The 57,671-nt window shown below is 35.1% G+C and carries 46 protein-coding genes, 1 tRNA gene and 13 pseudogenes (2 of these 60 cut by a window edge); 24 read left to right on the top strand and 36 right to left on the bottom strand.

Features of this window, described 5'->3' with window-relative positions; genetic code table 11:
• From OOT12_RS03315 to OOT12_RS03305, 3 genes and pseudogenes are all read right to left on the bottom strand, one after another.
• Nucleotides 1–539, bottom strand: the start of a protein-coding gene (locus OOT12_RS03315) for an IS256 family transposase (RefSeq protein ID WP_096097236.1). 694 nt of this gene lie to the left of the window's left edge; 539 of the gene's 1,233 nt are visible here — the first part of the coding sequence; its start codon is at nucleotides 537–539; the stop codon falls past the left edge of the window.
• Between the two features lie 153 nt (nucleotides 540–692).
• Nucleotides 693–1,659: pseudogene (locus tag OOT12_RS03310) on the bottom strand (IS256 family transposase).
• Nucleotides 1,660–1,719: 60 nt separating this feature from the next.
• Nucleotides 1,720–2,046, bottom strand: a complete 327-nt coding sequence (locus OOT12_RS03305) for a hypothetical protein (protein ID WP_264376193.1) — start codon at nucleotides 2,044–2,046, stop codon at nucleotides 1,720–1,722.
• 151 nt (nucleotides 2,047–2,197) lie between these two features.
• Here OOT12_RS03305 and gap point away from each other — a divergent pair, with 151 nt between their 5' ends.
• From gap to OOT12_RS07365, 4 genes and pseudogenes are all read left to right on the top strand, one after another.
• Nucleotides 2,198–3,169 (top strand): type I glyceraldehyde-3-phosphate dehydrogenase, encoded by a 972-nt coding sequence (gap, locus tag OOT12_RS03300; RefSeq protein WP_264685396.1) that lies wholly within the window; start codon nucleotides 2,198–2,200, stop codon nucleotides 3,167–3,169.
• A 3-nt stretch (nucleotides 3,170–3,172) separates the two neighbouring features.
• The gene (gene tatC / locus OOT12_RS03295) at nucleotides 3,173–3,931 is read left to right on the top strand and encodes a twin-arginine translocase subunit TatC (RefSeq protein ID WP_010401503.1); all 759 of its coding nucleotides are present in this window, start codon (nucleotides 3,173–3,175) and stop codon (nucleotides 3,929–3,931) included.
• A gap of 155 nt (nucleotides 3,932–4,086) precedes the next feature.
• A complete protein-coding gene (locus tag OOT12_RS03290; RefSeq protein WP_264685395.1) occupies nucleotides 4,087–5,520 on the top strand; it encodes a WD_0033/WD_0034 family tandem repeat-containing protein in 1,434 nt (477 codons plus the stop codon).
• Between the two features lie 189 nt (nucleotides 5,521–5,709).
• Nucleotides 5,710–5,850, top strand: a pseudogene (locus OOT12_RS07365) (IS630-like element ISWpi11 family transposase); the annotation flags it as partial.
• A gap of 48 nt (nucleotides 5,851–5,898) precedes the next feature.
• Here the strand turns inward: OOT12_RS07365 and OOT12_RS03280 are convergent.
• A pseudogene (locus OOT12_RS03280) lies at nucleotides 5,899–6,072 on the bottom strand (IS256 family transposase); the annotation flags it as partial.
• Between the two features lie 71 nt (nucleotides 6,073–6,143).
• Between OOT12_RS03280 and OOT12_RS03275 the strand changes: the two are divergent.
• Both OOT12_RS03275 and OOT12_RS03270 read left to right on the top strand, forming a co-directional pair.
• Nucleotides 6,144–7,376 (top strand): IS256 family transposase, encoded by a 1,233-nt coding sequence (locus OOT12_RS03275; RefSeq protein WP_264685173.1) that lies wholly within the window; start codon nucleotides 6,144–6,146, stop codon nucleotides 7,374–7,376.
• Between the two features lie 22 nt (nucleotides 7,377–7,398).
• Nucleotides 7,399–7,638, top strand: coding sequence for a hypothetical protein (locus tag OOT12_RS03270; protein WP_264685394.1), 240 nt, complete (start codon nucleotides 7,399–7,401; stop codon nucleotides 7,636–7,638).
• Nucleotides 7,639–7,967: 329 nt separating this feature from the next.
• Here OOT12_RS03270 and OOT12_RS03265 read toward each other — a convergent pair whose 3' ends face one another.
• Entirely contained in the window at nucleotides 7,968–8,885 is a 918-nt protein-coding gene (locus OOT12_RS03265) for an Rpn family recombination-promoting nuclease/putative transposase (protein WP_264376205.1), read from the bottom strand.
• An 89-nt stretch (nucleotides 8,886–8,974) separates the two neighbouring features.
• On the opposite strand from OOT12_RS03265, the gene wmk reads away from it, so the two are divergent.
• The 3 genes from wmk (at nucleotide 8,975) to OOT12_RS03250 (ending at nucleotide 12,287) form a co-directional block, all read left to right on the top strand.
• Nucleotides 8,975–9,865, top strand: coding sequence for a WO male-killing family protein Wmk (wmk, locus tag OOT12_RS03260; protein ID WP_264376204.1), 891 nt, complete (start codon nucleotides 8,975–8,977; stop codon nucleotides 9,863–9,865).
• A 187-nt stretch (nucleotides 9,866–10,052) separates the two neighbouring features.
• Entirely contained in the window at nucleotides 10,053–10,721 is a 669-nt protein-coding gene (locus OOT12_RS03255; protein ID WP_264376203.1) for a JAB domain-containing protein, read from the top strand.
• Nucleotides 10,722–11,027: 306 nt separating this feature from the next.
• Nucleotides 11,028–12,287 carry a hypothetical protein gene (locus OOT12_RS03250; RefSeq protein WP_264685393.1) on the top strand — a complete coding sequence of 420 codons (1,260 nt, stop codon included), beginning with the start codon at nucleotides 11,028–11,030 and terminating at the stop codon, nucleotides 12,285–12,287.
• Here the strand turns inward: OOT12_RS03250 and OOT12_RS03245 are convergent.
• Nucleotides 12,232–13,464 carry an IS256 family transposase gene (locus OOT12_RS03245; RefSeq protein WP_096097236.1) on the bottom strand — a complete coding sequence of 411 codons (1,233 nt, stop codon included), beginning with the start codon at nucleotides 13,462–13,464 and terminating at the stop codon, nucleotides 12,232–12,234. The genes OOT12_RS03250 and OOT12_RS03245 overlap by 56 nt on opposite strands.
• A gap of 45 nt (nucleotides 13,465–13,509) precedes the next feature.
• On the opposite strand from OOT12_RS03245, the gene OOT12_RS03240 reads away from it, so the two are divergent.
• The gene (locus OOT12_RS03240; protein WP_264685392.1) at nucleotides 13,510–13,743 is read left to right on the top strand and encodes a hypothetical protein; all 234 of its coding nucleotides are present in this window, start codon (nucleotides 13,510–13,512) and stop codon (nucleotides 13,741–13,743) included.
• Between the two features lie 123 nt (nucleotides 13,744–13,866).
• On the opposite strand, the gene OOT12_RS03235 is transcribed toward OOT12_RS03240, so the two are convergent.
• Nucleotides 13,867–14,784, bottom strand: a complete 918-nt coding sequence (locus tag OOT12_RS03235) for a patatin-like phospholipase family protein (RefSeq protein WP_230609042.1) — start codon at nucleotides 14,782–14,784, stop codon at nucleotides 13,867–13,869.
• On the opposite strand from OOT12_RS03235, the gene OOT12_RS03230 reads away from it, so the two are divergent.
• Nucleotides 14,783–15,313: a phospholipase D family nuclease gene (locus tag OOT12_RS03230; RefSeq protein ID WP_264376200.1), complete on the top strand. Its 531-nt coding sequence runs from the start codon at nucleotides 14,783–14,785 to the stop codon at nucleotides 15,311–15,313. The genes OOT12_RS03235 and OOT12_RS03230 overlap by 2 nt on opposite strands.
• A gap of 284 nt (nucleotides 15,314–15,597) precedes the next feature.
• On the opposite strand, the gene OOT12_RS03225 is transcribed toward OOT12_RS03230, so the two are convergent.
• Nucleotides 15,598–15,966 (bottom strand): transposase, encoded by a 369-nt coding sequence (locus OOT12_RS03225; protein ID WP_264685391.1) that lies wholly within the window; start codon nucleotides 15,964–15,966, stop codon nucleotides 15,598–15,600.
• 60 nt (nucleotides 15,967–16,026) lie between these two features.
• Complete coding sequence (locus OOT12_RS03220; RefSeq protein WP_264374776.1) at nucleotides 16,027–16,398, bottom strand: transposase; 372 nt, start codon at nucleotides 16,396–16,398, stop codon at nucleotides 16,027–16,029.
• 38 nt (nucleotides 16,399–16,436) lie between these two features.
• On the opposite strand from OOT12_RS03220, the gene OOT12_RS03215 reads away from it, so the two are divergent.
• Both OOT12_RS03215 and OOT12_RS03210 read left to right on the top strand, forming a co-directional pair.
• Entirely contained in the window at nucleotides 16,437–16,907 is a 471-nt protein-coding gene (locus tag OOT12_RS03215; protein ID WP_264374777.1) for an aldehyde dehydrogenase family protein, read from the top strand.
• Nucleotides 16,898–17,164, top strand: a complete 267-nt coding sequence (locus OOT12_RS03210; protein WP_264374778.1) for a hypothetical protein — start codon at nucleotides 16,898–16,900, stop codon at nucleotides 17,162–17,164. The genes OOT12_RS03215 and OOT12_RS03210 overlap by 10 nt, the downstream gene beginning before the upstream one ends.
• Nucleotides 17,165–17,550: 386 nt before the next feature.
• Here OOT12_RS03210 and OOT12_RS03205 read toward each other — a convergent pair.
• Nucleotides 17,551–17,689 (bottom strand): annotated as a pseudogene (locus OOT12_RS03205) (IS6 family transposase); the annotation flags it as partial.
• A 142-nt stretch (nucleotides 17,690–17,831) separates the two neighbouring features.
• Nucleotides 17,832–19,016, bottom strand: coding sequence for a hypothetical protein (locus tag OOT12_RS03200; RefSeq protein WP_264374821.1), 1,185 nt, complete (start codon nucleotides 19,014–19,016; stop codon nucleotides 17,832–17,834).
• Between the two features lie 647 nt (nucleotides 19,017–19,663).
• On the opposite strand from OOT12_RS03200, the gene OOT12_RS03195 reads away from it, so the two are divergent.
• Nucleotides 19,664–20,896, top strand: a complete 1,233-nt coding sequence (locus tag OOT12_RS03195; protein ID WP_264685173.1) for an IS256 family transposase — start codon at nucleotides 19,664–19,666, stop codon at nucleotides 20,894–20,896.
• Here OOT12_RS03195 and OOT12_RS03190 read toward each other — a convergent pair.
• From OOT12_RS03190 to OOT12_RS03155, 8 genes and pseudogenes are all read right to left on the bottom strand, one after another.
• Nucleotides 20,837–21,400: a reverse transcriptase domain-containing protein gene (locus tag OOT12_RS03190; protein WP_264685390.1), complete on the bottom strand. Its 564-nt coding sequence runs from the start codon at nucleotides 21,398–21,400 to the stop codon at nucleotides 20,837–20,839. The two genes, OOT12_RS03195 and OOT12_RS03190, sit on opposite strands and share 60 nt — an antisense overlap.
• Nucleotides 21,401–21,422: 22 nt before the next feature.
• Nucleotides 21,423–22,202: pseudogene (locus tag OOT12_RS03185) on the bottom strand (IS256 family transposase); the annotation flags it as partial.
• A gap of 28 nt (nucleotides 22,203–22,230) precedes the next feature.
• A pseudogene (locus OOT12_RS03180) lies at nucleotides 22,231–22,605 on the bottom strand (transposase); the annotation flags it as partial.
• 34 nt (nucleotides 22,606–22,639) lie between these two features.
• Nucleotides 22,640–23,872 (bottom strand): IS256 family transposase, encoded by a 1,233-nt coding sequence (locus OOT12_RS03175; RefSeq protein ID WP_096097236.1) that lies wholly within the window; start codon nucleotides 23,870–23,872, stop codon nucleotides 22,640–22,642.
• A gap of 45 nt (nucleotides 23,873–23,917) precedes the next feature.
• Nucleotides 23,918–24,808: pseudogene (locus OOT12_RS03170) on the bottom strand (IS256 family transposase); the annotation flags it as partial.
• A gap of 21 nt (nucleotides 24,809–24,829) precedes the next feature.
• The gene (locus tag OOT12_RS03165; protein ID WP_264685389.1) at nucleotides 24,830–25,498 is read right to left on the bottom strand and encodes a reverse transcriptase domain-containing protein; all 669 of its coding nucleotides are present in this window, start codon (nucleotides 25,496–25,498) and stop codon (nucleotides 24,830–24,832) included.
• A 544-nt stretch (nucleotides 25,499–26,042) separates the two neighbouring features.
• A pseudogene (locus OOT12_RS03160) lies at nucleotides 26,043–26,522 on the bottom strand (recombinase family protein); the annotation flags it as partial.
• Nucleotides 26,523–26,532: 10 nt separating this feature from the next.
• A pseudogene (locus OOT12_RS03155) lies at nucleotides 26,533–26,835 on the bottom strand (DUF2924 domain-containing protein); the annotation flags it as partial.
• A gap of 50 nt (nucleotides 26,836–26,885) precedes the next feature.
• On the opposite strand from OOT12_RS03155, the gene OOT12_RS03150 reads away from it, so the two are divergent.
• Together OOT12_RS03150 and OOT12_RS07360 are read left to right on the top strand one after the other, a co-directional pair.
• A complete protein-coding gene (locus OOT12_RS03150; protein ID WP_264374776.1) occupies nucleotides 26,886–27,257 on the top strand; it encodes a transposase in 372 nt (123 codons plus the stop codon).
• A gap of 24 nt (nucleotides 27,258–27,281) precedes the next feature.
• On the top strand, nucleotides 27,282–27,719 hold the full coding sequence (locus tag OOT12_RS07360; protein WP_265014909.1) for a transposase: 438 nt from the start codon (nucleotides 27,282–27,284) through the stop codon (nucleotides 27,717–27,719).
• 10 nt (nucleotides 27,720–27,729) lie between these two features.
• On the opposite strand, the pseudogene OOT12_RS03145 reads toward OOT12_RS07360, so the two are convergent.
• From OOT12_RS03145 to OOT12_RS03135, 3 genes and pseudogenes are all read right to left on the bottom strand, one after another.
• A pseudogene (locus OOT12_RS03145) lies at nucleotides 27,730–28,350 on the bottom strand (methionine--tRNA ligase); the annotation flags it as partial.
• A 390-nt stretch (nucleotides 28,351–28,740) separates the two neighbouring features.
• The gene (locus OOT12_RS03140) at nucleotides 28,741–29,628 is read right to left on the bottom strand and encodes a DUF1129 domain-containing protein (RefSeq protein ID WP_264375316.1); all 888 of its coding nucleotides are present in this window, start codon (nucleotides 29,626–29,628) and stop codon (nucleotides 28,741–28,743) included.
• A gap of 81 nt (nucleotides 29,629–29,709) precedes the next feature.
• Complete coding sequence (locus tag OOT12_RS03135; RefSeq protein WP_264375317.1) at nucleotides 29,710–31,113, bottom strand: NAD(P)H-dependent flavin oxidoreductase; 1,404 nt, start codon at nucleotides 31,111–31,113, stop codon at nucleotides 29,710–29,712.
• 134 nt (nucleotides 31,114–31,247) lie between these two features.
• Between OOT12_RS03135 and coaE the strand changes: the two genes are divergently transcribed.
• Nucleotides 31,248–31,826, top strand: coding sequence for a dephospho-CoA kinase (gene coaE, locus OOT12_RS03130; RefSeq protein WP_264375318.1), 579 nt, complete (start codon nucleotides 31,248–31,250; stop codon nucleotides 31,824–31,826).
• Here coaE and OOT12_RS03125 read toward each other — a convergent pair.
• From OOT12_RS03125 to OOT12_RS03080, 11 genes and pseudogenes are all read right to left on the bottom strand, one after another.
• Nucleotides 31,816–33,000 (bottom strand): ribonuclease D, encoded by a 1,185-nt coding sequence (locus OOT12_RS03125; RefSeq protein WP_264375319.1) that lies wholly within the window; start codon nucleotides 32,998–33,000, stop codon nucleotides 31,816–31,818. The genes coaE and OOT12_RS03125 overlap by 11 nt on opposite strands.
• 84 nt (nucleotides 33,001–33,084) lie before the next feature.
• Nucleotides 33,085–34,404, bottom strand: a complete 1,320-nt coding sequence (locus tag OOT12_RS03120) for a dihydroorotase (RefSeq protein ID WP_264685388.1) — start codon at nucleotides 34,402–34,404, stop codon at nucleotides 33,085–33,087.
• A 104-nt stretch (nucleotides 34,405–34,508) separates the two neighbouring features.
• Nucleotides 34,509–34,757, bottom strand: a pseudogene (locus tag OOT12_RS07350) (TomO hydrophobic C-terminal domain-containing protein); the annotation flags it as partial.
• A gap of 834 nt (nucleotides 34,758–35,591) precedes the next feature.
• Nucleotides 35,592–35,762 (bottom strand): annotated as a pseudogene (locus OOT12_RS07345) (ankyrin repeat domain-containing protein); the annotation flags it as partial.
• Nucleotides 35,763–36,077: 315 nt separating this feature from the next.
• On the bottom strand, nucleotides 36,078–37,025 hold the full coding sequence (trxB, locus tag OOT12_RS03110; protein WP_264375322.1) for a thioredoxin-disulfide reductase: 948 nt from the start codon (nucleotides 37,023–37,025) through the stop codon (nucleotides 36,078–36,080).
• A complete protein-coding gene (locus OOT12_RS03105; RefSeq protein ID WP_010401485.1) occupies nucleotides 37,012–37,611 on the bottom strand; it encodes a peroxiredoxin in 600 nt (199 codons plus the stop codon). Before OOT12_RS03105 ends, trxB begins: the two co-directional genes overlap by 14 nt.
• Nucleotides 37,612–37,757: 146 nt before the next feature.
• Nucleotides 37,758–38,377, bottom strand: a pseudogene (locus tag OOT12_RS03100) (IS6 family transposase).
• 82 nt (nucleotides 38,378–38,459) lie between these two features.
• Nucleotides 38,460–39,848: a class II fumarate hydratase gene (fumC, locus tag OOT12_RS03095; protein WP_264375323.1), complete on the bottom strand. Its 1,389-nt coding sequence runs from the start codon at nucleotides 39,846–39,848 to the stop codon at nucleotides 38,460–38,462.
• 191 nt (nucleotides 39,849–40,039) lie between these two features.
• Nucleotides 40,040–40,579: an ankyrin repeat domain-containing protein gene (locus tag OOT12_RS03090; RefSeq protein WP_264685387.1), complete on the bottom strand. Its 540-nt coding sequence runs from the start codon at nucleotides 40,577–40,579 to the stop codon at nucleotides 40,040–40,042.
• 82 nt (nucleotides 40,580–40,661) lie between these two features.
• Nucleotides 40,662–41,441 carry an ankyrin repeat domain-containing protein gene (locus tag OOT12_RS03085; protein WP_264685386.1) on the bottom strand — a complete coding sequence of 260 codons (780 nt, stop codon included), beginning with the start codon at nucleotides 41,439–41,441 and terminating at the stop codon, nucleotides 40,662–40,664.
• Between the two features lie 213 nt (nucleotides 41,442–41,654).
• Nucleotides 41,655–44,573, bottom strand: a complete 2,919-nt coding sequence (locus OOT12_RS03080) for a PD-(D/E)XK nuclease family protein (RefSeq protein WP_264375416.1) — start codon at nucleotides 44,571–44,573, stop codon at nucleotides 41,655–41,657.
• Between the two features lie 108 nt (nucleotides 44,574–44,681).
• Between OOT12_RS03080 and OOT12_RS03075 the strand changes: the two genes are divergently transcribed.
• The 6 genes from OOT12_RS03075 (at nucleotide 44,682) to OOT12_RS03050 (ending at nucleotide 52,969) form a co-directional block, all read left to right on the top strand.
• Entirely contained in the window at nucleotides 44,682–47,768 is a 3,087-nt protein-coding gene (locus OOT12_RS03075; RefSeq protein WP_264685385.1) for a phosphoribosylformylglycinamidine synthase subunit PurL, read from the top strand.
• A 281-nt stretch (nucleotides 47,769–48,049) separates the two neighbouring features.
• Entirely contained in the window at nucleotides 48,050–48,358 is a 309-nt protein-coding gene (locus OOT12_RS03070; RefSeq protein ID WP_264376426.1) for a hypothetical protein, read from the top strand.
• Nucleotides 48,359–48,620: 262 nt separating this feature from the next.
• Nucleotides 48,621–48,698: transfer RNA gene (locus OOT12_RS03065), tRNA-Arg, on the top strand.
• A gap of 82 nt (nucleotides 48,699–48,780) precedes the next feature.
• Nucleotides 48,781–49,899 (top strand): molecular chaperone DnaJ, encoded by a 1,119-nt coding sequence (dnaJ, locus tag OOT12_RS03060; protein ID WP_012481762.1) that lies wholly within the window; start codon nucleotides 48,781–48,783, stop codon nucleotides 49,897–49,899.
• A 169-nt stretch (nucleotides 49,900–50,068) separates the two neighbouring features.
• Entirely contained in the window at nucleotides 50,069–51,703 is a 1,635-nt protein-coding gene (locus OOT12_RS03055; RefSeq protein ID WP_264375326.1) for a ribonuclease J, read from the top strand.
• A gap of 9 nt (nucleotides 51,704–51,712) precedes the next feature.
• Nucleotides 51,713–52,969 (top strand): Tol-Pal system protein TolB, encoded by a 1,257-nt coding sequence (locus tag OOT12_RS03050; protein ID WP_264375327.1) that lies wholly within the window; start codon nucleotides 51,713–51,715, stop codon nucleotides 52,967–52,969.
• A gap of 38 nt (nucleotides 52,970–53,007) precedes the next feature.
• On the opposite strand, the gene gatC is transcribed toward OOT12_RS03050, so the two are convergent.
• Both gatC and OOT12_RS03040 read right to left on the bottom strand, forming a co-directional pair.
• Nucleotides 53,008–53,361, bottom strand: coding sequence for an Asp-tRNA(Asn)/Glu-tRNA(Gln) amidotransferase subunit GatC (gatC, locus tag OOT12_RS03045; RefSeq protein ID WP_007302647.1), 354 nt, complete (start codon nucleotides 53,359–53,361; stop codon nucleotides 53,008–53,010).
• Nucleotides 53,351–54,271: a ribose-phosphate diphosphokinase gene (locus OOT12_RS03040; protein ID WP_264376427.1), complete on the bottom strand. Its 921-nt coding sequence runs from the start codon at nucleotides 54,269–54,271 to the stop codon at nucleotides 53,351–53,353. The genes gatC and OOT12_RS03040 overlap by 11 nt, the downstream gene beginning before the upstream one ends.
• A 286-nt stretch (nucleotides 54,272–54,557) precedes the next feature.
• Here OOT12_RS03040 and OOT12_RS03035 point away from each other — a divergent pair, with 286 nt between their 5' ends.
• Complete coding sequence (locus OOT12_RS03035; RefSeq protein ID WP_264685384.1) at nucleotides 54,558–56,564, top strand: AAA family ATPase; 2,007 nt, start codon at nucleotides 54,558–54,560, stop codon at nucleotides 56,562–56,564.
• Nucleotides 56,565–56,955: 391 nt separating this feature from the next.
• Here OOT12_RS03035 and tkt read toward each other — a convergent pair whose 3' ends face one another.
• A protein-coding gene (gene tkt, locus OOT12_RS03030) for a transketolase (RefSeq protein WP_264375330.1) crosses the window boundary here: on the bottom strand, nucleotides 56,956–57,671 show its 3' end. It continues 1,213 nt past the right edge of the window; the window shows 716 of its 1,929 coding nt (coding positions 1,214–1,929); the start codon falls outside the window, past its right edge; the stop codon is at nucleotides 56,956–56,958.

The following is a 57,671-nucleotide window of genomic DNA, read 5'->3' as shown; positions in this document are numbered from 1 at the left end:
TTGACCTTAAAGAACATGCCATCCATAAACACTATTGGATACACTGATTGCAGTGGGCGGCTGCGCCATTCATTGATTACTGGTAGCAGTTTATCAGTAATACTGGATATCTCTGCTGCTGATATTTTGTGGTCATATATTTCCTCAACATGTGAAGCTATATCTCTGTATCCCATGCCACTGGCATATGTGCTTAAGACCTTTGCTTCAAGTTCTGGATGTAGGCTTGTTTGCCTTTTTTTGACTATTTGCGGTTCAAAGCTTCCTTCTCTGTCTCTTGGTGTTAATAGTTCAAATGAGCCTGAACTTGTACGTAAAGTTTTTGCATTCCTTCCATTTCTTCGGTTATTTTCTTCACTTTTAGCTGACATGTGGCTTTCTATTTCACCTTCCAGACTTGCCTCTAGCAACCTTTTTATAAACGGTGTTAATGCTCCATCTCTTCCTGTCAATGGTCTTCCTTCTCGTATAGATGACAGGATATTTGTTTCTAATTCTTTATAATCTACCAAACCAGTAGTTCTATTTGCTTGACCCATATCAAACCTCCATTTTTTATATCAATTTATTACTTTTTTTTCGGTTTGACACACTTTTTTGAACGTTCCCAATATTTTTCAACATATTCAAGTTGAAGATAGTATTTTTTAGAGAAATAGGGAGTGTTAAATAAACTGTGTCAAATCGCATTTTTAGTTCAACTCGATTTTTAACCTACCAGGAAAAAAGATATCAAGTTGAGAGATAGTTAAAGCCCAATCATGTATAGGCATAGTCCATTTCTCTCCTGCCTTCTTTATAGCACAATATACCTGTTTATACAAGGCATTTGTGCTAGTAAATGAGCCCTTGGTTTTAGTAAATTCTCGGCTATTTCTCTACTTGATATGTTTTTTTCAAATCATTCATGAAAACTTTTGCTCGATACATATTTCAGTGAATTTCTTATCTGATGTACTATACATTTCTGCTTTAGGAAATACACTGTTTATTGCTTTAGGAAAGCTTTTTAACACATACAATCAGGATATCTTCTACTCCTTTCTCTTTTAAGTCATTTAACATCCCTAGCCAAAAGTTAGCTCCCTCACTTTCTGCTATATAAAAGCCTAAAACTTCTTTTCTGCCATTTTGCTAATATGTTATACATACATTTGCTTACACAATGCCCGTCCTCCTTGACCTTAAAAAACCATGAACACTATTGGATATACAGATTGCAGCGGACGACTGCGCCATTCGTTGATTACCGGTAACAATTTGTCAGTAATACTTGATATCTCTGCTGCAGATATTTTATATTTCTTCTACATGCGATGCTATATCCCATGCCACTGGCATATGTACTTAAAACCTTTGCTTCAAGTTCGGTTGTTTGCCTTTTTCTGACTACTTGTGGCTCGAAACTTCCTTCTCTATCTCTTGGTGTCAATAGTTCAAATACTTGTCCGTAAAGTCTTTGAATTTCTTCGGTTGTTTTCTTCGCTTTCAGCCGACAAATGGTTTTCTATCTCGCCTTCCCTCTAGCAGTTTTTTTATAAATGGTGTTAATGCTCCATCTCTTCCTGTCAATGGTTTTCCTTCTCGTATAGATGATAAGATATTTGTTTCTAATTCTTTATAGTCTACCAAACCGGTAGTTCTGTTTGCTTGACTCATTGTCAAACCTCCATTTTTTTATCAATTTATTACTTTACTTCTCGGTTTGACACAGTTTATTTAACACTCCCGCATTTCCAAATTTTGTGAAGATTCAAATTCTTCTTGCATATCCAGTATGTCTTCTATTACTTGCTGATCTTCATCTCTTTCTTCTAATTGAAATGCTGCTGCTTGAGGTGTTTCTAGCAGTTTTTTTAATATTTCTGTGCGCAGTTTCTCTGGTATTGATTTCCACTGTAGCATTACTAGCATTTCATTGTGCAGCACTGACATTTTCTGTAGTGTTTTCACTTTTTCTGACAGTCCTTTATTTTCTTTTTGCAATGCTTCTATTTTTCTTTGCTGATACTGATTATCTGAATTTGTCATTGGTAATCCATGCATAACCTACTCCAAGTTAAAATTTAGATATTATTAATTAAGTGATACAGTTTCTTTAGTCAATCAATATATTATAACATTAGGATTAACAGCTAAAAGAATAGAATGAAATATCAGGCAATATCCTCTATAATTAAACTTTTAAGATGGAAAAATGACAATTCGTGTAGGAATTAATGGTCTTGGTAGAATAGGCAGAAGTGTATTGCGTGCTATTTTTGAAGTAGAAAACTATAGCGAGCAAATAGAAGTTGTGGCGGTAAATGGGTCGCTCAGTGCTGAGCAGCATGCACATTTGATTAAATATGACTCTGTTCATGGCAAATTTAACGGCGATATTGATTTTAACGAGTCTGAAAATTGGCTATCTATAAATGGCAGGAAATTTTCTTTATATAGAGAACGTAGCCCTGAAAATATTCCTTGGAATGTTGATGTAGTGCTTGAATGCACTGGTGCATTCAACAAGCGTGCGGAAGCAGCAAATCATAATGCAGAGAGAGTAATTGTCTCTGCTCCAGTTTCAGATGCTGACGTAACTATAGTTTACGGCGTAAATAACGATATGCTAAAAAAGGAGCATAAAGTGATCTCAGCAGGTTCTTGTACTACAAACTGTCTGGCTCCGATTGTACACATTTTACACTCCAATTTAGGTATAAAAAGCGGTTTTATGACCACTATACATGCCTATACGAATGATCAAAATATTCTTGATGGCAACCATAGAGACTTACGCAGGGCAAGAGCTTGTGGCCTTTCTATGGTGCCAACTACAACTGGAGCAGCAAAAACAATTGGTTCTGTTATTCCTCAGTTAAAGGGTAAGCTAGATGGTACTGCTATTAGAGTTCCGGTTAGCAACGTTTCTATGGTTGATTTTAAATTTACGACTGATAAGAAGGTAACAGCTAGAGAAATAAATGAAATGTTTAAGAATTCAGCAAATCATGTGCTTTCCGTATGTAACGAGCCTTTAGTTTCAATAGACTTTGTCCATAACCCTTATAGTGCAATTGTGGATTTAGCTGGTACATATGTCACAGGTGATATCTGTAGAGTTGCAGCGTGGTACGATAATGAATGGGCTTTTTCACTGAGAATGTTAGATATAGCTTTATTGTAAAGTATGAACGAAAACTCACAAAAATATGCTTCATTTTATGAGCACTTTGCGGAACTTAGAAAAAGGGTTATTTTTTGCTTTCTATTTTTTTGTGTTACCTTCGGGTTTTGTTACTACTTTAAAGAAAATATATACCGCTTTTTACTTGCACCTTTAATAGAAGTTACAAAAGATAGCAATGATTTTTCTCTAATCTATACAGACTTAACAGAAGCGTTTTTTGTATATCTCAGGGTTGCAATAATGAGTGCACTGTTGTTTTCTTTTCCTGTGTTTGCATGGCAATTCTATATGTTTCTAGCACCTGGCTTATATAAAAGAGAAAGGGCAGTGTTATTGCCATACTTAATTGCAACACCGGTTTTGTTTGTAACGGGAGCCGCTGTAGTTTACTACTACATATTTCCCTTAGCCTGGAAATTTTTTATTGCTTTTGAACATAGCGGTAAATCTTTCGGTATACCAATAGAGTTTATGCCATCAGTTAGTGAATATTTAGACCTTGTTCTTCAATTCATGTTTGCGTTTGGTACTGCATTTCAAATTCCAGTCATACTAACCTTAATGGTGAGAGTAGGGCTAATCACTGCACAAAGTTTGTCAAATAAACGCAGAATTGCGATAGTGGTAATTTTCATTATTGCTGCAATCTTAACTCCACCTGATGTACTAAGCCAAGTAGGGCTTGCAATTCCAATGTTGGTATTATATGAGCTGTCTATTCTGATATGTAGATACATTGAAAAGAAAGCAAAGGATTGAATCAAGAATATTATTTATAAACAAAGAATGAGCACCGGAGCGCTTTTTCTTGTTTGAGTGTTTTTGGCACCACAGCATTTTATTAATTTATTGACTTGTTTACTTAAATATATAATAATTAAAGTATATTATTATTTTGAATAGGAGAATTTTATATGCCAAAATATGAAGAGTTAAACGGAACACAACAAGAATTATATGGTAAGTTACAGGCTGCGATGGAAGAACATGAGAATATTATTGATCTTCTTACAGGATTTTCAAAAGAGGATTTGCTGAAAATTCTTACTACTGTGAAATGTATAGAGTTTGAAGATGGTGAAGAACATACTCTAACACCGCTTGCCTACGCTATAAATCTTAAGAACTCGTTAAATAGTCAGAGATATATTACAAATATTCTAAGTGTAGCTAAAGAGAAAGATATATTAGAAGAAGTTCTTACTACTGCGGATATAAAGATCAAGCTCTCAAATGGTCAAGAATATACTTCAACACCACTTGTCCATGCTATTATTCTTAATAAACAGAGAGGCATTCAAGCTATCCTAAATGTAGCTAAAAGAAATAGTATATTAGAAAAAGTTCTTACTACTGCGAATATAAAGATCAGGCTTTCAGATGATCAAGAACATACTCTAACACCGCTTGGCTGTGCTATAAATCTTATTAATCAGGAAGTTAGTCAGAAAAGTATTAAAGCTATTATAGATGTAGCTCAAGATAATGATATGTTAGAAAAAGTTTTCGCTAGTATAAAAAAAGATCATCTTAACAAAACCAAGAATATTTTAGAAATACTAAAAAATCAAGAGCAAGATGAAGAGCAAAAAGCTAAAATTGATGGTTGGCTAAAAATACTTGCAAAGAGCATATCTAGTTGTGAAAGTAAAGATGATCCTAACACAATTGAAATGTACGATAGAGTTGAGGAGATATGTGAAAAGCAAGAGCAAGAGGATTGGAAATTAACCCTTGAAAGGATCGTGCCTAATCACGAAAATAAAGACAAGTGTGAAATATTTTCTAAGATTTTTAACGAGGAGACTTTCAAAGTATCATTAGATTCACAGCGAAATGCTGATATGATAACATTAATTAGAAAGAACCAGCCTGATTACGAAAGTAAAGAACAGTCTTTAGTAGATGAAAGCAGCGTACCTCAAACTGAAGGAAATATAACTGATGAAAGTAGTACATCTGAAATAAGTATTATGCCCGATTGTGAAAGTAATGAACAGTCTTCAATGGCTGAAAGCATCGTTCCTAAAACTGAAGGAAATATAACTGATGAAAGTAGTACATCTGAAATAGAGAGTAGTAAACAAAAAGACAAAGTAAAAACTACTAATAAACCAATAATAATTGGCTGTGTTTATGGTGCTATAGCTGCATTGGCAACTGGTGGTGGATGTTTTGCTGCTGGTGTTGCATTACCGATATTGGCTTTAATTGGTATAGCTGCTGCTCTAGTAACAGGACTTGTTGCTGGTGGTATTAAATATGTAATTTCAAAGCCTAGTGAGAATCTAGATAGAGTTAATGTAGGACAAGGAGTTGTTGATACAGGGGTAAATATAACAGCGTAGTTAAGTGAAAGGAAGAAGTCTATTCTTCCTTTTCTCAAAGTTTTTTTTGTTGATCATATATTCACAGAATTAAGTTCGATAGGTTGCTGTGTAAAAGATTGGGAAGTAGTTTTGTTAGTATTGAAAATTATAGCTCTTTTCCTAATAGTGTGAACATGGTGGAATAGGTAAAGTAGCGAGGAGATGTGAATGCCAGCAGCATATAGTTATGATTTAAGGAAAAAAGCATTGGATGTAGGGGAAAGTAGAGCATTTGTAGCCAAGAGGTTCAAAGTTAACATTCTATGAATGGCAAAAAGGTGCAAGAAAATAGGCGATTTTAAATCAAAATGTAGATCCAATAGGGGAACGTTCAAAAAAGTGTGTCAAGCCGCATTTTTAGTTCAACTCAATTTTCAATCTATCTGGAAAGAAAATATCAAGTTGAGACATAGTTAAAGCCCAATTAGGGAGAGCCATAATCCACTTTTGCTCTACCTTTTTTATAGCACAATATACCTGTTTGTACAAGGCATTTGTACTAGTAAATGAACCCTTAGTTTTAGTAAATTTCGGGAACGTTCAAAAAAGTGTGTCAAACCGAAAAAAAAGTAATAAATTGATATAAAAAATGGAGGTTTGATATGGGTCAAGCAAATAGAACTACTGGTTTGGTAGATTATAAAGAATTAGAAACAAATATCCTGTCATCTATACGAGAAGGAAGACCATTGACAGGAAGAGATGGAGCATTAACACCGTTTATAAAAAGGTTGCTAGAGGCAAGTCTGGAAGGTGAAATAGAAAGCCACATGTCAGCTAAAAGTGAAGAAAATAACCGAAGAAATGGAAGGAATGCAAAAACTTTACGTACAAGTTCAGGCTCATTTGAACTATTAACACCAAGAGACAGAGAAGGAAGCTTTGAACCGCAAATAGTCAAAAAAAGGCAAACAAGCCTACATCCAGAACTTGAAGCAAAGGTCTTAAGCACATATGCCAGTGGCATGGGATACAGAGATATAGCTTCACATGTTGAGGAAATATATGACCACAAAATATCAGCAGCAGAGATATCCAGTATTACTGATAAACTGCTACCAGTAATCAATGAATGGCGCAGCCGCCCACTGCAATCAGTGTATCCAATAGTGTTTATGGATGGCATGTTCTTTAAGGTCAAGGAGGACGGACATTGTATAAGTAAATGCATGTATAATATATTGGGCATAAATCAAAATGGCAGAAAAGAAGTATTAGGTTTTTATTTGGCTGAAAGTGAAGGAGCTAACTTCTGGTTGGGAGTTCTAAATGACCTAAAAGAGCGAGGAGTAGAAGATATTCTAATTGCCTGCATTGATGGGCTAAAAAGCTTTCCTGCGGCTATAAATAGTGTGTTTCCTAAGGCAGAAGTACAGCTATGTATAGTGCATCAGATAAGGAATTCACTGAAATATGTATCTAGCAAAGATGTAAAAGTTTTCATGAATGATTTGAAAAAAATATATCGTGCTTCAAGTAAAGAGATCGCTGAGAATTATCTGCTTGAGCTGGAAGAAAAATGGGGAGAGAAGTATCCTTTAGTTATAAAATCCTGGCAGAACAATTGGGAAAACTTATCCAGTTATTTTAAGTATTCTGGGCAAGTTAGGAAGCTGATTTACACCACCAATCCAATTGAGGGGTTGCATAGACAAATCAGGAAATTTACTAAAACTAAGGGTTCATTTACTAGTACAAATGCCTTGTACAAACAGGTATATTGTGCTATAAAAAAGGTAGAGCAAAAGTGGATTATGGCTCTCCCTAATTGGGCTTTAACTATTTCTCAACTTGATATTTTCTTTCCAGATAGATTGAAAATTGAGTTGAACTAAAAATGCGGCTTGACACACTTTTTTGAACGTTCCCTTTGAAAAGTTTATAGCTCAATTTAATAAGGGTCTGCTAAATCAATCAATAGAGCAGATATTACACAACAGAGATAGTACATTAGAAGTTGATGGTACAAAAAAACAGCAGATGAGTTTAGAGCCTCAAAGTTATTTAAGTAATGCTTCAGTTCACAGCCATTCAGAAGTATCAACTTGTCTTTCTGAGATAGGAGTAACCAAACTTGGAGGTAATCTCAATAGGTAAGTTATAATATAAGGGGTAATATGCCAAGTAGTGGAAAATTTAAAGTGAGGGTAGCCAAAATAATTAGGGAAACCAGTAGCAAGTTTGATGATCCTAATACTAAAATGGATGAAGTAGACATTAAATGCTAAATGTTTGATGTGTTTTCCATATTGAGCTTACAGCACGTAGCTTTGATGTAGAAGTTTGGGTAACGTTATGATAGTAATTTATATAATTCTGTGTGCTATCTTTATAGCTGTTTTAGACAGTTCATTAGACTCTTAATTATGGGGTATGTTTAACTTAAGAAAGGTTTTCATAAATGTTGAAGTGAATAAGTAGGAATATTATGTTTTTTCTTTGAGTTGTGAAATTTCAGAATGAGAAAAACCTGTAGTTTGTGATATGATATCAGTAGAGACACCAGCTTTAAGTAGGTTTTTTGCCACAGCTATTTTAGCTTGTTTTTCTCCCTCTTCCCTACCTTTTTGATGGCCGATTTGGATGCCTTCTTGTCTACCTTCATGTTTAGCATCATCGAGTTTTTGAGCAAGGACAGCCTGTTCATCACGAATACGCTTGATCTCCTGTTCATAGGCAATAAATTCTTTTTCTGACCAGTTGAACCTATTTAGTTCTTCATATGCTCTTTCAATTATTAGATCACTTCCTATTATTCTCTCTAGCTCTTCTTCACTAGTTTCATCTGCATATCTAAAGAAGTAGACCCATTTTTCAACTATACTTGAAAGCTGATCTTCTTTGGTTTTTGGAAATTTAGGTAACTCAATAAATATAAAGTAAAAATCTTTTAGATCATGCTCATTAGTATCTTCATCGCGAATAGTATGCTTTGATTTGTACTCAGACTTATCAGGAAATAAAATACAGTCTGCTATAGCAATAAAGATAATTTCCTTAAGGTCATGATATTGATCGCCTTTATCAGCCTGTCTTGAATAGGCTTTAGCAGCATAGTATTGAGCACGTTTTTCAAAGCCTTTGGTTTTAGCGACCTGCATTTCGACTATGACTTGCAGCCCATTTTCATCCCTACAAAGAACATCAACAATGCTTTGTTTTTTAGAAGCAATATCAGGGTCTTGAATAGTACTTAAGAACTCTATATCCTTTATTGTACTTTTGCCAGTGAAGCCAAGGATATCATTAAGGAAGTGAATAAGAATGTCCTTGTTTTTTTCAGTGCCAAAGATGCGCTTGAACGATATATCATTTTTTGGATCGAGAAACTTCGAAAGAGCCATGACGGGTTAACCTAGAAAACATTAATAATTATACACAATTTTGAAGAAATGTTCAACAATTTTGATTTATGTTAACTTGTATAATATCTATGACAAATATCTCGATAAGGTACAAAATAGCGCAAAAAGTAAGGAGCTGGAGGTTAAAACAAAAATATACCCTGAAAAACTTAGCAGACAAGGCAGGCATAAACTATCATACACTGCTAAGATATGAGCAAGGAGCATGTGGCATTCCAATTGGAAGGCTAAAAATCCTAGCAGAGTCGTTATCAATCCCTATTAGAAATCTCTTTCCAAAACAAAAAGTACTAAAAGAAAACAGTTGTTTTGATAAAGCTAAGACCCAGGAAATGTATAATTTCATAGAAAAAACAGGAGGACGCAAAGCAATTTATATGTTAACCAAATCTGTCCGAGCTGAAGAAGAAAGTAATGTAAAAGCAGCAAGAATAAGAATTGCAAGGAATCTAGTTAAGGCAGGGTTTGATACTGAGGTTATCTATCGAGTAACAGGCTTATCAACTAAAGAATATGCTGATAAAGAGAGATACGAGCCAAACGGAGGACAAGAGATAAAAAAATGGAGAATAATAAGAGGATATACGCAAGAAGAATTAGCAAAAAAGCTTAATGTAGGGCCCTCACAGATACATCACTATGAACAAGGTAGCGTTACTCTTTTAAGTGAAAGGTTGTGGGAGATAGCAAGAGAATTATCAGTGGATGCTGAAGATCTGATAAAGGAATACAAAGAAAATGATTGCGAAGGAGAAAATGAATTATTAAGTTTGGCAAGAGAATATAGAAAAATTGATAATCAAGAATCACGAGATGAACTGAATATATGGGTAGAATTTTTATTGCAAAGAAAGCAAATTTACAAAGAGAAGATTGATAAAGTAGAGGAAATGAAAGTTACAAATAATTTACTTCAGTTAGGTTTTTCTACTGATGTTATTTCTAGAATAATTGATTAACAACAACCTTTTTACATAACTTGAAAACAAATATATATTAATATCTTTACTTATTCATGAGAAAATAAGTAAAAAAGATTGAAAAATTGATTTGACTTCACTCGAAAGCTATGGCTTTATGCCAATGCTGATAAAAAACAGCAGTAAATAATTAAAAACAATTTGTTATTAACGAGGAGTATATTTTATGAATAATGGTAAAAAACTTACAGAAGAAATAGAGAGAGTATTACAAAGTGGAGGAGGAAGTGCTCTATTTGATCGCGAAATAGTGGCAGTACTTCTAGGAGCAGTTCACGACAGAAAGCAAGCACAAGATGTTACTAAAACTCTAATGGATAATTGCCCAGGAATAGGAGAAATTTTAGGGCGAGAAATCGATGATCTGAAAATGATAGAAGGAATGACCGAACATGCAGCCGCAGCAATTGAATGTGTTAAAGAAGCTTATAAAAGAGCACTAAGAGAAGGATTAAAGAGAGGACCTGTAATGGATAGCCAAGAAAAGCTGATAGAGTATGTAAGGGTAAATATAGGCTTTTCAGCAAAAGAAGCTGTTCAGATAATATACTTGGATAAACAGCACCGTCTGATAAGAGATGAAGTGTATTTTGGTACAATAGATGAAGTACACTTATCTGAAAGGAAAGTGGTAAAAAAGGCGTTATCAATGGAAGCAGCGTCAATAATATTAGCTCATAACCATCCAGGAGGGAGTTTAGAACCATCAGAAGATGATAAAGTAATGACTAGAGAATTAGTATCAGCATGTCAAGGAGTGGGAATTGAACTAGAGGATCACATTATTATGACAGACAAAGGATACTGCAGTTTTAAGGAAAGAGAGCTGTTATAAAACAAGTTTCAATTGCTTGAGAAGTTTGGCTACCAACTACTACAAAACAATACAAAGAGCATAAGTAGCAAAAAAACTTAGTCAAGAATCTGAAGAGAGATATTGGAGAATTACAAAATATAAAAGATCTTTGTATAGTTTGTATATTAAGTTGTGATTAAAGAATAAAAGTCCTGATAAAGCTATTCTTTTATTATAAATAGTTGCAAGATATACAAGATCTTTTTATAATTTGTGTATTAAGTTAATCATAAAGCAATAAATTGCTCTATAGACTTGAATAATATGCTTAATATGAGAGGTTATATGACTACTAAAAAAACAGTATCATTTGATGATATGGATGGAAATACTTATGAGTTAATCATTGATTCTAAAAAATTACCAAAAGGACTATATAGTGCTATTAGGCGTACTAGCAAAAAAAATCAGCAGCTTATACTTGTAGATGAGACTGATCCGAAAATATTTGATGATAAAAGCAGGTTTGAGAAGCCTGAAGGTGTGCCTTCCCCTAGCGATGTTTCTGAAAAATCAATCAATCTTGGAGAAGGACGTGAGGTTTATAACAAAAAATCTTCAAATCGTCAAAATCCGTTTATTCCAGCCTTAAGCAAGATAGAGCCAAGTGCAAGTGAAAATGCAGAATTAAGATGGTTTAAAAGTAGAGTAGTAAAGGCAAAAAGCGTAGAAGAACTGAACAAAACTATAGATCAAGCACTAAGTACTGGAATCAGGATAAATGCGTATAGCGAAGGACAGAAGAGTTTTGCTGATACAGTAATATCGAAAATGCCTTTGATCAAATGCAAAGAAAATGAGAAGGAAGATATAATATGTGAATTGATGCTAAATGGAGCGATATTTAGTTACGATCTATTGCAGGATAAGGGAATAAGTGAGATGCATAACAAACTGTATCAAGAGGTTCGTCCACAGATAGATGAGTGGCTTAAAGAACTGAGAGAAATCGGTGAAAGTGCTATTGAAAATGAAGGAATCATAGAAGACGTGGAAATGGATAATCAGACGTTTTTTATGAAATTTTCTGAAAATAGTAAGGTAAATATTGCAAGGGTATTGGAAGGTACAAAAAATTTAGGGTTAACCACAAGGGAGGTAAAATTAGGAGGTGATGTTATAGAAATAGGAAATAGTAAGGTTGAGGTTAGAAGTGAAAAAGAAGGTGAGAGGAATTACGTTGATGTGTCTGACAATAGTGCTTTTGAGATAACATTTTCTACAAGTATTGGTAGCCTAAAAATTGTAGTATACCATAATGCGGAAAATGACAGTCAAGTAGAGGTCAGAGTAGCAGATAAAGAAATGTGGTCTGAACTACAAAAGAGAGGGGAAAATATAGGAAAAGGGTGTTTTTTTGGAGGAATGACGGTCACAGAAGCGGTAGAAAAAGGAAGTTTTCCTAGGAGTGGCAAGTGGAGTAAAGATAAGGTTGAAAAGACAATTAGTAATAGCGGGAACGTTCAAAAAAGTGTGTCAAGCCGCATTTTTAGTTCAACTCAATTTTCAATCTATCTGGAAAGAAAATATCAAGTTGAGACATAGTTAAAGCCCAATTAGGGAGAGCCATAATCCACTTTTGCTCTACCTTTTTTATAGCACAATATACCTGTTTGTACAAGGCATTTGTACTAGTAAATGAACCCTTAGTTTTAGTAAATTTCCTGATTTGTCTATGCAACCCCTCAATTGGATTGGTGGTGTAAATCAGCTTCCTAACTTGCCCAGAATACTTAAAATAACTGGATAAGTTTTCCCAATTGTTCTGCCAGGATTTTATAACTAAAGGATACTTCTCTCCCCATTTTTCTTCCAGCTCAAGCAGATAATTCTCAGCGATCTCTTTACTTGAAGCACGATATATTTTTTTCAAATCATTCATGAAAACTTTTACATCTTTGCTAGATACATATTTCAGTGAATTCCTTATCTGATGCACTATACATAGCTGTACTTCTGCCTTAGGAAACACACTATTTATAGCCGCAGGAAAGCTTTTTAGCCCATCAATGCAGGCAATTAGAATATCTTCTACTCCTCGCTCTTTTAGGTCATTTAGAACTCCCAACCAGAAGTTAGCTCCTTCACTTTCAGCCAAATAAAAACCTAATACTTCTTTTCTGCCATTTTGATTTATGCCCAATATATTATACATGCATTTACTTATACAATGTCCGTCCTCCTTGACCTTAAAGAACATGCCATCCATAAACACTATTGGATACACTGATTGCAGTGGGCGGCTGCGCCATTCATTGATTACTGGTAGCAGTTTATCAGTAATACTGGATATCTCTGCTGCTGATATTTTGTGGTCATATATTTCCTCAACATGTGAAGCTATATCTCTGTATCCCATGCCACTGGCATATGTGCTTAAGACCTTTGCTTCAAGTTCTGGATGTAGGCTTGTTTGCCTTTTTTTGACTATTTGCGGTTCAAAGCTTCCTTCTCTGTCTCTTGGTGTTAATAGTTCAAATGAGCCTGAACTTGTACGTAAAGTTTTTGCATTCCTTCCATTTCTTCGGTTATTTTCTTCACTTTTAGCTGACATGTGGCTTTCTATTTCACCTTCCAGACTTGCCTCTAGCAACCTTTTTATAAACGGTGTTAATGCTCCATCTCTTCCTGTCAATGGTCTTCCTTCTCGTATAGATGACAGGATATTTGTTTCTAATTCTTTATAATCTACCAAACCAGTAGTTCTATTTGCTTGACCCATATCAAACCTCCATTTTTTATATCAATTTATTACTTTTTTTTCGGTTTGACACACTTTTTTGAACGTTCCCAAATTGACAATCAAGAATCACGAGATGAACTGGATATATGGGTAGAATTTTTATCGCAAAGAAAGCAAGTTTACAAAGAAAAGATTTATAAAGCAGAGGCAATAAAAGTTGCGAATAATTTACGTATGTTGGACGTTTCTATTGATGCTATTTCTAAAATAACAGATTTATCTATTGAGGAGCTTGAAAATTATGCTTTCAAAACTTAGCCTGGGTTAAAAACAGCGATAGTTTATTGACTCAGAAATAATATATTAAGATATAAATAAAAGTAGTTAATATATCTACTCTAAACTCTTGTTTAGCTCTGCAGAATTTGGCATCTCTACTTATCAAGATATAACATCACAGAATTTATCTATCAGTTCCTGATTGTCCTCTATCATTGCCTTTGCCTCTTGCTGAAGAGATTTGATATTTTTTGATGTAATATTATCCATGTCAGGTGATGCTATTTTTAGTTGCGATTGTATGCGTATATATTTATCACCTATAACTTGATCAAGTTGGTAATTTACTGCATCTAAACTTGAGGCAAACATCACATGTAGTAGTGGTTTTATCCAGCCTATTTTTCCCAATCTCTTTGAATTGGCTATGCTTCTATCTGTTCTGCCAGTACCTATCGATAACAGTAGAATATCATCATTTGGAAATAACCTCTTACCACTTGCATATGCACAAGCCGCTGGATTATTGGCAAACACCCCTCCATCCACTAATACCATTTCCTTGTGGTTGATTTTTAGATGTTTTGGTATGAAATAAGTAGGGGCAGCCGTTGCAGCTCTGAGTGCATCTTTCAGCTTAATATTACCTTCTTTCCAGCTTTTAAAGAAAAATGGACGATTATTGTGAATATCATAACTTGTAATTAGCAAATTACTTAAAGTGTTTTTTAGAGTATCACCACCAAAATATTTATCCAGTACAAATTCAATATTTTTATATGGATATTGTGCACAGTTAAACCAAGATAATATTGATTGCCTGAAGAATGAAGATTTAAAAATATATGACCCGTATTCTTGGTAAAATTCAACTAAATCATTGGCTGAGTATTGGGGATTTCCTTGTTCATCTTTCCTGCATAACCCTGCTACAACAATCCCACCAGTTGAAGTACCAGCCATAAGATCAAAAATCTGGGAAATTGTCTTCCTTGCTCTCTTTTCTATTTCTGCTAATATTATGGCTGGTATGATGCCTCTTATGCCTCCGCCGTCAATTGAAAGGATGTATTTAGTCATGAGTAGATATTTATTAGTTTTATTAACTTGCTTGCTTCTATCAGGATTTTCTAGTTGTCCAAAAACTACAGTATGTTTTACTCCTGGAGAAAATTGCACCAACCTAATAATTGATTCCGTGGATCATGCTAAAAAATCCGTGTTGGTTCAGGCATACCAATTTACCTCAAAGCCTATTGCTGAGTCCTTGGTTCAAGCTAAAAAGCGTGGAGTTGATATTAAGGTTATTCTAGATGAATCACAAACTAGTTCAAAACATAGTGTAATTAACGAATTATTTGAGCACAAAATTCCGATATGGATTGACTTTAAACCCGCTATTGCTCATAGCAAGGTAATTATTATTGATGAGCAAAAAATCATAACCGGATCATTTAACTTTTCAGATGCCGCTCAGCAAAGAAATGCTGAAAACCTACTGATCATAACAGGAGATTCTCCACTAGTTGAACAATACGTCAAAAATTGGAAAAATCGTCAATCGCAGTCTAAGCATTATACACCAGACTTTAAGTTGTTATCTAAGTGAGGAAAGTCACCTCTCCCCACTCGACTTCAAAACCGGACTTGATAGTTTCCCATCATCCGGCTTCTCTCTAATTTGGCGCTTTTCATGCATACTCCCATGTAATTCGTCGTGACAATGCCCATGCAACAAGGATAAATTTTTGCTCATATTATTACGTCTATTCCGGTCTTTATGGTGTATCTCTAGGATATCATTATTTTTGAACCAAAGTTGACATTGATCACATTTACCTTGTTGCAACTTCATTAATTTTATTACTCGTGGTGATTTTCCTGGAACTTTACTTAAGCGATTTGCCCAATATAACCAATCTCCGTCATATAAGGTCTGAGGCGGCTTTTGATGGTATGCCAACAGTGTTCTATGGGATTCAAATCTGGTGAATATGTTGGAAGATACAGCACATGACAGCCAAAAGACTCTATTAATGATTTTGTTTTAGTGGTCTTATGAAATGTAGCATTATCCATAACTATGGTTGTGCCAAGTGGCAATTTAGGTTTCTCCAACCATATATTGAATACCTCTTTGTCACACCCACCTTTGAAAGTCATTGGTGCAATAAATCTCATTCCAATCCACCCGGCTACTATACTGATTCTCTCTCGCTGGAATATCTGCATAAATTTTCTTTCCTCTTGGAGCACGTCCATATTCTCGGTATAATTTATTATCAACTCCTGCTTCATCTATATATAAGATGCTGGAATGGTCTATTTTTGAGATTTTATCAATAAACTGCTTCTTGATTGCGCTCTTGATATAGTGTGACTTTTTTTTAAAGTAATTTTTAGCTGTTTTAGTCTATACCAAATTGAATTTATTCCAAATCCAAGATTTTGTTTCATCTCTGCCAGAGTATGATCTGGATTCTTTGTAACATATTCTTCGAGTATTTTTGGGTCTATTTTTCGAATGAAGCTGCCGTTTTTAGATGGCTTGAGGCTTTCACCAGCAGCTTTCTTTTTTAACCAGCGGTACAAAGTTGCTATTCCTATCTCCAGAAGCTCTGCCACCTCAACCTTCGTCTTCCCTTTTCCTATCATCGATATTGCCTTTTCTCTTAAATCCACACTATACGCCATTATAACCCAAATACCTTATTATACCTTTATCATTTACTTTGGGAAATACTATAGTTTCAAGAGATGCTAATATTGATAAGGCAATAGACAGTATTTGTAGAGTATGTCTACAAAATCAAGGGCAAGATTGTGCAGCTCCGAATTCAATACTAGTACATTCAAAAATTTCGAACTTGGTTGTTAATAAATGTATTCAAAGATTGGATTTGATTAAGAATTGTATTGGTGATTATGCTAATTATAATAATATTATTGGACCCAATACTGACTGCTCTCACGCTCTAAAAATTGCACGAGTGTTATATGAAAACAGAAATTTCCTGCAGTATGGTGGAGAGATTAATCCAGCAACAGGCTTAATTAAGCCTACAGTACTTGTTAAACCCTTATTAGAAGGCGGTAATTTTTCTGAACTTTTTGTGCCAGTTATTATTTTACAGCCTTACGAGACAGATGAGGATTTAAAAATGTTGAACATCCTAATTATAAGTCACATGCTATGTATGTAACCTTGTTTGGTACAAGCAAATATGTTTCAACATTAATTGAAAAAGGTTTGCATACCAGGGATAACATATTGCGTGATACGGATCTTCATGTAGAAGAGAGAGGATTTAAGCCATATGGAGGGTTAGGCATAGAGGCAAGTTGTATACAGTTTTATAATAAAATTATACCAGGTGCAACTTTGCCACAGCGTGATATATATACTTACTTAATTGGCCCAAGCATAAAACGGACAAAAGGAATAAGTATTTCCCATTAATAACTGTGATCTTACTTAGAAAAAGTGGTGAAAAAGTTAGGGATGTTTTTATTTAGTGCAGATGCGTTTTCTACTGAAAAGGATGATATTAATCAGAAGGATTTTATTCCATTTGGGATAAAAACTATTACAAATTTTCCTGTTATTTCCAAATAAATTGCTTTTAATTTAGTAAAATATATTGCTAATAACTTAAGCAATCAATCATTTTCAGCAACCAAAACCAGCTAGTGAGAGAAGAGTTTGTTTTGGGATAGCATGGTCTACCATGTGTACCGTGCGAACTTTTATTTATAATAATTTTACTATACGCTAAAATCAGCTATATTAGCTTACTTTTGCTAAATTTACATATGAACTAATTTACCTAGCTTTGTAACGTAGCATTTTGCTCCCCTTATACTCATCATTTCTTCCAAATCTCGATAGCTCAAAGAGAATCGACATTTCATGTATACAGATAACATCCTCTGAAAAGCTAAATCCTTTGAAATATGGCAACAATTTTTGATTGATACGAAACATCTTTGCTTTTTTTTTAGACAATTATATCATTCTTCTTTCTACTTCCCTACAAATGCGACAGAACCGAAAAACTTCCTCTTATGGCTGTAAAAATGTTATGATAAGAGCTAATTTTCATGAGTAGGAAAATACCAAAATATTACTATCTTCCATCTTTTCTCTTTTCAATTCGTGCAACCATTTCTTTTACACTTACATTCGTGGAAGGTAAATTTTTGCTGGCAAGATGGTTGATCGAAGATTTTTTATTCCCTACTGGAAATGAACAAGATTGTTTTCTCTTCACACTGATATCCGTTTGTATTACTGAAGTAGTTTTGTTTTCAGCAGGCAACACGTTCTTTACTTGATTTCGCTCAAATCTTTCTTTTAATGCCTTTACTTTACTACTCTCGCGAGTCACTTCTTTTTTCATAGCAACTACTAGTACTTTTGGTCCATCAGCTTTTTTTGCTGATTCTTTACCATCTTGATTTTCAGATTTTAGTGGTAGTATAGGGTTACTCTCAGCTGATTTTTCCACTACTATTTTTTGCTCTGTGCTTACTTTTTCGCCTAAATCTTTAGGCTTTGGTGGTACTGCAGGTTTATCTTTTTTCGGTTCTTGTCTAATTTTTTGATTGGCAGTAAACATTTTCTCTGGTACTGGTGGTACTCTTGGTGGTTTTGGTGGTACAAGAGATTGAAGTTGTTGTTTCTTCCTATGTTCTCTTTTTGCTTCTATATGTTCTTTAGAGATTGTTGCATAAATCGGCTCCTCTTTAATTGATTGTAGATTACGCAAATCTTTTGTTAAAGATTTACTTTTTTCCTCTTGATAATTTGATATTTCTTCATACTCAGGATCTTCGTTTAATGAACCTCCATAACCTGAATCTTCTCGCTCATATAAGAGATTTTTCTTTTGCTGTCTATTTTCTAAATTTACTCCATATGACCTATATTTATCTTGACTTCTTTCTATTCGCTCTAAATCTGAAATTTTTTGAATAACATCTGTATATTCGATTACTGTTCTAGCAGTTGAAGGAGGCAATTTATCTTTTATAAAATTACTTATATTCCTAATCGAAACATCTCTTCCTAATATTCTATTGAATATCCTAAGAATTAATGGCTTTTTATTTGCCTTCTTTACACAATTACTCAAGTCATCACGTATAACAAGTTTAGCTACATCTTCTGCCTTATCTGTAAAACCCTCTAAAGCATGAGATAAATCTGTTACTGTTTTACCATATTGTTTCTCTGGATTTCCTAGCTTTATAGCTTTGATCAGAGAATCAAGATTTTTTTTATAATCCTCACTTTTAAATGGATCATGCATACTAATTGTAATATTTTATTGAAATATAGATCTAAAATATTAAGATCTAGTGAATATTACTTTTTTAGTTCACATATAGCTATAGTTATACGGCGATAATGCGTAGCAGAATAACGATTTTGTCATTCTAGTGTCCGCTGTTACCCCTTATCTAGGTGTGTAAAGGTGAAATCTAGTTTCGCTATATAACACAGTCTCATACAAGTAGCTTCTCGATTGAGAGTTGTCTTCTGCATTGAGCTCAACATTATTTACTACTTTTTCAGTGATAATTTCGGCAAACTCAGGAGAAAGTTCTTTTGCAGAAAATGCAGCATGTACATCATTTTTAACAAAGAAACACGTAGCAAGTGCAAATACTGCTGTTGGTACACAGCACCAAGGAAAAGCTATACTAAAAAAAAGTTGTAGAAGCTACTAAAGTAAATATTGCTTGAAGCATAATATACTGTTTATCAATGCCAACATATTCAGCCATCAATTTTCTAATTTTGTTATTGCTGTCGTATGGTAAAAAAATATCTTAATAAAAGCTGTTACACTATTACTAGCAAGATATCAATCACGCTCTATTGGAGGGAACGTTCAAAAAAGTGTGTCAAACCGAAAAAAAAGTAATAAATTGATATAAAAAATGGAGGTTTGATATGGGTCAAGCAAATAGAACTACTGGTTTGGTAGATTATAAAGAATTAGAAACAAATATCCTGTCATCTATACGAGAAGGAAGACCATTGACAGGAAGAGATGGAGCATTAACACCGTTTATAAAAAGGTTGCTAGAGGCAAGTCTGGAAGGTGAAATAGAAAGCCACATGTCAGCTAAAAGTGAAGAAAATAACCGAAGAAATGGAAGGAATGCAAAAACTTTACGTACAAGTTCAGGCTCATTTGAACTATTAACACCAAGAGACAGAGAAGGAAGCTTTGAACCGCAAATAGTCAAAAAAAGGCAAACAAGCCTACATCCAGAACTTGAAGCAAAGGTCTTAAGCACATATGCCAGTGGCATGGGATACAGAGATATAGCTTCACATGTTGAGGAAATATATGACCACAAAATATCAGCAGCAGAGATATCCAGTATTACTGATAAACTGCTACCAGTAATCAATGAATGGCGCAGCCGCCCACTGCAATCAGTGTATCCAATAGTGTTTATGGATGGCATGTTCTTTAAGGTCAAGGAGGACGGACATTGTATAAGTAAATGCATGTATAATATATTGGGCATAAATCAAAATGGCAGAAAAGAAGTATTAGGTTTTTATTTGGCTGAAAGTGAAGGAGCTAACTTCTGGTTGGGAGTTCTAAATGACCTAAAAGAGCGAGGAGTAGAAGATATTCTAATTGCCTGCATTGATGGGCTAAAAAGCTTTCCTGCGGCTATAAATAGTGTGTTTCCTAAGGCAGAAGTACAGCTATGTATAGTGCATCAGATAAGGAATTCACTGAAATATGTATCTAGCAAAGATGTAAAAGTTTTCATGAATGATTTGAAAAAAATATATCGTGCTTCAAGTAAAGAGATCGCTGAGAATTATCTGCTTGAGCTGGAAGAAAAATGGGGAGAGAAGTATCCTTTAGTTATAAAATCCTGGCAGAACAATTGGGAAAACTTATCCAGTTATTTTAAGTATTCTGGGCAAGTTAGGAAGCTGATTTACACCACCAATCCAATTGAGGGGTTGCATAGACAAATCAGGAAATTTACTAAAACTAAGGGTTCATTTACTAGTACAAATGCCTTGTACAAACAGGTATATTGTGCTATAAAAAAGGTAGAGCAAAAGTGGATTATGGCTCTCCCTAATTGGGCTTTAACTATTTCTCAACTTGATATTTTCTTTCCAGATAGATTGAAAATTGAGTTGAACTAAAAATGCGGCTTGACACACTTTTTTGAACGTTCCCAAATGCGGCTTGACACACTTTTTTGAACGTTCCCTGACTATTGGATTTACTTTCTTTGATATCTCCTCTAATGTTATGTGTGTTTTTCGTAGTATTTTCCATGACCTTATGGTTGTAGTAATCTTTTTCTTAACCTTATTGCTAATTGCTGGAAGAAATGCAACGAAATATTTCCCTATCTTGCTCTTTGCTTTTCTAGGTCTAAAAGTATATCCTAGGTAATCAAAGCTTTGTGTAGGAAACATATTCTTCCTGTTGCCATCCTTACAATACACAATTTGTGTTTTATCAGGATGTAACTTTAGCTTATATTTAGCTAATCTTTCTTTGATCATTACTCTCATAAATTCTGCCTGTTTTTGCGTCTTGCAGTGCACTATTGCATCATCTACATACCTCTCAAATGGTACTGTAGGGTAGTTCTGTTTCATCCATATATCAAATACGTGATGCATGAAGGGAACGTTCAAAAAAGTGTGTCAAGCCGCATTTTTAGTTCAACTCAATTTTCAATCTATCTGGAAAGAAAATATCAAGTTGAGACATAGTTAAAGCCCAATTAGGGAGAGCCATAATCCACTTTTGCTCTACCTTTTTTATAGCACAATATACCTGTTTGTACAAGGCATTTGTACTAGTAAATGAACCCTTAGTTTTAGTAAATTTCCTGATTTGTCTATGCAACCCCTCAATTGGATTGGTGGTGTAAATCAGCTTCCTAACTTGCCCAGAATACTTAAAATAACTGGATAAGTTTTCCCAATTGTTCTGCCAGGATTTTATAACTAAAGGATACTTCTCTCCCCATTTTTCTTCCAGCTCAAGCAGATAATTCTCAGCGATCTCTTTACTTGAAGCACGATATATTTTTTTCAAATCATTCATGAAAACTTTTACATCTTTGCTAGATACATATTTCAGTGAATTCCTTATCTGATGCACTATACATAGCTGTACTTCTGCCTTAGGAAACACACTATTTATAGCCGCAGGAAAGCTTTTTAGCCCATCAATGCAGGCAATTAGAATATCTTCTACTCCTCGCTCTTTTAGGTCATTTAGAACTCCCAACCAGAAGTTAGCTCCTTCACTTTCAGCCAAATAAAAACCTAATACTTCTTTTCTGCCATTTTGATTTATGCCCAATATATTATACATGCATTTACTTATACAATGTCCGTCCTCCTTGACCTTAAAGAACATGCCATCCATAAACACTATTGGATACACTGATTGCAGTGGGCGGCTGCGCCATTCATTGATTACGGGAACGTTCAAAAAAGTGTGTCAAGCCGCATTTTTAGTTCAACTCAATTTTCAATCTATCTGGAAAGAAAATATCAAGTTGAGAAATAGTTAAAGCCCAATTAGGGAGAGCCATAATCCACTTTTGCTCTACCTTTTTTATAGCACAATATACCTGTTTGTACAAGGCATTTGTACTAGTAAATGAACCCTTAGTTTTAGTAAATTTCCTGATTTGTCTATGCAACCCCTCAATTGGATTGGTGGTGTAAATCAGCTTCCTAACTTGCCCAGAATACTTAAAATAACTGGATAAGTTTTCCCAATTGTTCTGCCAGGATTTTATAACTAAAGGATACTTCTCTCCCCATTTTTCTTCCAGCTCAAGCAGATAATTCTCAGCGATCTCTTTACTTGAAGCACGATATATGGGAACGTTCAAAAAAGTGTGTCAAGCCGCATTTTTAGTTCAACTCAATTTTCAATCTATCTGGAAAGAAAATATCAAGTTGAGACATAGTTAAAGCCCAATTAGGGAGAGCCATAATCCACTTTTGCTCTACCTTTTTTATAGCACAATATACCTGTTTGTACAAGGCATTTGTACTAGTAAATGAACCCTTAGTTTTAGTAAATTTCCTGATTTGTCTATGCAACCCCTCAATTGGATTGGTGGTGTAAATCAGCTTCCTAACTTGCCCAGAATACTTAAAATAACTGGATAAGTTTTCCCAATTGTTCTGCCAGGATTTTATAACTAAAGGATACTTCTCTCCCCATTTTTCTTCCAGCTCAAGCAGATAATTCTCAGCGATCTCTTTACTTGAAGCACGATATATTTTTTTCAAATCATTCATGAAAACTTTTACATCTTTGCTAGATACATATTTCAGTGAATTCCTTATCTGATGCACTATACATAGCTGTACTTCTGCCTTAGGAAACACACTATTTATAGCCGCAGGAAAGCTTTTTAGCCCATCAATGCAGGCAATTAGAATATCTTCTACTCCTCGCTCTTTTAGGTCATTTAGAACTCCCAACCAGAAGTTAGCTCCTTCACTTTCAGCCAAATAAAAACCTAATACTTCTTTTCTGCCATTTTGATTTATGCCCAATATATTATACATGCATTTACTTATACAATGTCCGTCCTCCTTGACCTTAAAGAACATGCCATCCATAAACACTATTGGATACACTGATTGCAGTGGGCGGCTGCGCCATTCATTGATTACTGGTAGCAGTTTATCAGTAATACTGGATATCTCTGCTGCTGATATTTTGTGGTCATATATTTCCTCAACATGTGAAGCTATATCTCTGTATCCCATGCCACTGGCATATGTGCTTAAGACCTTTGCTTCAAGTTCTGGATGTAGGCTTGTTTGCCTTTTTTTGACTATTTGCGGTTCAAAGCTTCCTTCTCTGTCTCTTGGTGTTAATAGTTCAAATGAGCCTGAACTTGTACGTAAAGTTTTTGCATTCCTTCCATTTCTTCGGTTATTTTCTTCACTTTTAGCTGACATGTGGCTTTCTATTTCACCTTCCAGACTTGCCTCTAGCAACCTTTTTATAAACGGTGTTAATGCTCCATCTCTTCCTGTCAATGGTCTTCCTTCTCGTATAGATGACAGGATATTTGTTTCTAATTCTTTATAATCTACCAAACCAGTAGTTCTATTTGCTTGACCCATATCAAACCTCCATTTTTTATATCAATTTATTACTTTTTTTTCGGTTTGACACACTTTTTTGAACGTTCCCCGATATATTTTTTTCAAATCATTCATGAAAACTTTTACATCTTTGCTAGATACATATTTCAGTGAATTCCTTATCTGATGCACTATACATAGCTGTACTTCTGCCTTAGGAAACACACTATTTATAGCCGCAGGAAAGCTTTTTAGCCCATCAATGCAGGCAATTAGAATATCTTCTACTCCTCGCTCTTTTAGGTCATTTAGAACTCCCAACCAGAAGTTAGCTCCTTCACTTTCAGCCAAATAAAAACCTAATACTTCTTTTCTGCCATTTTGATTTATGCCCAATATATTATACATGCATTTACTTATACAATGTCCGTCCTCCTTGACCTTAAAGAACATGCCATCCATAAACACTATTGGATACACTGATTGCAGTGGGCGGCTGCGCCATTCATTGATTACTGGTAGCAGTTTATCAGTAATACTGGATATCTCTGCTGCTGATATTTTGTGGTCATATATTTCCTCAACATGTGAAGCTATATCTCTGTATCCCATGCCACTGGCATATGTGCTTAAGACCTTTGCTTCAAGTTCTGGATGTAGGCTTGTTTGCCTTTTTTTGACTATTTGCGGTTCAAAGCTTCCTTCTCTGTCTCTTGGTGTTAATAGTTCAAATGAGCCTGAACTTGTACGTAAAGTTTTTGCATTCCTTCCATTTCTTCGGTTATTTTCTTCACTTTTAGCTGACATGTGGCTTTCTATTTCACCTTCCAGACTTGCCTCTAGCAACCTTTTTATAAACGGTGTTAATGCTCCATCTCTTCCTGTCAATGGTCTTCCTTCTCGTATAGATGACAGGATATTTGTTTCTAATTCTTTATAATCTACCAAACCAGTAGTTCTATTTGCTTGACCCATATCAAACCTCCATTTTTTATATCAATTTATTACTTTTTTTTCGGTTTGACACACTTTTTTGAACGTTCCCTGCATGAATATATTCGAAATGATTGGGCTAACTGAACCTCCTTGCGGAACTCCCTTTTCCCTAACTACCTTACTGCCATCTTCTAGCTGAATAGCGGCTTTCATCCACCTTTCAACATACAGTATGATCCATTTGCAGTTTGTATGCTTCTTGATAGCTTGCAATGCCAACTCGTGATCCAAATTGTCGAAAAACCCGGATATATCTAGATCTATCGTCCAATCATACCTCCAGCATCTTTTCCTTGCAGTATCTACCGCATCCAGTGCTGATTTATTTGGTCTATAACCATATGAATCTTCATGGAATTTTGGCTCTACTAGCAGCTCAAGATACATAGAAGCAGCCGTTTGCCCTATCCTGTCGAATACTGAAGGAACACCTAAAATTCTTTGTCCCCCTCCCGTATCTTTCGGTATTGCTACAGCTTTTACAGGCTCTGGAAAATAACTTCCTGATGACATCCGATTCCATAGTTTGTACAGATTATCCTTCAGGTTCTCTTCAAACTTTGTTATCGATACCTCATCCACACCAGCCGCACCTTTATTTTTCGATACTTGTTTATAAGCCCTCCAAATAAGTTGCTTTGGTATATCAAAAGACTTTGTTTTATTCATTAACTCCTCCCTTTCGGTTGATACATAATTAAAACTGAATAACTCAGCTCCTTCGCTCCCTTTCCATTACAGAAACTTCTTCACTACTACAAGCTGATCCGCCCCTGTTCTTCGCATCGGTACTCTCATCCTTGAAGTTTAGCTTCTTGGATTTCTCCCTTGTCATCGAAACGACAGGTTCCCGCAGTTCTACACAATAGCCTATAATAGTTTCACGCCACCTATATGCCGGACGCCACCTACCTAGTAAGCAAGTTCCTTGTAGATCTATCCCAGGAGAGATGGGAGCTCCTGGTTTTGACGTCGTCTCAGCCCTTTCGACACTTCATCAGTGGTTCATTTTCATTCGCCTCTCTATTTCGTACATGACACGTATTTGTGCCTTTTCCATAACGCTCACTACCTTGACTCTTTATCAAAGCAGCTTATGGTTGTTTAAAGCCTGCTCTTGCAAGCCGACTTTGAGGGACCTTCCCTCATCTATTGTGCAGCTTAAGCACTTAGTTTGCTCATTTCTGATCATTCTTTGTGTCTCTACGGCACACCCCATCCATAACCCTTGCTCTTTTGATGTTGCTATTTTGTTTTTTACTCTCTCTACTATCATCTCTCTTTCTAGTTGTGCTGCTCCTGATAACACTGTTTGCACAAATTTTCCCATTGGCGTATTATTGTCAAATATTTGCGTTACTGCTACAAAATTTACTCTATGTCTTCTAAAAAATGATGTAACTTCTATGCTGTCTTTTGTTTCTCTTGATAATCTATCTAGTGTGTACACTACTACACAATCTACTTCTCCTTTTTTTGCATCTTCAAATAATTCCTTTATCGCTGGTCTTTCTAAATTTTTCCCTGAAAATCCTCCATCATCGTACTTTTTAGCCAATGCTACCCAGCCTTCTCTGCTCTTTATGTATTTTTCACATGCTACTCGCTGCGCATCAAGACTGTTAAACTTTTGTTCTAGCCCATCCTCATTTGATTTTCTTGTATATATCGCACACCTTACTTCTTTTAGCATTTTATTCTCTTCAATTTTCATTTTTATCACGCATACCGAATAATAAAGGTCCGTTGTAGCTCATTCCCATTATTTTCCCGGCTACTGCTGATAATGATGTGAAAAATTCTTCTCTGTAGATTAAACCCTTGTCTGTTACCATCACCGCATGCATCTCTTCTCCTCTCTCTAATATTAGCTCTGTTCCTGCTACCGGAAGTTTGTCACTACTTATTCTTTTTCCCTTCTCTAGCCGATCTGCCAGATACTCTAGTCTTTTTGCTCCTTTTCTTGACATTTCTCCATATGCTTTTTCCTGCATTCTATAAGCTATAGTATTTCCCAAAGTAAATGATAAAGGTATAATAAGGTATTTGGGTTATAATGGCGTATAGTGTGGATTTAAGAGAAAAGGCAATATCGATGATAGGAAAAGGGAAGACGAAGGTTGAGGTGGCAGAGCTTCTGGAGATAGGAATAGCAACTTTGTACCGCTGGTTAAAAAAGAAAGCTGCTGGTGAAAGCCTCAAGCCATCTAAAAACGGCAGCTTCATTCGAAAAATAGACCCAAAAATACTCGAAGAATATGTTACAAAGAATCCAGATCATACTCTGGCAGAGATGAAACAAAATCTTGGATTTGGAATAAATTCAATTTGGTATAGACTAAAACAGCTAAAAATTACTTTAAAAAAAAGTCACACTATATCAAGAGCGCAATCAAGAAGCAGTTTATTGATAAAATCTCAAAAATAGACCATTCCAGCATCTTATATATAGATGAAGCAGGAGTTGATAATAAATTATACCGAGAATATGGACGTGCTCCAAGAGGAAAGAAAATTTATGCAGATATTCCAGCGAGAGAGAATCAGTATAGTAGCCGGGTGGATTGGAATGAGATTTATTGCACCAATGACTTTCAAAGGTGGGTGTGACAAAGAGGTATTCAATATATGGTTGGAGAAACCTAAATTGCCACTTGGCACAACCATAGTTATGGATAATGCTACATTTCATAAGACCACTAAAACAAAATCATTAATAGAGTCTTTTGGCTGTCATGTGCTGTATCTTCCAACATATTCACCAGATTTGAATCCCATAGAACACTGTTGGCATACCATCAAAAGCCGCCTCAGACCTCTAATGTATAAATGTACAGACTTACAACTTTTGGTTGGTAATACCATAATGGAAATTTATCATTCATTTTAGAAAATACTATAGTACGAGAAATCGAAAGGTCAGTAAGTCCTGATTTTACAAACGATACCACCTCGTTTTTTCTGCTCTCAGGAAAGATGAAATTCGGCTGATTTTCGTATAACTCTAGTAATTTATTTTGCCAACTTGACAAACGAAAAAAGTAGCTCTCTTCTTTTATCCACTGAACTTCAGCACCTGTTGGTGCTCTGCCATCTATCAACTCTGATTCCTGATAAAACGCTTCATCACGAACTGAATACCAACCTGAGTAAGAATCCAGATATATTTGCCCTCTCTCTTCAAGCCTATTCCATAGAGCTATAACTGCTTTTTCATGACGTTCTTCTGTGGTGCGAATAAAATCATCATAATCAAAGTTCATTAGCTCAGCCAATTTTCTGAACGTAACACTTATTTCATCTGTAAATTCTTTTGGCTCTATTCCCTTTACCTTAGCCGCTTTTTCAATTTTCTGTCCATGTTCATCTGTACCAGTGGTAAATTTGACGTTCTTTCCAGCTAATTTCATAAATCTAGCTGTAACATCACAGATAAGGGAAGTATATGCGTGGCCGATATGTGGCTTGTCGTTTACGTAATATATTGGCGTAGTGATGTAAAAGCTCTCAAATTGCTCCATCTTGTAGTGCTTAAAGCTTTATCGTATCTGCACTAGTAATAAAAATCAATATATATCCTATCGTACAAGCAATCTGAAAAGCCATTATACCGCTGCGTTTTGCAGCGGTATAATGTGAGTAACTTACGTTTGAGTTGCTATGATATTGTTGTCCATAACTTCACAACTGTACAAACATTCGTCTGTGAAAGCAGTGTGTTAAATATTATAGCAGATTTTGCCTCAAACACAAAAATGTCATCCCAGTGCCCAGACACTGGGATCCAGAAAAATTAATTGTAAACAAACGACTATACAACATGTTCAATAAAATTACAAAAAAGCTGGATTTCAGTGTCAAGCACTGGAATGACACTATTTGCTGTACAATTTACCTTCTAAAATCAATGTTCATACATTACATCCATGATTTCCAGAATGTTTTTCCGCATTAGAATGAGAAAACAACCCACCAGGTCTGGTTTCATCATAAGAAGGAGCACTTGGAACAGTATTAGGGTAAGGAGGTGGTGATGAATCATAACCTCCACAACTACGCCCTTGTCCAGGATAGCTATCTACCGCTTCTTCAGCCTTCTTAATATTTTCTGACTCTTTCTTATGTTTCATATGAAAAGCCACACCACCAGCAAGACACACAAGAGAATTAATGCCAAGAATGACTAAACCCCAAACTGGTAAGACTGGGTTAATAGCGCAACCTATCAAAGCTGCTAAAGAAATTGCACCAACTGCAAATTCTATATTTCTGAACATTTTAAGTTGACTATCTAGATAATCTATTTTTTCTGACTTTCTAGCCGTTTTTTCGCTGCTGTTGTACCAAACACACATTAAAGCATGGAAAGCAACACACGCAACTACAGCTACTATCCCTAAAGCTAATAATTTCCTGCTGTCTTCTGAGTCTTTTTTCTTATCTTCTCTGCTTTGGTAGCCAACAGTATCAAAACCAGGGTTATTTATAACTGTAGTACGACCACCAAACAGGTTGCTAAGTAGTAAATAATCCCAAAAATCTAAACCTCTATTATCATGTACGTGCGTGACTTGAGGGCCTGTAGTTTGTTGCCTATTGCTTCTATCATATTCTGTACTGTGCTGATCATTAGTTGGATTACTGCGCTTAAATCCCTTATACGCATCTTCAAAAATTTTATCACTCCAGTTCTCAATATTTTGCATACCACAAGAACATAAAAATTCTTGAACACCATTGTCACTGCCATTTTCTTTTATATAGGCAAGTGCATACCTTTTTAAAACACTATCACGCATAAAAGTTCCCCCTAAATTAAGGTTAAATTAATAAACATTTATTATAACAAAGTAAAGTTTACTTGTCAATTCAACCATACCCTAATACCCAGTTAATATCCTTTCCACCAATTCTTTTACTGTCGGTACGTAGCCATTTTCATAAAATGGGTCTTGCTTAAATCTGTACACATTGTGTCCAGAAAACATGAGTTCATTTTCAACATTGCCGTCATGTACAATGTTTTGCAGTGTCTTTTGTATACAGAAACTCCGTGGGTCTGGCTTTCGCCCTGTTGAATGGTCACCATGATCTTTCCAATTGCTAAACAGACAATGGCTTAAACATCCCATGCAATTAATTTGATCTTGTCTTATTTCCGCAAATTTGCCTGGTGTCACAAAAATAACAGTTGTATCTGGAGTTTTCATTACCTCTGTATACCCTGCTTTAATCCATGCATTTGCTAGCTCTTTGTCTTTTACAGTGAGGTAAATCTTTCTACCTCTGCTACCCATTGCAAATTCATTATTAAACTCTCCGCTTGCACTTTCCGAAAATTTTATTTGACGTGAATTCCTCTCCTGTAGCTCACGTATGAAGTTATTTCTTACTGCAGATGAGTAAAACCCTGTTGGACTAAATTTGTTTAAAAATACATCACCTTCTTCTAAAGTAAGTAACTTCTTTTTCCACTCTGTAGAAATCTGACTTTCTTTTGTTAAAAGTGGACGAGTACCAAGCTGAAAAGCTATTGGTCCGATTTGTAAATTGTCAAACCAATGTTCCCAATCCTTCAAATGCCACACTCCCCCTGCCATAACAATTGGCGTTTCAGCAAGACCAACCTCGTTCATGAAAGATCTAAGCTCTGCAACTCTTTCAAATGGAGCCTGCGGTAATTCTGGGTCTTCACTATTACTGAGCCCATTGTGACCACCAGCAAGCCACGGATCCTCATATACTACTCCACCAAGTAAAAAAGAAGATATTTTTTGGTAAGCACGTTTCCACAACGCTTTAAAAGCACGTGCTGATGAGATAATGGGGTAGTAATAAACTTGATATTTAGCTGCAATTTCTCCAAGCCTGTAAGGCATACCAGCACCGCAAGTGATGCCATGAACTAAGCCTTTTGCTTTTTCTAATATGCCATGAAGGACTTGTTCTGCTGCTCCCATTTCCCAAAGCACGTTCATATGTATTCTTCCACGGCCCTTTGATATTTCATTCGCTATTTTTGCTTGACTAACTCCAGCCTCAATACTATACTTGATTAACTCTTCGTGCTTTTCATTTCTTGTTTTACCTTTATAAATTAGTGGTACCAGCTCGCCATTGTCATCGATAAGTTTAGCATTTGCACCAGAAAACGTACCAACAGCATCCGCTGCAGCAAATGCCCCACTTGATCCTCCATCACTGATTGCAATACCTTTACCGCCCTCAATGATTGGCCACACTTCTTTCCCTGAAATCACTATCTTTTTTATCTTATCTTTCAAAATTTCCTCTTAATCTTTCACTCTATTTTACTTAATTACTAAAAAAATAATAGCTTTTCTTTTTATACCTATGCATTCAGTTTTAAATAGGCATAGGAGATGCTATAAATATAGTTTTATAAGAAATTTGCTATATGATCATAGGTTTAACAGGTGGGATTGCAGTTGGAAAGAGCTTTGTAGCCAATTGCTTTAAAGAATTTGGTGCCGCTTTGTTTGATGCCGACTCTGTCGTGCACCAGCTTTATAAAGTGGACAAAAACATAATAAGTTATGCAGAAGAAAAATTTCCTGGGGTAGTAGTAAATGGAAAAATTGATAGAACAGTATTGTCTAAATATTTTTTAGCACATGATGAAAATTGGAAGCAATTCCAGTCTTTAGTACATTCCGCTGTGCGAAATGAATTAGAATTTTTTATTGATCATGAGAAAGAAAACAACAGAAAACTTCTAGTTCTAGACATTCCACTCCTGCTGGAAACGAGATTCCATTTGTATTGCGATTTTATTGTTTTTATCCATGCAGATAGCGTTGTGCAAGCTCAAAGGATTAGTGAGCGTAATATGGATAAAGAAAAGCTGAATCTAATGTTCAGTATTCAGCTACCTATTGAAGAAAAAAGGCAAATGAGTAACTTCATAATCGATAGCAGCGCAAATGTTTTTTCTCAAGTGAAAGACATAATAAACTCGTTAGACCTCAGCACGTGATACGGTTATTTTTCACGAGATTACTCCGAATTTTAGCTGTACTATCAGCAGATTTTACCATTAAAATCTCAAACCTTGAGCCTGCGTTCAAAAATGATTCAACTGACTTACCGAAAAAATCATATCTCCACCCCTTGAATAGTTTATCTATCTGCCCAGATATTGAACCAGCTAACTCATCTTTTGATGAAACTAACTTTCTTGATATGTTATTTTCCTTACATTTGCTCTCTAAAATAATCGAGAGTATATCAAATACAGATTTATCATAATTATCTGACAGAGTATAATTTTGCTGCACAAACTCCTTCTCATTCTCATTGAAAATATTCATAAATTCTAATAAATCTTCCTCTTTTATATTTTTTGTGTTCCTCTCAAGATCATCTAAAACCTCGTCAATACGCTCCACATTTTTTTCAATAAGACCAATTATTACAGCATTATTAATTACTTTATTACGATTGATGTTATAGCGTTGTGCTAAAGTCTCTTGCCACTCACTCACTGCTTTAACAACTAACATTAGCCTCGGATTTGCTTCATAGTTAAATTTAATCCTCCTCCATGCATCTTTTGGACTATGCAAATACTTATTTATATCAACCAATAATTCCATCTCTTCTTGAAACCAACTCATCCTATTACTTTCTTCAAGTTTATTGCACAATATTTGGTATAGATCATATAGATATACCACGTCGTTTATTGCATAGTCTAGTTGATCCTCAGACAATGGACGCCTTAACCAGTCTGAATTTTTAGCTTTAATTTTATCCAGTGCTATTCCTTGATATTGCTCTACTACTTTTGAATAACCAATAAAGTCATGATAATAATGGCAAAACATAGCAGCAACTTGGGTATCAAAAATAGGAGTGGGAACACATTTAAACACAGTGAGTAAGGATTCTATATCCTGCCGGCAGCTATGAAACACTTTGATTATTCCCTGATTTAGCATCATTTTCTTAATGAATGATAAATCAATTTCTGGCACTAATGCATCTACAATAAAACTCTTCTCTCCGTAAGAAATTTGAATTAACGATAATTTTGGGTAGTAGGTTAAATTATTTCTAATGAACTCCGTGTCAATTGCTATAAATTTTGGATCTTTTTCCATCAATTCTTTACATGCATTTTCCAGTTCCGATGTCGTACTAATTAGCATATATTTTTTATTCAGTGGCTATATTTTACCACTTATATTAAATCTTTACAATTGATTGAAGTTGAGAGCACAATTGTATAATAACTAACTCTTCTGTAAATATACAGTTTTGCCAGACACAACGGTACGTACTACATGCCCTTTCACTTTGCGTCCACCGAAAGGCGAATTCTTTGATTTACTAGCAAAGTTGTCAACTTTAATTTCCCATTCATGATCCAAATCAACTAAAATTAAGTCCGCTACAAGGTTTTTCTGTATGCGGCCACGTGGCATATGTATGATATCTGCAGGCTTATATGTCAATTTTGCAAGCACATCAAGTAGACCCATTTGTCCACTATGATATAGTTCAAGTGAAAGGGGCAGCATTGTTTCAAGGCCAACAATACCAAATGCAGCATTTTCAAGTGGAAGATCTTTAGAACTAAGATCATGCGGAGCATGATCGGTTGCAATGCAATCAATCACACCTGTTTTTAAACCTTCAATCATAGCTAAACGATCTTCCTCAGTACGTAGTGGCGGATTCATTTTTGCGATTGCCCCATGTTGCTTTACTATATCTTCAGTTAAAGTAAAGTGATGAGGAGTTACTTCACATGTAACATTTAATCCCAAATCTTTTGCACGTTTAATAGCATCAAGTGAATCTTTTGAAGAGACATGTAAAATATGATAGTGTACATTTTCTATGTCCTTCATTAGCAGTATATCACGAGTTACCATGACCGACTCTGACGCACTCAAGATTCCCTTTACTCCCAATTCTTCAGAAATCTTACCCTCGTTAATTGCGCCACCAGCAGATAGATTCAAATCCTCTGCGTGTTGAGCAATAGGAACACCAAGCATACTTGAATAAAGCAGTGCCTGTCTCATAATCATTGTATTCATAACTGGCATACCATCATCGGTGAACCCAACTGCACCTTCTTCCTTTAAGAGTGCCATTTCAGTTAATTTTTCTTCCGAAGTGGTGATTTTAGCGTAAAATTGAACATTCACATGCGAAGTTTCAAATGCTCTATATTTCAAATACTTAGCCAAGACAACACTATCAATCGCTGGAACAGTGTTTGGCTGGCAAACTACAGTTGTAACGCCCCCTGCAGCTGCAGATTTGCTGCCTGTATGTATAGTTTCTTTATGCTCTTGACCTGGTTCACGAAAATGCACGTGAATGTCAATAAGACCTGGCATTAGAACAAGCCCTTCACAATCTATTGTTTCATCAACTCCACTTGTTGAAAATAATGATTCGCCAAAATCAACAATTTTATCCCCTTCAGTCAATAATGAACCTTTTATATCAAGTTTAGTTTCCGGGTCAATAATACGAGCATTGGTATACGCAATTTTATAGCCTTCCTTTTGCCCTGTCTGCAATAAATTCAAAATCATATTTGAGTATCAATTATAAAATAAATCTAAAGTTTTTTTAGTAAAACACAACCAAATTAAAGTGATGATATAAAACTAGCAATAAAGAATATTTAAATTAATACTCAAGCAGCTATTCTATAACTACCATTTTCGATTTCAACGTTATTAAGTGCGGTATTTGCGTTATAAGAACAGTAACATCCTACTGCAAGAAAAGTTAATGCAGCTACAGCAAGCGAAACACACATTGCTAAATGAACCATTGTTAGACTTGTACCAACAGCAAATGCTCCAGATAACACAAAAGAGGCAGAGGCATAGTTACTTTGCCTTCTATTATAAATGCTTGCTTCTGAAAGTTTTCTGTTTTTGTTCTTTGAGTCTTGATTTTGAGCTTGAAGTTCTAATCTCTCTTGCCTTAAATCCCTTTCTAACTGTGAAATTTTGTCAGTGTCTCTTGTTCTTTCACTTACGACCCTATTCAGCTCTTGCTCTTTTTCTGTAAGTTGAGCCTTTGTTCTTTCAAGCTCATTTCTAAGGTTTTCGAGCTGCTGCAATTCTTGAGCAATCAAATCGTCGTTTATTTCCGGGGCAACATTATGTACATTTGCTGAAGACTGTTCCACAGTTGCAGGGAATTTTCCATTTAGATATTCTCTGACAGGATTAAAACTTTTAAGCAACTCAATAACAATTTGATCATTCATAAAGCAATTATCTTCTACTAATTTTTTTATATCATCCAAATCTTTTCTATTAATAGCATCAGTTAATCGCTCTTTCATAACTTGCTCAATTATTTGCTTCACCCATAGATTTTGCTCTATAGCTGGTATCGGTTTTATTTGATTAAAATCTAGGTCTTTATGTTCTAAAAGTTTAGTCAATACTTCCGCGTTATCTTGTGTTATTCCTTGTAAACATGATTTGATAATCAGGCTAAGCAGCGTTTCTATTTCTCCATTGAAATTTCTTTTCCAGCAATTAGGGTTGAATTCTTCATTTAATAGTCTTTTTGCTTCATGGAAATTTCCATGAGAAAGAGCATTCAATAATTCTTTTCCTGTTTGTGCTTTTTGTATTTCTATGATCAAATGCTCAGCACGATTTTTTTTAGCACATTCCTCAGGATCTTGAAGTCTTTTATTTAGTAGATACATCATTATTCTCGGATGACTTAGTAAGAGTTGTAACACTTTCCTTTGTTGAAAGGACATTGCTAGATGCAAAGCTGTATTGCCATCACCTTTTTTTTGAATATTAACATCTATGCTTCGGTGAAGTAGAAGTAACCTAATCATACTCTGATATTCTTTTTCTTCTTCTGTTTCAGAGCCTGCAGATAAATCATAAATTATAGATATCAAAGGTGTCATGCCTTCTTCATTAAACGCATTAACATCCGCACCTTCTTGCAATGCTTGTTGAAAATGATTCAAAGCTTCTTCAGGTGTTACTCTTTCATCATCAGTGCCTTGAAATTGAATAGCTTTAAATAATTTTTTTGTTGATTGTCCTGAAGTTGTTTGATTTTGAGCTCGTAATCCTGCATCATTAACAACCCTTCTTCTAAAATCTACATTACCTCCCGAAAGCATACTAAATTCTCCCTAAACTATAATTTACTAACATAATTATAAAAAAAAAACAAAGAAAATTGCAAGCAATTTAGTTAAAAATTTTAGAACTAATTATGATTCCAAAAACTTTTCTGCATCAAGTGCAGCCATGCACCCTGTACCTGCTGCAACTACTGCCTGGCGATATACCTTATCTTGAACATCACCAGCAGCAAACACCCCTGCCCTACTGGTTAGAGTTGTTCCAGGTTTCGTAATTATATAACCTTGCTGATCCATTTCAACAAAGCCCTTAAAAATACCTGTATTTGGTGCATGCCCAATTGCAATGAACACTCCATCTACTTTCAATTCCTGGGTTTTATTGATGTCTGTCGATTTAATTGTAATGCCAGTAATTTTTTTAGGATTTTCTTCTCCAAGAATCTGCTCTACGGTATGATTCCATATTACCTTTATCTTATCATTTTTAAAGAGCCTGTCTTGCATTACTTTCTCTGCTCTTAACTTATCACGCCTGTGTATCAGTATAACTTCCTTAGCAAATCGAGTTAAAAATATTGCTTCTTCAACAGCAGTATTTCCACCACCAACCACAGCTACAACTTTATTTCTAAAAAATGCACCATCACAAGTTGCGCATGCCGAAACTCCGTAACCTTGAAATTTCTTTTCACTCTCCAGGCCAAGCCACTTCGCTTGCGCACCAGCTGCGATTATAATTGCATTCGAATAGTAGTCACTAGCATTACCACAAGATCTAAATCTATACTCATTAGAATCCTCAAGTTGTTCAACGCTTTTTATTTCGTCATTTATTACCCTTGCCCCCACCTTCTCTGCATGCAACCTCTTTTGTTCCATGAGTTCTGGACCTTGTATAGAAACAAAACCTGGATAGTTTTCAACATCCGTAGTAAGTGTAAGCTGACCACCAGGTTGCATTCCTGTTACTACAATTGGCTCTAAATTTGCACGTGCTGCATATATAGCAGCAGCATAACCCGCTGCTCCAGATCCAATAATAAGAACTTTTGTACTCAATTTATAATTCTGCACTGTGTGAGTTTAGATAATCAGCCACTCCTTCATCGCTTGCCTGCATTGCTGGCTTACCTTTTTTCCACCCTGCTGGACATACTTCACCATGCTCTTCATTATGTTTTATTGCATCAATAATTCTAATAAACTCATCGATATTACGCCCTAAAGGAAAATCATTTATCGATTGATGACGTACAACAAACTTATCATCAATAACAAAAGTTGCTCTTAGTGCAATTGAGTCATCATATAAGACCCCATAGTCTCTTGATATAGACTTTTTGATATCAGACACTAAATTGTAGCTAACCTCTCCAATACCACCATCATTAACTGGAGTGTTTCGCCATTTATAGTGTGAAAATTTTGAATCTATACTTATTCCTATCACTTCAACATTACGTTTTGAAAAATCTTCTATTTTGTTGCTAAATGATATCAACTCAGTTGGACAGACAAAAGTAAAATCAAGTGGATAGAAAAAAAGGACAGCATACTTATCCTTTATATGTTTACTTAAACAGAAATCATCAACTATTTTTCCACTAGCAAGAACAGCCGAAGCAGTAAAATCGATAGCGGATTTTGTTACAAGATTCATAACTAACCTATTCATTCTTAATATTTATAATTTTATACCTTGATACATTTACATGCAAGTTTTCTTTAGCCCCAATCCTATAAAAACGGTTCTGTCGCATCTATAAACCATAGGAAAGAAGATCATTAAAGGTGGGATTATAGGAGTTATGAAGCCATTAACATAGCAAAATTCTCAAAAGTAGAAACATTATTTAATAATTTGTCTTTTTTGAATCATACGAATATTTTCTATGCCTGTGATGGTAATCTTTGCGGAATGGAAGCTTTTAAACCCAAGCATTGGCTTTATTAGTTTGTTGATAAATCTATCAACAATATTATTTAGATATTTTATTTGAAGAACTGTAATCTTCAGAAATTTCTGCATTCAAATCATCAAGAGCAGCAGTATTACTGCCGCTTTTATCAATTACAATTTTCTCAGGAAGATAGTTACTCCTGAAGGCTTTACGAAAGAATGCAAGTGCTGCAGACTTGTCTCTACTAACACACAAGAGTACAGTATATAAATAAACCCATTTACCGTTTATTTAATGTAAGTCTCTCCAACTACTACCAACCTGCTTCTTTCTTTTCCTTACTGCCTCATCTATCAGTGGTGATAACCCACCTTTGTAACGTAGCATTTTGCTCCCCTTATACTCATCATTTCTTCCAAATCTCGATAGCTCAAAGAGAATCGACATTTCATGTATACAGATAACATCCTCTGAAAAGCTAAATCCTTTGAAATATGGCAACAATTTTTGATTGATACGAAACATCTTTGCTTTTTTTTTAGACAATTATATCATTCTTCTTTCTACTTCCCTACAAATGCGACAGAACCCTAAAAAAGGTGGTAGTTTAACCTACCATCTCCTCTGGTTTCACTATACTTTCAAACTCCTCCTCAGTGATCAGTTGAAGTTTTGCTGCTGCTTCTTTTAGAGTGATATTTTCTTTATAAGCAAGCTTCGCTATTTTTGCTGCATTGTCATATCCTATATGCGTATTTAATATAGTAACTAGCATTAACGACTGATTTAGTAAATCCTTTATTCTTTCTTCGTTTGCTTTAATATCAACTACGCATTTCTCTGAAAAATTTAAACTTGCATCAGCTAAAAGTCTTATAGACTGCAAAACATTGTAAATTATCACCGGCTTAAACACGTTCAATTCAAAGTGACCATTTGAGCCACCAATTGTCACGGCAACATGATTTCCCATAACTTGAGCACATACCATAGTCACTGCTTCGCATTGAGTTGGATTCACCTTACCCGGCATGATTGAAGAGCCAGGCTCATTTTCTGGTAACATTATTTCTCCAATTCCGCATCTTGGACCAGAACCAAGTAGCCTTATATCATTTGCAATTTTCATCAAGCTTACTGCTACTGTATTGAGTGCTCCACTGAGCTCAACTAAAGCATCATTTGCTGCTAGTGCTTCAAACTTATTTTTTGCTGAAATAAATGGAAAGTTAGTGATTTTTGCCACTTCTTTAGCAAAATCCTCAGCAAAACCCTTTTTAGTATTGATTCCCGTGCCAACCGCGGTGCCACCTTGTGCAATTTCATATACATTGATCAGAGTTGACTTTACTCTCTCTATTCCCTTTTTAATCTGAACTGCATAGCCAGAAAATTCCTGCCCAAGTGTTAGAGGAGTTGCATCTTGCAGATGAGTACGCCCTACTTTTATTATATCCTTAAATTCATGAACCTTATTATTTAGCGCTTTATATAATTCTTCAAGATTGGGAATAAGCAAGCGGTTTATTTGCTCTGCTACTGCTATATGCATTGCTGTTGGAAAAGTGTCATTTGATGACTGACCACAGTTTACATGATCATTTGGATGCACTGGAGACTTACTACCTAAATCACCGCCCAAAATTTCTATTGCACGATTGCTGATCACTTCATTCACATTCATATTGGTCTGCGTCCCAGACCCGGTTTGCCAAACAACAAGCGGAAATTGATTATTAAATTTACCGTCTATTACCTCCTGTGCCGCTGTGCAGATTGCATCCCCTACTCTATTATCTATGCTACTCTGTTTCATGTTAACACGTGCTGCTGCAAGTTTTACTATTGCTAGCGCTTTAATCAGGGGCTCTGGCATTTTCTCTGTACCAATTTTGAAATTTTCCAAAGAACGCTGAGTCTGCGCTCCCCAGTAATGTTCACTTGGTACTTCTACTTTTCCTAAGCTATCTGATTCTATTCTAACTTTTTTATCCATATTTCCTCATTCTAGTGTTTGACATTACCTACATATATGATTAGTTAAATCAAATTGTATTTCAGTGTCAAGTTGAGACATTTTTAGTCCAGACCGTAGAAAATTTTCAAGCCATATCTTTTGCTTCTATTACTTTTTTATTGTTATTAAGGCAATCATGCAACCTTAAGCAATAAACCTACTTTCACTCTCTATAAGGCTATTCTACTTAGAGATTGAATAGTGAAAACATCTTTAAGCGCAGAAGCTATACCTGTGTTTGCTTTCTCTTTTTTTACTTCTACAATTGTATAACCAAAAATTGCACCTAACGCTAGACTAACGGTCGCTGATGCTGCACAAACTGAAATCGCTGCTCCCGCAGAACATGATATTGTCATACCTGCAACATAACCTATTGTACCACTTACACCAATGCAGACGTATTTCTTCCGTAGCTCTTTTTGTATATGACTTTTCAGATATTCTTTTACATCTAAATGCCCGTTTCTAGTAGCATAATTCAGAGCAGTGTTTTCATAGCCATCTTTCACATTAACATTTGCTTTTGCTGTTTCTATCAGGTACTTTACTACCTCTAAATAGCCACTTCCAGCAGCCCACATTAGAGCAGTTCTTCCATAGTGATCTGTTGAATTAATATCTTCTTTCTGTTTTTCTATCAGGTATCTTACTGTTTCTAATTGACCATTTTTGGCAGCTGAAAATAATCCTGCATGATTGTTAATCATTTGTGCAAATGATAATATTTTTAGTTTAGAGGGTTGTAACTCTTTAGTATTAAAGTTTAATTGTGCTGGAACAATTTCTACTTCAAGCTCTACATGTTCTCTTATGAGAGAGTAGGCTTTTTACCTGATCAATTGTTTGAATTCTTACCTTATAATACCGCAATAAAGAATTGATTATTTCCCTGTTGTTAAGAAAAAATATCACTAATTCTATTTTACCTGTTAAATCTTTAGCATAGATTGAGTATTCTATATTTAATCTATCTTGTGAAATATTTTGTATTGTCTCACTCTCTGTCCAAATTCTTACCTGTTCATTAATTCTCTTACTTACAAGAAAATTATATAATTCACTATCTTCTTCCTTCATTTTATTGAGCTCATCCTTACAGTCATACCAATAAGATGATAACTCTGGTATACAAGTAGGAAGAGGCAAGCGAGGTATTGACATATCAAGATTAGCTATTAAATGATATCTAGTTAGAAGCTTTGCTACCTCCGTATGGCCATTTACAATAGCATATGTTAGGGCAGAGAATTGACCTTTACGTTTCACATTTAAATCAGCTCCATTTGCTATTAGAAGTTGTACTACCTCAAGATGACCATGGGCAGCAGCATGAATTAGAGCAGTTATGTTTCCCAGAGATTCTGCATTAACATTTGCTCCCTCTTCTATCAAGTATTGTAATATCTCTAGTTGACCATTGTCAGCAGCCCATATTAAAGCAGTTCTCCCATAATCATCATCTATTGTATTAATAATTGCTCCACCCTGTATAGCTTGCTGAACAAAATCTAGCTGTCCTTTTTTAGCAGCATCAATTAGCTGCGTATTTAGCTGTTTTTGTGATGGCATATACTCCTCCTAAAAAATATACAATTTAAAGCTATTTTAGCCACTATTCAAGTTTTAATGGCTAAAATTGATTGAATCACTTTTTAGTGTTTTTTTATGATTATTTGAGTCTAGCAAAGATGAGTCTATATCACAATCTAGTAATTCTCCTACTGCACTTAGTAAACCAGCTGTACAACCAGCTATTTTGATCTGGATGAGAGGAGATATAATTTATAACCACTCCCCTATCCTTTCTAGTTGTTTGTAGATGTTAAATCTCAGGAATTTATCAAAATAAGGAGAGGCAATGAAGGGAGTAGTATCTCTTAAATAATTAGATAAGAAATCTGGTAGAATATTCTGAAATTCATGCATTTTTTGTCTATAATCTTTCAAAGCAATAACCTTTATTTTATCATAATCAAGTTTCCAATAAGCAAGCTCCGAGACTTCTTTTTTTGTTGTGTATTCCACTGCTAAAGCTTGTAAAATTAATTGCGGGAAAAATCCTGACATAACTTCCTCATTGGAAGGTGGTGAACCAAGTTTATAGTCTATAATTGCTACTTGCCCACCTGGTAGATACTCAACTCTATCACATCTTGCTGTCAATAAAATTTCCTCTGTCATTCGAGTATCTGACCAGCTCTTATTACACAATTGTCTGGTGTGTTCATTTGCAATCAAATTTTCTGGATCCAAGTAGTCAAGCACTGGGATGACACCCTTATTCTTAGTGGAAGTTGTACAGCATCCGCGCAGTTGTGTGTCACGCGCTGGAATATGAAATATCGGATAGGAAAAGCTCTTCTCCAACTCAACTTGATTGTTTCCAGTCCTATCAAACTCAACAAAAGATTGAATTATCCTCTGCAACCTTACCCACCACATATTTGAAAAGTGGAATCGATTAGACGAGAATATTTCTCGTGCAATACTCATCAGCGACTTTTCGTTGCGTAAATATCTTGCAAGAATATTGTGTACCATAGTGCCAAACTCCAATATCGATGGCTTAAAATTTAAGTCTTTCAACTGTCTAAGGTTCAGTATGTATTCAACATAAAATGAATAAGGGTTACGAATCAGTTTTTCTACCGCACTGCAAGACATCACTTGCATTTTTTCTTCTCTGACTTTGGCTTGAGGTTTTGGCATAGGCTGAGTACATGGAACAATGCACTCAGGTGTATTTAATATTCTTAGCCAATTGCGATAAGGATATTTTGGTTCTTGTAACAGAACTTCCAAACGGCGCAATAGAATTGATTTTCTATCACTCACTAGCCTCGTAATATAAACCTTGCCGGCACCAAATAAATTGCGCAAAGTATACAAAAAGTACCCTTGCTCTTCTTGCACAGAAGGAAGGTTAAATTTTTCTCTATTCAGTGCACTCAAAAACGGATTCTGAAAATTTGGTATATCATTAAATCCAGCAAGTATTACAACTTTATTTTGATATAAGCTAAATTTATCAAAGTTATTTTCTGGAGAAAAAAACTTCCTTTTTAAAAATAATATCAGGATTTGACTATATAACTCTAAGGAACACTCAATTGCTATACCGTCACATGCATTTAAGAAATCACGAGTAAAATTACCTATTTCACCATTTAGCTCTAGAAAATTCACATTAGAAAGCACATTAACACACTGTAAATGAGCTGCTGCTATATCAGAAATAGGATAATTTATAAGATTAAGTAAAAGATTAAATATAGTTTCTAATCTACTGATAATAATTAATATATCTTCTTTATATCTTAGCTTTTTACAAGTACTAATAGCGTTGATAATATCCTTAAGACCATTTATATCAAAGCTACGCAATACTTCTATCTCAAACTCAGATAAAATACGAGTGTACTCTTCTTGAGCGTAACCAAAAGTCACTAGCCTATGTTTAAGAAGAGAAAGCAATGCCACACCGTTCCATTTTGAGTTCAAAATCTCAATACTATAAAGCAGAAGCGTCACATAAGAATAGTTTTTCGATATGGGGCACACCATACGAGCTGCAAGTAATTTATCAAAGACAAACAAAGAAACGTTTTCATAACCTTCATTCTCCATAATTAGTGACGTCACCTGTGCTTCTTCCTCTCTGGAATCACAAGTGATGACTTCAATATTGCCAATATATCCATTACTAACTTTACTTAGATCGGCAGTTGTATCAAAGACATAATCTAGTTCAGGACTGCCTGTCATCCCAGCCCTCTGATTTTTAGTGTACGAACATTGTAATTTGCAGGTAATTTGAGTAGTAGATGATGTCATTCCAGTGCTTGACACTGGAATCCAGTTTCTATTGGACAGCCACCTGGTGCACTCATTTAAAGTTAAGTTTTCTGGATCCGAGTGTCTGGACACTGGAATGACATCAGAACACGCTTCTGGCAGAAAACTTACATCCTCTCTGCCTATACTTAAATAATCGAGCAGATCTTTCAGGCAATATTGATAATGTTTTTTATCAAGTGATTGCCAATCTTTCTCTTTAATTTTCAAATTCAGATTAGGTAAAATTATCTTTCCAAATGGCAGGTCGTATACAGCTTTAATCAACAACTTATAAATCTCCTCCTTTCCAATTCCAATAAAGATCATATGCTGATCTTTCTTCAGGGAGGCTATCATATTGTTTATGTAGTCACTCTTATGCTTTAGTATATCTACTACTCCTAAATTTTTTAAAGTGTTATTCCAAGTTTTGATAAGTAAGTTTATGAAATTCTCCATTTTCTTCGAATGCTCATCAAGCTGATAACAATCCGCTATTTGGGTATATTGAAGTAATGACGGCAAACTGTAAACTAGATCGATTGGAAAACTATCATTGTGTTTTTTATTCCACTCCAATATAAATTGAATGAGTAGCAGCGTTCTCTTTGTCGGGTTAATAACTTTAACTCTATCAAGATTTAATATTAAATCTTCTTCATCAATGTTTTCTAGTGAAACTATCTCTGGCAAAATTATAGTTCTGTAATTCTTGAATGCACTCAGCAATGCTATCACATCCCTCTTGCAGGGAAGTATGATCTTTATCTCGGGAATTTTTTCTCTTTCATATTCAGAAAATATGTGCTGAACCAATACATTGAAAAAGGACTCATTCACATTAACGGTAAAAACTCTTCCCACTAACAGTAACAATTAATACAACACTTTTATTGTATAGAAATTATTTAAAATATAAATGTGCTCGCAGTTTCTTATGCTATGATATATTAAAGTCTTTCACAATATTACATGGCAAACATCAGAATAGAAGTTTTTAATAAATGTGAACAAGTTGGCCGCAGAAGGGTAGTTAATGTTTACTTGATTTACATAAGCAAAGAATTACCATCAAAATTACATGAAGAAATTTGTGGGCTATTTTATAATAAAGTCATACAAGACTGCCGTTATTATTCCTACAATGAAAACCTTGAAAAAGTTCAATATAACTTCATAGAATCACAAGCAAAGTGGGGCTTGGAGATAAGCTTTTTACCTGGCATGACCGATAACGTAGGAAACACGGCAAAACAAATTGTTAGAGAATATCTAATGAGCAAAGGCCACATTGATGAAAGTGTTTCTATCAAGGCAAGAAGTTCAAAATTGATTCTAAGTCAAGGAGGTTTTCCAACCGAAGATGACATAAAACAGGAATTCAATCCTATTACTGAATATTGCACACTTGTCTATAAAGAAAACGGCAATTGCCATTGGAAGTATTACAGTAAACCAAATACCCCACCTGGTGTCATTATAGCGCGTGACCAGGAAAAAAAAGAATGGATTCCAGTGTCAAGCACTGGGATGACACCAGGTAATAATGGAGCAAAATCTGTCAAACTCAATGTAAGTGACCAAGAGCTTGAAAAAATCAGCAGAGATGGAATCGATGGTAATGGCACTTTAGGGCTCTCGCTGGCAGCAATGAAAGCTATAAAGGATTACTTTAAAAAACTCGGTAGAAATCCATATGATATTGAACTTGAGTCTCTGGCACAGACTTGGTCTGAACATTGTAAACACAATATTTTTTGCTCCCCTATTGATGAAATAAAAGATGGTCTATATGCTCATTATATTAAGCGTGCAACGCGTGAGATAAATTCTAACATATGCGTGTCAGTTTTCTTCGACAACGCAGGAGGAATAATTTTTGATGACGATTACTTGATTGTAGATAAAGTTGAAACTCACAATAGTCCTTCAGCTCTCGATCCGTTCGGTGGAGCAATGACTGGAGTGCTTGGAGTTAATCGAGATATAGTCGGTTTTGGCAAAGGTGCAGAACCTATCATGAATACTTATTACTTTTGCTTTGCCAAAGAATCAAAAGGCAAACTTTATAGAGATAAAGAGCGTACTGATAAAATCTTACCACCAAAATATATAATGAAAGAAGTGATTCACGGTGTTAATGTTGCTGGTAATTGCTCCGGTATTCCAACGCAACTTGGATCGGTATACTTTGACGATAGATTCTGTGGAAAGCCATTAGTTTTTGTTGGAAGCATCGGAATTATTCCACGGAATATAAATAATGCACCTTCACACATAAAAGAACCCAAAAACGGTGATAAAATCGTAATTATTGGTGGAAGAGTTGGAAGGGACGGAATTCACGGTGCAACTTTTTCTTCAGAGGCATTGTCGGGAAACAGCCCTTCAACAATTGTGCAAATTGGTGATCCTATAACACAAAAAAAATTATCCAACGCCGTCGTAAAAGCAAGAGATCTTGGTCTTTATAATGCAATAACGGATAATGGAGCAGGCGGTCTATCATCGTCCATTGGTGAAATGGGAAAAGACGGATTTGAAGTTGATTTGAGCAAGGTTCTCCTTAAAAACGATGGTATGGCTCCGTGGGAAATATGGATATCAGAATCACAAGAGAGAATGACCTTAGCAGTGCCAGAAGAAAATCTTCCTGCGTTTAAGCAAATCATGAAAACACATGATGTGGAGGTCTGTGTAATTGGAGAATTCAACAAAAGTGGCAAAGCCGTTGTTAAATGTCCCCCAGGGGCAGTAATAATGGACATCGAAACTGAATTTCTGCATGACGGTAATCCCAAAGTGCATTTACAAACAAAGCCATGGTCTGGAAAATCTAACCCATACGCTGTCATTCCAGAATTCTCTCCTGTTATCCCAGTGCTTGACACTGGAACCCAGCAGGCTTTGTCTGCAAATAAATCTAAAACTTTATGTCAAAATACGTGCGATGGCAGAGTTGAGCTTGAGATAGATTCCAGTGTCAAGCACTGGAATGACACCTTTGCACTAAAAGAAATGCTAAGCAGACCAAACATACGCAGCAAAGAGTTTATAGTGGTGCAATATGACCATGAGGTTCAAGGATCGTCAATACTGAAACCACTGCAAGGCAAGGGAAGAGTGTGCAGTGAAGCTATTGTCTCGAGGCCAGTCCTTTCTTCAAACAAAGGTGTTGTAAAATCGCAGGGATTTGGCTCAAGTTATGGAGAAATTGACACTTATCACATGGCAGCATGTGCGATTGACACTGCAATACGCAACTATGTAGCCGCAGGAGGAAATATAAATCATCTAGCGTTGCTCGACAATTTTTGCTGGTGTGATGCTTATAATCCAGAAAGGCTGTGGCAACTAAAGAGAGCTGCAGAGGCTTGTTACGACTTTGCAACTGCATTTAAAACACCATTCATATCCGGAAAAGACAGTATGTTTAATGACTTCAAGGGATATGATGAAAATGGCGAGAAAGTGATAATCTCTGCACCACCTTCATTACTCATCTCAGCAATTGGAATTATAGAAAATATTGAAAATGCGGTATCGCTTGATGTGAAAATGCCGGGAGACTTGATATATGTACTTGGAGAAACACTTGATGAACTTGGTAGATCTGAATATCAGTTATATAGTGGAATAGATAATAACAACGTGCCAAAAGTTAATGCAAAGAGCGCTAGGAAGTTGTATGAGCATTACAACCAGGCAATAAAAGATGGCATAATTGTCTCTGCAATTGCACCAAACTTAGGCGGCTTAATTATTGCTTTGGCAAAATCGCTAATTGCAGGAGACCTTGGTGCTGAAATTGATCTTTCACTAGTACCAATAGGAAAAACACAAAATACAGACATAATAAACAAGATAATAATGTTTTCTGAATCGCAAAGTAGAATATTAGTAACCATTGCCCCGCAAAATCAGCGGAAGTTTGAAGAATTGTTTAAAGGTATAGTTTTTTCATGTATTGGAAAAGTGACAGAGGAGAAAGCTCTCAATATAAAGGATATTATAAGAATAGATTTGAAAGACTTAGGTACTAGTTTAAATAACTTTTGATTACGCTAGACAAATTTTTCATTATGTGTAATGTCTGATTAAAATAAATGCATATTATTAAATTTGGGTAGGTGATTATGTCCATTTTATCAATACTCTTGCTTATCAGTCTTTCTTTACTTAACACTTCAAATAAATTAATGATATGTGCTGCCTTATTTGTGGGAGCTACTTTAGTTGTAAACTCAATGGTTGAGTTTTATGGTAGAAGCAAAGCTACTTACAGCTTAATAGTGTGTACAGTGATATGCTGTCTTTTTAAATTGCAAAATTTTAGTTTTATGATACTGGTTCTATATACTGCAATTTTAATCTCTCTTCTCTCAAGCATAGTTGTTTTTGAAGAATTAAAGTCGAAATTGAATTTTCATATGGCAAATTTCATCACTTTAATTATAGCATCGGTCATTGATAGTACGATTATTTGTGTTGGACTACTATACAAAATTTCTGCAGGTAAATGCTTATCAATATATATTAAAGATTTAATTTTCAAGTTTTCCTATGCATCGATATTGAGTATCTGCTTGTTTGTAGGAATGTATTTATTCTCCTTGGCAAGCAAGAAGTATTTTAAGGTTTCTGCATAACCCGTCTTCTGATATAGCCAAAATAGTTTAGATTTAACTATAACCGTCATTCCGCTATTTGTTAGCAGCTTGGCAGTATAATATGAAAAGCTCTTATTCGGATAGCGGTTCTAAAATCACAGTAATTGGAAACTGTTAACTTAAGTTATCCTTTAAGAGAGCTAGTACAATTTCTTACAGGTTTCATACATGATAAGAGTTTTATTTTTAGCTAAACCAATTGAAATAAGCTATAAAATCTGTTAAAGTCAACTTTGTGCAAGCACCCTTAGCTCAGTTGGATTAGAGCATTTGACTACGGATCAAAAGGTCGGGCGTTCAAGTCGCTCAGGGTGCACCATATTTTATAGGAAATAGAGGTCATACTTGAAATTCATATGTGTAATACCTATCTTTAAAGGTAAAATACTGAGCTATTATATATGAACAAAAAAGACTATTATGATCTGCTAGAAGTGAGCAGAAATGCTAGTACTGACGAGATAAAAAAAGCATATAAAAAACTAGCATTAAAATATCATCCTGACAGAAATCCTGGTAATAAGGAAGCAGAGGAAAAATTTAAAGAAGTAACAGCTGCATATGAAGTTCTATCTGACTCTGAAAAAAGAGCAGGTTATGATCGTTATGGTCACGATGGTGCTTCCGGTGGATTTGATTTCAGCCAAGCTGGAGGGGATTTTAGCGATATATTTAACGATTTTTTTGGTGGAGGATTCGGCGGCAGTACAAGTAGGTCAAGAACAAAAAGAAGTACAACAGGAGTATCTGGAGCAGATCTGCGCTACGATCTTAAAATTACCTTAGAAGATGCATTTAAAGGAATACAAGCACCTATACATTATGTGACAAATATAAAATGTAATACATGCCAAGGCACAGGTAGCGAAGGAGCAATCAAACCAGTTCAGTGCAACACATGCCAGGGAAGCGGTAGAATTAGAACTCAACAGGGCTTTTTTACCATTGAAAGAACGTGTACTACATGCTATGGGGAAGGAGAAATAATACAAAATAAATGTAAGAAATGCGGTGGAAGTGGGCGTAAAAGAGATGAAGTAAATATCTCCGTTTCAATTCCAAAAGGCATAGAAGAAGGAGCTAAGGTAAGGGTCAGTGGTAAAGGAGAAGCTGGAGCAAGAGGTGGAAAAAGCGGAGATTTATACGTATGTGTGAAAATAGCTACTCATCAGATCTTCACTCGCAATAGAGCAGATTTACACTGTAAAGTGCCTATAAGAATGACACTAGCAGTACTTGGTGGTGAAATCGATATTCAATCAATTGATGGAGCTAAAATAAAAGTAAAGGTCCCTGAAGGCACTCAAACTGGTACCAAACTACGTTGTAGGGAAAAGGGTATGCCATATATGAACTCACATGCTCGTGGTGATTTATACGTACAGGTAATAGTTGAGACTTTAAATCCAAAGAATTTAACCCAAAAGCAGATTGAGCTATTAAAAGCGCTTGAGGAAGAGGAACATGAAAGTGTAGAGCAGAAATCTGAAGGATTCTTTGGAAAAGTAAAAAAAAAATGAGAAATTTGCTAAATGATATAAAGAGGTAGCTGTCTACACTTAATTCTTTTTACCAATTTGAAAGCCTTCTCTTTTAGTGAAAAGATTTTTTTAAGTTATGCAAAAGTGATAAATTCCTTTATTTAAGGTCGAAGTTTTGCTATCCTCGCATTTTAATAATTTAAAATTAATGAACATAAACAAAAATGAGTTTTTATTTCTTCCTCTTGGAGGAGTAGGAAGAATTGGGATGAACGTTAGCCTATATCATTATCAAGGCAAGTGGATTATGATCGACCTTGGTATCGGTTTTGCAGATGAAACTATGCCAGGTGTTGAGCTGCTCATCGCTGATGTAGATTTTATTGCTCAAAGAAAAAAAGATTTGCTTGGAATAATCATTACACATGCACATGAGGATCACTGTGGTGCAGTGCCTCATCTGTGGGAAGAGTTAGAATGTCCCATATATACAACAAAGTTTACGGTTAACTTTCTCAAAGAAAAATTGAAAGAATTTCGATTGGAAGGTATAGTGCCTTTGAAAGAGGTGGACATAAATGGCAGCATAAATTTGGGTCCTTTTACCGTTGAGTTTATAAATGTAACTCATTCAATTCCTGAAGCAAATTCAATATTAATTAGCACTGAAATGGGTAGTGCACTCCATACCGGAGACTGGAAATTTGACCCAAAACCTGTTGTTGGATTAACTTCTAATATGGAGCGTCTAAAAGAAATTGGCGATAAAGGTGATCTGCTTGCAGCAATTTGCGATTCAACCAATATATTAAGCAAGCATCACCCTGAGTCAGAAAGTGAAATTTATGATAATATTTACAATATAATAAAGCGGTCTAAAAAATTGGTTGCTGTCTCGCTATTTGCCTCGAATGTGGCGCGAATTGAAACAATAAGCCAAGCTGCAAAAGCACTAAATAGAAAAGTGGTTTTACTTGGCAGATCTTTATGGAGAATAGTGAAAGTTGCGCAGGATAGTGGTTATTTAACTGATTCTCCTGAGTTTCTAGAAGCAAAGGAGGCAGTAAATTTTCCAAGGGAAAAGCTGGTGCTACTTTGCACAGGTTGTCAAGGTGAGCCACTGGCAGCTACCGCAAGACTTGCCGCTAAGAGTCATCAAGCATTTAAAATGCAGCAAGGTGATACCATGATCTTTTCATCAAAAATCATTCCTGGCAATGAAACTCGTGCACATAACATGCTCAATGCCTTTATTGAGATGGGAGTGGAAGTCATTACTGAAAAAACAGAGAATGTTCATGCTTCCGGACATCCAGTAAAAGCAGAGCTAAGGGAAATGTATTCTTTGATAAAACCTAAGATATCTATTCCGGTTCATGGTGAGTATATTCATACGGATGCACATGTAAAGTTTGCTAAAGAGTGCGGTGTGAAAAAAGCAATAATGATTGCACCAGGTGATATTGTTAATTTGGAAAATGGGGAAAAAGTTAGCTCCATTGATGTCGACTACTTTGGTATTGATGGTATGTTACTCCGTCATCCAGAATGCAGCGTTATAAAAATGCGTGAGAGAATGAGAGATGCCGGAGCTATCGTAGTGACAGCAGTTGTAAACAAGAAAAATAAACTGCTTGCTAAGCCAAAAGTATTTGCACCTGGTGTTTTCGAAGCGCAAGAAGATGCAGCCATTATGCAAAAGATCATAGAGAAGGTTGAGTCAGCATTTGACTCACAGCCGATAAAAAAAATAAGAAATAAAATTGAGAGCTCAATATTTAGTATCTTAAAAGAATATTTACTAAAAAGACCTATAATTGAAGTCCAGATAGAACAGGTATGAAATGAAAGAATGAAGCTATTCGTTCAACTGGTGTTATTTATTTCGTTATTTATTCCTTATTCCACAAAAGCTGTTTTATATGTTGATATAAAAAAAAGCAATATTGGTAATATTGATCTTGTTGTATCTAAATGTGCATGCAAGACAGAAGTGGAAAGTGAGCTAAGTGAAAGCATCACAAAAGTAATTGAAACAAATCTATCTAATTGTGGCTTATTTAATGTGAAACGTAACACGAAAGTTGAGTCTTGGAAAAGCGATACTGTAGTCACAGTAAGTTTAAGTGAAGTATCAAACAGAAATTTAGAGCTATCTTTTCGTTTATCTGACAGCTTTACAAACAGAGAATTACTCACTCAGTCAGTTGTTTTTCCGTCAAAAGACTGGAGGAAAATTAGTCATCTTGTTTCAGATGTGATACATGATAGATTGGTTGGTGAGAAAGGGCATTTCAATACAAAAATTACATATATCGCTGAAGAAAAAGATAGCAATTACAAATCCGTCCGTAAAATTGCTGTGATGAATCAAGATGGAAGTAATATAAAGTACTTAACAAATGGTGAGAAATTTGTGTCAACACCAAGATTTTCACCAAATGGAAAGGGTATTGTTTATATCTCATACACAAATGGTAAAAGCTATATAATATTAAAAAATTTAAAAGATAACACTGAATCAATAATCAGCGCATTTGAAGGAGTTATTTCTGCACCAAGATTTTCTCCTGATGGTAAATCTCTTTTTATTTCCCACTCATTGAGTGGTGAAACAAATATATTATCTCTAGACTTAAGCAGTAAACGAACAAAAAAAATTACTAAAGGTTCAGCTATAAGTACTTCTCCCTCTTTGTCTCCAGATCAAAAATACATGGTTTTTAGTTCTGATATAAGTGGAAGTCAGCAACTATATATCATAGATTTCACTAAAAAAAGCAAAAAACCCAAGAGAATTAGTTTTGGAAATGGAAGATATGCTACACCTGTTTGGTCGCCAAAAGGAGATCTGATAGCTTTTACAAAGATTCAGTCAGGAAAATTTTACATAGGAGTTATGAAGCCAGATGGCAAAGAAGAGCGCTTGCTTTCAGAGGGGCATAAAATTGAATCTCCGGCATGGCTACCAAATGGCAGAGAAATTATCTTTACTAACGCAGAATCACCAAGCAACTCTAAATTATATTTAGTAGATTTAGTAAAGAAAAATCAAAAAATGGTTTTTACTCCAACGAATGCTTCTTTACCAGATTGGTCTTATTTTTGAAAGTAGATCTATAAAATCGGTATAAATCTTGCTTTATCTTAATCGTTTATAACCTTCGGTACTACGAAATACCCATGCTCCGATTTTGTATTGGATAATATTTCTTCTTTAATGTTTTGAGAATTTATAATATCATCGCGTACATGGATATCCTTATCTATAGTTCCATAACGCATAGGAGAAACACCTTCAGTATTAACTTTCAACAAAGTATCATGTATCCAATCCAGCATTGTCAGTTCTTTTGAGTAGTATTGAATCTCATCATCGGATAACTTAATCCTCACAAGCTGTGCAGTTTTAAGCATTTCTTCTTTAGTAATTGTTATTTTTCTCTTATTTGCAAATTCTATTAACGAAGTGATAACATCTTCTGTTGATCTAGCTGGCACTTTTACCTCCTTGCATAAAGCAAATTAAAATATTTGCAATTGAAACAACCTCTATCTTATCATTTTTTTCAAATTTGTGAAATACGGTGTCCGTAATTACTAATTTATCCAGAGAAGAGGAAGAGATTTTCTCAACTGCATTTCCTGAAAGTATTCCATGTGTAATGCATGAAACTACAGACTTTGCTCCTCGGTTTTTTAAAGCAAGAGCTGCATTACATAATGTTCCGCCAGAGTCAACTATATCATCAACAATGACGCAATTTTTGTTTGCAACTTCTCCGATTACATTCATTACCTGAGATGTACCTGCTTTTTCTCTATATTTATCTACTACAACAATATCATTATCTAACTTGTATTTTTCCTCTAAAATCTTTGCAAAAGTACGAGCTCTACCAATTGCTCCAACATCAGGCGCAACTATTGCCAAATCCTCCTTGTATATAGAACCAAAAAATACTTCAAAACAGCTTAGATTAGTAATTGGTATATCAAAAAAACCTTCAATTTGACTTGAATGCAAATCAATAGCAGCAACACTGTTTGCACCAGCTGTTTGAATAAGATTTGCAGTTAATTTAGCACTTAAAGCAGATTGCATATTATTGTTTTTAATAACCCTATCCTGCCTACTGTATCCGTAATAAGGAATAATAGCTGTTATTCTCTTGGCTCCAGATCTCTTTGCTGCATCAATTGTAAGCAGAAGCTCCATAAGGTTATCATTTACAGGGGAAGAAAGAGATTGTACTATATATACTTCTTGATTACGTAGATCATTTGCTACTTCTACATTTACCTCACCATCGGCAAATCTTGACACCTGATTGGGGAATAGCTGAGCATTTAGCCCACTTGCTATTGAATCTCCTAATCGTTTACTAGCGCTACCTATTATTACCTTCATATATACCAATTAAGTTTTGAAAATTATACAGAAACCATGGAACGATTAAAACTTTATTCTTGCCGCCAAGTGGATCATAGAAACGAAAAAGTTACTCGAAACATTTCACCAGCTTTCTTATCATGCAACTCGTTTTCACAAAGGTACGTACTATTTTTCTACTTAAAAATAAAGTAAATTTTTTGTGATGCTGAGCATTTTCTATAATTTTTCATTAAATTTATAAAAAACTTGATAATTATTAAAATATAGATTAAAATGTTTATATACTTAATGGAGAAACGAAATGAATCTTGGAGAATTTGTTAAAGACAACTTTCTTGATTTGGAAAGGAAAACTATAATCGTACCTGAATTAGTAAGCTTTTTACAGAGCTATCCTAATATTACAAAGCTTAGTTTAAAAAACTGTTTTATTCATGATGAAGAAGCAAAAGCTTTAGTTAATGGTAATCTTGCAAACCTTACTTCGCTTAATTTGGCATGCAACACAATTGATGATGAAGGAGCAATAGCTTTAGCTAAAGCTTTAACTAATGGTAATCTTAAAAACCTTACTTCACTTAATTTAAGTTTTAACGACATTGGTGATGAAGGAGCTAAAGCTTTAACTAATGGTAATCTTAAAAACTTTACTTCACTTGATGTAAATTGCAACAAGATCGGTGATGAAGGAGCAAAAGCTTTAGATGATCTTAAAAAAGTTGATGTTAAAGGTATAGAAAATTTTAGAATAACAGATAGTTTGATAAATAAATTCACACAAAGTAACTCTTCAATAGAAATTTTTGATCCAACTCAATCGGAAAGTAAAACAACACTTGATGATATTATAATTCCAGAAAGCGTTAAAAAGGAGATAAACAAGATTCTTGGTATTATTCCAGAAAGAAATAAAGCATTACTTCAAAAGATAGGTTACAAACCAGAAAAAGGCTATCTTTTTTATGGTCCACCCGGAAATGGTAAAACCAAAATTGCTCGTGCAATTGCATGTCAAGCCAACGCAAAGTTTATTAGTGTTTCTGCCTCTGAATTTCAAAAATCGTATGTTGGTGAAGGTGAAGCGCACGTAAGAAAACTTTTTAAAGAGGCAAGAGCAAATGCTCCTTGTATGATTTTTATAGATGAAATTGATTGTATTGCTGCAGAACGTGGTAACAATAGTTCTGCTTATGCTAAATCATGCACCAGCCTTGTGAATCAGTTTTTAACCGAACTTGATGGTTTCAACCCACTAGAAGGTGTAACAGTGATTGCTGCAACTAATCGTAAAGATGTTTTAGACGAAGCGTTTATTAGGCCGGGCCGTCTCTCTAATCATATTGAAATTCCTTTGCCAGGTAAGGCCCAGCGTAAGGATATATTGGACTTATATATAAAAAAATTCAAAGGTATTGAAGAGTTGGAAGTTACAGTAGATACTGGAAAACTTGCAGATAAAACTGATGGTTTCTCGGGAGCTGAGTTAGAATATTTAATAAATCAAACAGCATGGGATATTATATATTTTTCTAAAATTGAAGGAAAAATCACTATTAACACGAATCACTTCATTAAGGCAATTAAGAAGAAGAAATCTCAAGGGCCTGAAAGTGAGCAAGTTAATGGTGGTCTAGAATTACTTAATAGTCCTAAACCCAATTTTAGCAGTGGCGTTCATATTGATAATGCAGATAATGTAGAAAGTCATAGCTCTGCAAATAGTAGTTCAGATGTTGTAGGTATACAGCAATGGTATGAAAAAATAGCTAAGATACTTGAGGCCAAACAAACTCAAATTAACAATCTAAAGGAAGAATACGATGAAAGATTTGCAGAACTTGACTCTGAGAACAGCAACGTAAAACAAGATCTAGATTGTGTAAGGCAAGACTTAACTAAAATAACTCAATGCACTGAAGAATACACTAAATTAAAGGATAATCTAAAGACTATCACTGAAAAATATACTCAACTACAGAGTGAATTCGAGAATATGGTAACAACCAAACTCAAGAAACATGAAAGCACACTAGAGAATCGTGTTAAAGAGCTAAATAGTAAATATGAAAAATTCTTAGGAGCAAGCACTAATAGTAAAAGGCAAGGTAGTTACGCCTCTATTTCTTTTGTATTATCTGGAGCATCTGCTGTTGGTGCAAGTTTGACAATGTTTCATTTAGCAATGTGTCTTTCATTCGCTGTAGCTGCATTAATTTTTCTTGCAGCAGGATGTTACTGTTTGTATAAGGCAAATACAACACTTAGTAATGTTGAAATTGATCAAACTCAAACTATACTGAGTTTTTAACTGCTTAAATGGTTTTTAGGGTTTTAAATCTGTACCTGTTTGGCAAGTTAAAAAGTCCTTGCTGGTGCTGTAGCTTAAATTGAAGAAAATGGCGGAAGTGTAGAGTGAGGTAGTTTTTGATCAAAAATTTAAGATATTTTTAAAAAAATTACCTTTCTTGACGTATATGAAGACTCCCAAATTTTTTATAGGTTTGACTTCACCTGATTTACAAATAGAAATTGGTTGAGTGTTTGCCATTTATTCTTATAAACAGCATTTTGCTTTTTTTAGCACGTAGCAATTCTTGAATTCTATGATATTATTTTTGTAAAATTGTTATATATATCATAATAACGGCACTGGCTGAGTTCATTAAGTAATTTTATGCGCAGCGTAATGACAAAAAGTGTTATTCACAAACACATTTTACTACATAATCAGCGCTAATATTAAAATGCTTATAAAGAGCTTCATAAGGTGCTGATTCTCCAAAATTTTTCATGCCAATAAATATACCGTTTGAGCCTACATATTTATGCCAACCCACTTCACTTCCAGCTTCAATTGCAACTTTGATGCTGTCATTATTTAATACTACCCCTTTATATTCATCACTTTGCTCGTCAAAAAGCCTCCAACACGGCATAGAAATGACCCTTGTACCTACACCTTTTTTCTGTAATTTTTCTCTTGCCTCAACTGCAATTTCAACTTCAGATCCGGTAGCAAATATCGTCACTTCTAGCTTCCCTGAATATTCGCATAGTATATATGCACCAAATTTTGATAGGTTGGCCAATTGGTCAGTATAAGAGTGCATGTAATTAATATTCTGCCTTGAAAGCGCAAATAGTGCAGGTGACTCTTTTTTTTCAAGTGCAATGCTAATGCACTCTAAAGTTTCAATTGCATCTGCTGGCCTAAAAACATATAGATTTGGTATAACTCGCAAAGAGGCTAAATGCTCTATTGGCTGATGAGTTGGACCATCTTCTCCTACTCCAATTGAGTCATGAGTCATTACATATATAACCTGCTGTTTCATCAAAGCTGAAAGACGTATAGCAGGGCGGCAGTAATCGGAAAATACTAAAAAAGTTCCACCATAAGGAATAATTCCACCAT

The sequence above is a fragment of the Wolbachia endosymbiont (group B) of Parapoynx stratiotata genome, from assembly GCF_947250635.1.
In the GTDB taxonomy this organism is placed as follows: domain Bacteria; phylum Pseudomonadota; class Alphaproteobacteria; order Rickettsiales; family Anaplasmataceae; genus Wolbachia.
The sequence above is the reverse complement of the archived record's forward strand: the minus strand, read 5'-3'. Positions and strand labels throughout refer to the sequence as shown.

Coding starts and splice junctions, on each gene's coding strand:
- OOT12_RS03305 (WP_264376193.1), bottom strand. CDS start 2,046: ATGCATGGATTACCAATGACAAATTCAGATAATCAGTATCAGCAAAGA.
- gap (WP_264685396.1), top strand. CDS start 2,198: ATGACAATTCGTGTAGGAATTAATGGTCTTGGTAGAATAGGCAGAAGT.
- tatC (WP_010401503.1), top strand. CDS start 3,173: ATGAACGAAAACTCACAAAAATATGCTTCATTTTATGAGCACTTTGCG.
- OOT12_RS03290 (WP_264685395.1), top strand. CDS start 4,087: ATGCCAAAATATGAAGAGTTAAACGGAACACAACAAGAATTATATGGT.
- OOT12_RS03275 (WP_264685173.1), top strand. CDS start 6,144: ATGGGTCAAGCAAATAGAACTACTGGTTTGGTAGATTATAAAGAATTA.
- OOT12_RS03265 (WP_264376205.1), bottom strand. CDS start 8,885: ATGGCTCTTTCGAAGTTTCTCGATCCAAAAAATGATATATCGTTCAAG.
- wmk (WP_264376204.1), top strand. CDS start 8,975: ATGACAAATATCTCGATAAGGTACAAAATAGCGCAAAAAGTAAGGAGC.
- OOT12_RS03255 (WP_264376203.1), top strand. CDS start 10,053: ATGAATAATGGTAAAAAACTTACAGAAGAAATAGAGAGAGTATTACAA.
- OOT12_RS03250 (WP_264685393.1), top strand. CDS start 11,028: ATGACTACTAAAAAAACAGTATCATTTGATGATATGGATGGAAATACT.
- OOT12_RS03245 (WP_096097236.1), bottom strand. CDS start 13,464: ATGGGTCAAGCAAATAGAACTACTGGTTTGGTAGATTATAAAGAATTA.
- OOT12_RS03230 (WP_264376200.1), top strand. CDS start 14,783: ATGAGTAGATATTTATTAGTTTTATTAACTTGCTTGCTTCTATCAGGA.
- OOT12_RS03235 (WP_230609042.1), bottom strand. CDS start 14,784: ATGACTAAATACATCCTTTCAATTGACGGCGGAGGCATAAGAGGCATC.
- OOT12_RS03225 (WP_264685391.1), bottom strand. CDS start 15,966: ATGGACGTGCTCCAAGAGGAAAGAAAATTTATGCAGATATTCCAGCGA.
- OOT12_RS03220 (WP_264374776.1), bottom strand. CDS start 16,398: ATGGCGTATAGTGTGGATTTAAGAGAAAAGGCAATATCGATGATAGGA.
- OOT12_RS03210 (WP_264374778.1), top strand. CDS start 16,898: ATGTATGTAACCTTGTTTGGTACAAGCAAATATGTTTCAACATTAATT.
- OOT12_RS03200 (WP_264374821.1), bottom strand. CDS start 19,016: ATGCATGATCCATTTAAAAGTGAGGATTATAAAAAAAATCTTGATTCT.
- OOT12_RS03195 (WP_264685173.1), top strand. CDS start 19,664: ATGGGTCAAGCAAATAGAACTACTGGTTTGGTAGATTATAAAGAATTA.
- OOT12_RS03175 (WP_096097236.1), bottom strand. CDS start 23,872: ATGGGTCAAGCAAATAGAACTACTGGTTTGGTAGATTATAAAGAATTA.
- OOT12_RS03165 (WP_264685389.1), bottom strand. CDS start 25,498: ATGAATAAAACAAAGTCTTTTGATATACCAAAGCAACTTATTTGGAGG.
- OOT12_RS03150 (WP_264374776.1), top strand. CDS start 26,886: ATGGCGTATAGTGTGGATTTAAGAGAAAAGGCAATATCGATGATAGGA.
- OOT12_RS07360 (WP_265014909.1), top strand. CDS start 27,282: ATGAAGCAGGAGTTGATAATAAATTATACCGAGAATATGGACGTGCTC.
- OOT12_RS03140 (WP_264375316.1), bottom strand. CDS start 29,628: ATGCGTGATAGTGTTTTAAAAAGGTATGCACTTGCCTATATAAAAGAA.
- coaE (WP_264375318.1), top strand. CDS start 31,248: ATGATCATAGGTTTAACAGGTGGGATTGCAGTTGGAAAGAGCTTTGTA.
- OOT12_RS03125 (WP_264375319.1), bottom strand. CDS start 33,000: ATGCTAATTAGTACGACATCGGAACTGGAAAATGCATGTAAAGAATTG.
- OOT12_RS03120 (WP_264685388.1), bottom strand. CDS start 34,404: ATGATTTTGAATTTATTGCAGACAGGGCAAAAGGAAGGCTATAAAATT.
- OOT12_RS03105 (WP_010401485.1), bottom strand. CDS start 37,611: ATGAATCTTGTAACAAAATCCGCTATCGATTTTACTGCTTCGGCTGTT.
- fumC (WP_264375323.1), bottom strand. CDS start 39,848: ATGGATAAAAAAGTTAGAATAGAATCAGATAGCTTAGGAAAAGTAGAA.
- OOT12_RS03090 (WP_264685387.1), bottom strand. CDS start 40,579: ATGATTAACAATCATGCAGGATTATTTTCAGCTGCCAAAAATGGTCAA.
- OOT12_RS03085 (WP_264685386.1), bottom strand. CDS start 41,441: ATGCCATCACAAAAACAGCTAAATACGCAGCTAATTGATGCTGCTAAA.
- OOT12_RS03075 (WP_264685385.1), top strand. CDS start 44,682: ATGGCAAACATCAGAATAGAAGTTTTTAATAAATGTGAACAAGTTGGC.
- OOT12_RS03070 (WP_264376426.1), top strand. CDS start 48,050: ATGATACTGGTTCTATATACTGCAATTTTAATCTCTCTTCTCTCAAGC.
- dnaJ (WP_012481762.1), top strand. CDS start 48,781: ATGAACAAAAAAGACTATTATGATCTGCTAGAAGTGAGCAGAAATGCT.
- OOT12_RS03055 (WP_264375326.1), top strand. CDS start 50,069: ATGAACATAAACAAAAATGAGTTTTTATTTCTTCCTCTTGGAGGAGTA.
- OOT12_RS03050 (WP_264375327.1), top strand. CDS start 51,713: ATGAAGCTATTCGTTCAACTGGTGTTATTTATTTCGTTATTTATTCCT.
- OOT12_RS03040 (WP_264376427.1), bottom strand. CDS start 54,271: ATGAAGGTAATAATAGGTAGCGCTAGTAAACGATTAGGAGATTCAATA.
- OOT12_RS03035 (WP_264685384.1), top strand. CDS start 54,558: ATGAATCTTGGAGAATTTGTTAAAGACAACTTTCTTGATTTGGAAAGG.